Origin of the sequence: Acidithiobacillus sp. (genome assembly GCF_023256195.1) — a bacterium.
Lineage (GTDB): Bacteria > Pseudomonadota > Gammaproteobacteria > Acidithiobacillales > Acidithiobacillaceae > Acidithiobacillus_A.
In genome coordinates, this window is sequence record NZ_JAGDWX010000023.1 from 57371 (window position 1) to 114627 (window position 57257).

At 65.5% G+C, this 57257-nt stretch carries 51 protein-coding genes and 1 other RNA gene (1 of these 52 cut by a window edge); 15 read left to right on the plus strand and 37 right to left on the minus strand.

The window, feature by feature from the left end; all coding sequences use genetic code 11:
* The 29 genes from ubiE to rnpB all read right to left on the minus strand — a co-directional run.
* On the minus strand, positions 1 to 50 hold the 5' portion of the coding sequence (ubiE, locus tag Q0C23_RS04940) for a bifunctional demethylmenaquinone methyltransferase/2-methoxy-6-polyprenyl-1,4-benzoquinol methylase UbiE (protein ID WP_291511274.1). The gene continues 745 nt to the left of window position 1, outside the view; only the first 50 of its 795 coding nucleotides appear in the window; the start codon lies at positions 48 to 50; its stop codon lies off the left edge, out of view.
* Between the two features lie 13 nt (positions 51 to 63).
* Positions 64 to 720: a glutathione S-transferase family protein gene (locus Q0C23_RS04945; RefSeq protein ID WP_291511275.1), complete on the minus strand. Its 657-nt coding sequence runs from the start codon at positions 718 to 720 to the stop codon at positions 64 to 66.
* A gap of 19 nt (positions 721 to 739) precedes the next feature.
* A complete protein-coding gene (gene metW, locus Q0C23_RS04950) occupies positions 740 to 1339 on the minus strand; it encodes a methionine biosynthesis protein MetW (RefSeq protein WP_367273185.1) in 600 nt (199 codons plus the stop codon).
* Positions 1340 to 1344: 5 nt separating this feature from the next.
* Positions 1345 to 2496: a homoserine O-acetyltransferase gene (locus Q0C23_RS04955; RefSeq protein ID WP_291511277.1), complete on the minus strand. Its 1152-nt coding sequence runs from the start codon at positions 2494 to 2496 to the stop codon at positions 1345 to 1347.
* Between the two features lie 90 nt (positions 2497 to 2586).
* The gene (clpA, locus tag Q0C23_RS04960) at positions 2587 to 4839 is read right to left on the minus strand and encodes an ATP-dependent Clp protease ATP-binding subunit ClpA (protein ID WP_291511278.1); all 2253 of its coding nucleotides are present in this window, start codon (positions 4837 to 4839) and stop codon (positions 2587 to 2589) included.
* A gap of 3 nt (positions 4840 to 4842) precedes the next feature.
* Entirely contained in the window at positions 4843 to 5151 is a 309-nt protein-coding gene (gene clpS, locus Q0C23_RS04965) for an ATP-dependent Clp protease adapter ClpS (protein WP_291511279.1), read from the minus strand.
* A gap of 161 nt (positions 5152 to 5312) precedes the next feature.
* Positions 5313 to 6089, minus strand: a complete 777-nt coding sequence (locus Q0C23_RS04970; protein ID WP_291511280.1) for a peptidylprolyl isomerase — start codon at positions 6087 to 6089, stop codon at positions 5313 to 5315.
* A gap of 64 nt (positions 6090 to 6153) precedes the next feature.
* Entirely contained in the window at positions 6154 to 6720 is a 567-nt protein-coding gene (locus Q0C23_RS04975; protein ID WP_291511281.1) for a DJ-1 family glyoxalase III, read from the minus strand.
* Between the two features lie 49 nt (positions 6721 to 6769).
* Positions 6770 to 8194 carry a S41 family peptidase gene (locus tag Q0C23_RS04980; RefSeq protein ID WP_291511282.1) on the minus strand — a complete coding sequence of 475 codons (1425 nt, stop codon included), beginning with the start codon at positions 8192 to 8194 and terminating at the stop codon, positions 6770 to 6772.
* Between the two features lie 39 nt (positions 8195 to 8233).
* Entirely contained in the window at positions 8234 to 9625 is a 1392-nt protein-coding gene (locus tag Q0C23_RS04985; protein WP_291511283.1) for a peptidoglycan DD-metalloendopeptidase family protein, read from the minus strand.
* The gene (gene gpmI / locus Q0C23_RS04990) at positions 9625 to 11154 is read right to left on the minus strand and encodes a 2,3-bisphosphoglycerate-independent phosphoglycerate mutase (RefSeq protein ID WP_291511284.1); all 1530 of its coding nucleotides are present in this window, start codon (positions 11152 to 11154) and stop codon (positions 9625 to 9627) included. Before gpmI ends, Q0C23_RS04985 begins: the two co-directional genes overlap by 1 nt.
* Before the next feature lie 45 nt (positions 11155 to 11199).
* A complete protein-coding gene (locus tag Q0C23_RS04995; protein WP_291511285.1) occupies positions 11200 to 13701 on the minus strand; it encodes a glycogen/starch/alpha-glucan phosphorylase in 2502 nt (833 codons plus the stop codon).
* A gap of 144 nt (positions 13702 to 13845) precedes the next feature.
* Positions 13846 to 15006 (minus strand): cell division protein FtsZ, encoded by a 1161-nt coding sequence (ftsZ, locus tag Q0C23_RS05000; protein ID WP_291511286.1) that lies wholly within the window; start codon positions 15004 to 15006, stop codon positions 13846 to 13848.
* A gap of 47 nt (positions 15007 to 15053) precedes the next feature.
* Complete coding sequence (ftsA, locus tag Q0C23_RS05005) at positions 15054 to 16331, minus strand: cell division protein FtsA (protein WP_291511287.1); 1278 nt, start codon at positions 16329 to 16331, stop codon at positions 15054 to 15056.
* 1 nt (position 16332) lies between these two features.
* Positions 16333 to 17241, minus strand: coding sequence for a cell division protein FtsQ/DivIB (locus Q0C23_RS05010; protein ID WP_291511288.1), 909 nt, complete (start codon positions 17239 to 17241; stop codon positions 16333 to 16335).
* Positions 17234 to 18157 (minus strand): D-alanine--D-alanine ligase, encoded by a 924-nt coding sequence (locus Q0C23_RS05015; protein WP_291511289.1) that lies wholly within the window; start codon positions 18155 to 18157, stop codon positions 17234 to 17236. Before Q0C23_RS05015 ends, Q0C23_RS05010 begins: the two co-directional genes overlap by 8 nt.
* Complete coding sequence (murB, locus tag Q0C23_RS05020; RefSeq protein ID WP_291511290.1) at positions 18150 to 19028, minus strand: UDP-N-acetylmuramate dehydrogenase; 879 nt, start codon at positions 19026 to 19028, stop codon at positions 18150 to 18152. The genes Q0C23_RS05015 and murB overlap by 8 nt, the downstream gene beginning before the upstream one ends.
* Positions 19025 to 20422, minus strand: a complete 1398-nt coding sequence (murC, locus tag Q0C23_RS05025) for a UDP-N-acetylmuramate--L-alanine ligase (RefSeq protein ID WP_291511291.1) — start codon at positions 20420 to 20422, stop codon at positions 19025 to 19027. The genes murB and murC overlap by 4 nt, the downstream gene beginning before the upstream one ends.
* Entirely contained in the window at positions 20415 to 21518 is a 1104-nt protein-coding gene (murG, locus tag Q0C23_RS05030) for an undecaprenyldiphospho-muramoylpentapeptide beta-N-acetylglucosaminyltransferase (RefSeq protein WP_291511292.1), read from the minus strand. The genes murC and murG overlap by 8 nt, the downstream gene beginning before the upstream one ends.
* Entirely contained in the window at positions 21511 to 22683 is a 1173-nt protein-coding gene (ftsW, locus tag Q0C23_RS05035) for a putative lipid II flippase FtsW (protein ID WP_291511293.1), read from the minus strand. The genes murG and ftsW overlap by 8 nt, the downstream gene beginning before the upstream one ends.
* Complete coding sequence (gene murD / locus Q0C23_RS05040; protein WP_291511294.1) at positions 22680 to 24044, minus strand: UDP-N-acetylmuramoyl-L-alanine--D-glutamate ligase; 1365 nt, start codon at positions 24042 to 24044, stop codon at positions 22680 to 22682. The genes ftsW and murD overlap by 4 nt, the downstream gene beginning before the upstream one ends.
* Position 24045: 1 nt before the next feature.
* Entirely contained in the window at positions 24046 to 25128 is a 1083-nt protein-coding gene (mraY, locus tag Q0C23_RS05045) for a phospho-N-acetylmuramoyl-pentapeptide-transferase (protein WP_291511295.1), read from the minus strand.
* Positions 25128 to 26474 carry a UDP-N-acetylmuramoyl-tripeptide--D-alanyl-D-alanine ligase gene (murF, locus tag Q0C23_RS05050; RefSeq protein ID WP_291511296.1) on the minus strand — a complete coding sequence of 449 codons (1347 nt, stop codon included), beginning with the start codon at positions 26472 to 26474 and terminating at the stop codon, positions 25128 to 25130. Before murF ends, mraY begins: the two co-directional genes overlap by 1 nt.
* Positions 26471 to 27922 carry a UDP-N-acetylmuramoyl-L-alanyl-D-glutamate--2,6-diaminopimelate ligase gene (locus tag Q0C23_RS05055; RefSeq protein WP_291511297.1) on the minus strand — a complete coding sequence of 484 codons (1452 nt, stop codon included), beginning with the start codon at positions 27920 to 27922 and terminating at the stop codon, positions 26471 to 26473. Before Q0C23_RS05055 ends, murF begins: the two co-directional genes overlap by 4 nt.
* Positions 27909 to 29681 (minus strand): penicillin-binding protein 2, encoded by a 1773-nt coding sequence (locus Q0C23_RS05060; RefSeq protein WP_291511298.1) that lies wholly within the window; start codon positions 29679 to 29681, stop codon positions 27909 to 27911. Before Q0C23_RS05060 ends, Q0C23_RS05055 begins: the two co-directional genes overlap by 14 nt.
* Positions 29678 to 29941, minus strand: coding sequence for a cell division protein FtsL (gene ftsL / locus Q0C23_RS05065; protein WP_291511299.1), 264 nt, complete (start codon positions 29939 to 29941; stop codon positions 29678 to 29680). Before ftsL ends, Q0C23_RS05060 begins: the two co-directional genes overlap by 4 nt.
* Entirely contained in the window at positions 29931 to 30905 is a 975-nt protein-coding gene (gene rsmH, locus Q0C23_RS05070) for a 16S rRNA (cytosine(1402)-N(4))-methyltransferase RsmH (protein WP_291511300.1), read from the minus strand. The genes ftsL and rsmH overlap by 11 nt, the downstream gene beginning before the upstream one ends.
* Positions 30902 to 31360 carry a division/cell wall cluster transcriptional repressor MraZ gene (gene mraZ, locus Q0C23_RS05075; protein WP_291511301.1) on the minus strand — a complete coding sequence of 153 codons (459 nt, stop codon included), beginning with the start codon at positions 31358 to 31360 and terminating at the stop codon, positions 30902 to 30904. Before mraZ ends, rsmH begins: the two co-directional genes overlap by 4 nt.
* A 209-nt stretch (positions 31361 to 31569) precedes the next feature.
* Positions 31570 to 31915: RNase P RNA component class A (gene rnpB, locus Q0C23_RS05080), an RNA gene on the minus strand.
* A gap of 118 nt (positions 31916 to 32033) precedes the next feature.
* Between rnpB and Q0C23_RS05085 the strand changes: the two genes are divergently transcribed.
* A complete protein-coding gene (locus Q0C23_RS05085; protein ID WP_291511302.1) occupies positions 32034 to 32300 on the plus strand; it encodes a hypothetical protein in 267 nt (88 codons plus the stop codon).
* On the opposite strand, the gene Q0C23_RS05090 is transcribed toward Q0C23_RS05085, so the two are convergent.
* Complete coding sequence (locus Q0C23_RS05090; RefSeq protein ID WP_291511303.1) at positions 32272 to 34029, minus strand: long-chain fatty acid--CoA ligase; 1758 nt, start codon at positions 34027 to 34029, stop codon at positions 32272 to 32274. The genes Q0C23_RS05085 and Q0C23_RS05090 overlap by 29 nt on opposite strands.
* A 1-nt stretch (position 34030) precedes the next feature.
* Entirely contained in the window at positions 34031 to 34651 is a 621-nt protein-coding gene (locus tag Q0C23_RS05095; RefSeq protein ID WP_291511304.1) for a glutathione S-transferase N-terminal domain-containing protein, read from the minus strand.
* A gap of 249 nt (positions 34652 to 34900) precedes the next feature.
* Between Q0C23_RS05095 and lpxC the strand changes: the two genes are divergently transcribed.
* Positions 34901 to 35818: a UDP-3-O-acyl-N-acetylglucosamine deacetylase gene (gene lpxC / locus Q0C23_RS05100; protein ID WP_291511305.1), complete on the plus strand. Its 918-nt coding sequence runs from the start codon at positions 34901 to 34903 to the stop codon at positions 35816 to 35818.
* On the opposite strand, the gene Q0C23_RS05105 is transcribed toward lpxC, so the two are convergent.
* On the minus strand, positions 35755 to 36264 hold the full coding sequence (locus Q0C23_RS05105) for a DciA family protein (protein ID WP_291511306.1): 510 nt from the start codon (positions 36262 to 36264) through the stop codon (positions 35755 to 35757). The two genes, lpxC and Q0C23_RS05105, sit on opposite strands and share 64 nt — an antisense overlap.
* A gap of 51 nt (positions 36265 to 36315) precedes the next feature.
* Here Q0C23_RS05105 and secA point away from each other — a divergent pair, with 51 nt between their 5' ends.
* From secA to Q0C23_RS05170, 13 genes are read left to right on the plus strand one after another with little or no spacing between them, the layout of a single operon-like run.
* On the plus strand, positions 36316 to 39063 hold the full coding sequence (gene secA / locus Q0C23_RS05110; RefSeq protein ID WP_291511307.1) for a preprotein translocase subunit SecA: 2748 nt from the start codon (positions 36316 to 36318) through the stop codon (positions 39061 to 39063).
* A gap of 18 nt (positions 39064 to 39081) precedes the next feature.
* The gene (gene argJ, locus Q0C23_RS05115) at positions 39082 to 40305 is read left to right on the plus strand and encodes a bifunctional glutamate N-acetyltransferase/amino-acid acetyltransferase ArgJ (protein WP_291511308.1); all 1224 of its coding nucleotides are present in this window, start codon (positions 39082 to 39084) and stop codon (positions 40303 to 40305) included.
* Between the two features lies 1 nt (position 40306).
* On the plus strand, positions 40307 to 41311 hold the full coding sequence (locus tag Q0C23_RS05120) for a Nudix family hydrolase (RefSeq protein ID WP_291511309.1): 1005 nt from the start codon (positions 40307 to 40309) through the stop codon (positions 41309 to 41311).
* Positions 41312 to 42277 (plus strand): glycosyltransferase family 2 protein, encoded by a 966-nt coding sequence (locus Q0C23_RS05125; protein WP_291511310.1) that lies wholly within the window; start codon positions 41312 to 41314, stop codon positions 42275 to 42277. It abuts the gene before it with no gap.
* Positions 42274 to 42993 carry a polysaccharide deacetylase family protein gene (locus Q0C23_RS05130; RefSeq protein ID WP_291511311.1) on the plus strand — a complete coding sequence of 240 codons (720 nt, stop codon included), beginning with the start codon at positions 42274 to 42276 and terminating at the stop codon, positions 42991 to 42993. The genes Q0C23_RS05125 and Q0C23_RS05130 overlap by 4 nt, the downstream gene beginning before the upstream one ends.
* Positions 42990 to 44081: a glycosyltransferase family 4 protein gene (locus tag Q0C23_RS05135; protein WP_291511312.1), complete on the plus strand. Its 1092-nt coding sequence runs from the start codon at positions 42990 to 42992 to the stop codon at positions 44079 to 44081. The genes Q0C23_RS05130 and Q0C23_RS05135 overlap by 4 nt, the downstream gene beginning before the upstream one ends.
* A gap of 1 nt (position 44082) precedes the next feature.
* Positions 44083 to 45192: a glycosyltransferase family 9 protein gene (locus Q0C23_RS05140; RefSeq protein WP_291511313.1), complete on the plus strand. Its 1110-nt coding sequence runs from the start codon at positions 44083 to 44085 to the stop codon at positions 45190 to 45192.
* On the plus strand, positions 45170 to 46369 hold the full coding sequence (locus tag Q0C23_RS05145; protein ID WP_291511314.1) for an O-antigen ligase: 1200 nt from the start codon (positions 45170 to 45172) through the stop codon (positions 46367 to 46369). Before Q0C23_RS05140 ends, Q0C23_RS05145 begins: the two co-directional genes overlap by 23 nt.
* A complete protein-coding gene (locus Q0C23_RS05150; protein ID WP_291511315.1) occupies positions 46369 to 47331 on the plus strand; it encodes a glycosyltransferase family 2 protein in 963 nt (320 codons plus the stop codon). The genes Q0C23_RS05145 and Q0C23_RS05150 overlap by 1 nt, the downstream gene beginning before the upstream one ends.
* A gap of 2 nt (positions 47332 to 47333) precedes the next feature.
* Positions 47334 to 48104 (plus strand): glycosyltransferase family 2 protein, encoded by a 771-nt coding sequence (locus Q0C23_RS05155; RefSeq protein ID WP_291511316.1) that lies wholly within the window; start codon positions 47334 to 47336, stop codon positions 48102 to 48104.
* The gene (waaC, locus tag Q0C23_RS05160) at positions 48101 to 49120 is read left to right on the plus strand and encodes a lipopolysaccharide heptosyltransferase I (RefSeq protein ID WP_291511317.1); all 1020 of its coding nucleotides are present in this window, start codon (positions 48101 to 48103) and stop codon (positions 49118 to 49120) included. Before Q0C23_RS05155 ends, waaC begins: the two co-directional genes overlap by 4 nt.
* Positions 49121 to 49123: 3 nt before the next feature.
* Positions 49124 to 49804 carry a tyrosine-protein phosphatase gene (locus tag Q0C23_RS05165; RefSeq protein WP_291511318.1) on the plus strand — a complete coding sequence of 227 codons (681 nt, stop codon included), beginning with the start codon at positions 49124 to 49126 and terminating at the stop codon, positions 49802 to 49804.
* On the plus strand, positions 49804 to 51165 hold the full coding sequence (locus tag Q0C23_RS05170; protein ID WP_291511319.1) for a 3-deoxy-D-manno-octulosonic acid transferase: 1362 nt from the start codon (positions 49804 to 49806) through the stop codon (positions 51163 to 51165). Before Q0C23_RS05165 ends, Q0C23_RS05170 begins: the two co-directional genes overlap by 1 nt.
* Here Q0C23_RS05170 and Q0C23_RS05175 read toward each other — a convergent pair.
* From Q0C23_RS05175 to Q0C23_RS05195, 5 genes are all read right to left on the minus strand, one after another.
* Positions 51080 to 52252 carry a PatB family C-S lyase gene (locus tag Q0C23_RS05175; RefSeq protein ID WP_291511320.1) on the minus strand — a complete coding sequence of 391 codons (1173 nt, stop codon included), beginning with the start codon at positions 52250 to 52252 and terminating at the stop codon, positions 51080 to 51082. The genes Q0C23_RS05170 and Q0C23_RS05175 overlap by 86 nt on opposite strands.
* Positions 52249 to 54363 carry a 5-histidylcysteine sulfoxide synthase gene (ovoA, locus tag Q0C23_RS05180; protein WP_291511321.1) on the minus strand — a complete coding sequence of 705 codons (2115 nt, stop codon included), beginning with the start codon at positions 54361 to 54363 and terminating at the stop codon, positions 52249 to 52251. The genes Q0C23_RS05175 and ovoA overlap by 4 nt, the downstream gene beginning before the upstream one ends.
* A 121-nt stretch (positions 54364 to 54484) precedes the next feature.
* Positions 54485 to 55882: an MFS transporter gene (locus Q0C23_RS05185; RefSeq protein WP_291511322.1), complete on the minus strand. Its 1398-nt coding sequence runs from the start codon at positions 55880 to 55882 to the stop codon at positions 54485 to 54487.
* Between the two features lie 102 nt (positions 55883 to 55984).
* Entirely contained in the window at positions 55985 to 56491 is a 507-nt protein-coding gene (locus tag Q0C23_RS05190) for a tRNA (cytidine(34)-2'-O)-methyltransferase (RefSeq protein ID WP_291511323.1), read from the minus strand.
* Positions 56481 to 57212, minus strand: a complete 732-nt coding sequence (locus Q0C23_RS05195; RefSeq protein WP_291511324.1) for a ComF family protein — start codon at positions 57210 to 57212, stop codon at positions 56481 to 56483. Before Q0C23_RS05195 ends, Q0C23_RS05190 begins: the two co-directional genes overlap by 11 nt.
* Positions 57213 to 57257: the final 45 nt, after the last annotated feature.

Genomic DNA, 57257 nt, shown 5'->3' on the forward strand with positions numbered 1-57257 from the left:
AGCTCTTGCCCGCTGGCCGTGTTGGTCTCGCTGGCATCGTTTTCGGTCATCTCTCGTCTCCGGTCAGGCTGAGCGCAGCAGTAGGCTGCCCTTCTCGCTCAGATAGTTGCGAATCTGCTCGGGAAAACCCGGCTGCACCGACGCGGCCACCTCCGGCAGCTCCAGCAGGTGCGCCGCCCACCGTCGCAGTTTGCCCAAGGATTCCCAGCGTGGCAATGGGCGCAGGCTGTGCAGGATTTCCATGCGCATGAACAGAGGGGCGTAGGCGGCGTCCACCAGGCTGAAGGATTCGCCGGCAAAGAAGGGCCCGTCGCTGGCAGCCGCCTCCAGGCGTTCCAGCTTCTCGAAAAGCTGGCGATGGGCGGCGGTGAAGCGCTCCTCGCCCTGCGCCACCATCATCTGGAACTGATCACCCAGAGCCTCACCGCCAAAGGCGATCCAGGATCGATGGCGGGCCCGTTCCAGAGGGTCGGCGGGGTGCAGGGGCGGGGGCGTGGTCTCATCGAGGTATTCGTTGATGACCTGGGACTCGAAGAGGACGACATCGTCATCCACCCGCAGACACGGTACCTTGCCCATGGGCGAGATCTGCAGGAACCAGTCGGGTTTGTGCGCGAGGTCGATGTGGGTCAGGGTGAAGAGCACTTCCTTGTGCAGGAGCGTGATGACCGAGCGCTGGACATAGGGGCACAGAGGGAAGCTGATCAATTCCAGTGGCATGCGATTTCCTTGTCTCGTTTCAGCCGGTCCCCCGTGTGCAGCGGTAGAGCGCCACCTCCCCGAACAGATTGGGCAGGAGGCGGATCGCCCAGTTGCTGCGCCGCCGATCGTCCAGCACTACCCGCTGGCGGACCGCGATGCCGTTGGCGCGGCACAGGGCATCGAAGTCGCGGATGGTGCACAGGTGGATATTGGGGGTGTCGTACCAATGGTGCGGCAGGGCGTCCGTGACGGGCATGTGCCCCGCCACCCCGAGCTGCCACCGAGCCTGCCAATGACCCATGTTCGGAAAGGTGACGATGCCCTCGCGACCTACGCGCAACATCTCCAGCAGGAGTTCGCGTGGGTAACGCACCGCCTGCAGTGTCAAGGATAGTACCACAGTATCGACGCTGCCGTCGGCAAACTGGCGCAGACCGGCGTCCAGGTCCTGCTGAATGACGGGCAGGCCACGACGCAGGGCCGCTACCACTCGGCTGTCCTCGAGCTCCACACCGTAGCCGGTGACACCTTTTTCCCGGCGCAGGTAGTCTAGGAGCTCGCCCTCGCCACAGCCCAGATCCAGTACCCGGCTGCCAGGCTCGATCCACTGGGCGATGACCGCTAGATCCGGACGCAGTGCACTCAAGCGCGTCCCTCTTCGGCAACGCGTTGCAGATAGGCAGACATGACCTCCAAATACTGGGGCACGGCCAGGAGGAAGGAGTCGTGACCGTGGGCCGCCTCGATCTCGGCGTAGCTGACTTCGCGTCCGGCGCGATACAGAGCCTGGACGATTTCGCGCGAGCGCTCGGGAGAAAAACGCCAGTCGGTGCTGAAGGAGATCACCAGCACCGAGGCGCGGATGGGCGCAAAGGCCACAGCAAGATCCCCGCCGTGCGCGGCCGCCGGATCAAAATAATCGAGGGCCTTGGTGATATAGAGATAGCTGTTGGCGTCGAACTGCTCGACGAAGCGGGAGCCCTGGTAGCGCAGATAGCTCTCTACTTCGAAATCGACATCAAAGCCGAAGGAAAAGGCCTTGCCGTTGCGGGTGTCGCGACCGAACTTGGCGCGCATGGCGTCGTCCGAGAGGTAGGTGATGTGGCCGATCATGCGCGCCAGAGCCAGTCCCCGCCGCGGCTTGGTGCCGTGGGCGTAGTACCGGCCTTCGTGGAAATCGGGGTCGGTCATGATGGCCTGGCGGCAGACCTCGTTGAAGGCGATGTTCTGTGCCGTCAGACGCGGCGCGGCGGCGATGACGACGGCGTGGCGCAGGCGTTCGGGATAGAGCATGGCCCACTCCAGGACCTGCATGCCGCCGAGACTGCCGCCGATGACGGCAGCCCACTGGGCGATACCCAGATGATCGGCGAGGGCCGCCTGGGTGCGCACCCAATCGCGCACCGTGACCATGGGGAAATCGAGGCCCCAGGGTTCGCCGGTAGCGGGGTTGATGCTGGCAGGGCCGGTGGAGCCTCGGCAGGAACCGATGAAGTTGCTGCAGACGATAAAGAAGCGTTCGCTGTCGATGGGTTTTCCGGGGCCGATCATGGTCTCCCACCAGCCTGGTTTGCGATCCTCCAGGCTGTGGTAGCCGGCGGCGTGGTGGTCACCGGACAGCGCGTGGCAGATCAGGATGGCGTTGCTGCGCGCGGAGTTGAGCGCGCCGTAAGTCTCATAGGCGAGGGTATAGCCGGGCAGAGTGCGACCGCACTCCAGAGTCAGGGGATCGGAAAAATCGACCGTCTGGGCGTGTACCAGACCGACGGAATCGGTGGGAATGACAGCGGGCATGGCCATCCTGGTCAACGGAACCCGTCGAGTGTAAAGGTGGGGAAAAGCCCAGGCAAGGGCAGCCGCAGTGGCCTGCTGCCGCCCCGATGCTCAGGAGGACGGCAGGGTCTCGGGGATGCGGATTTCCACCCGTCCGTCGCGCAACTCGGCGCGGATGCGCGTGCCTTTGGGCAGATCGCCAAAGAGGATGTGCTCGGCCAGTGGCTTCTTGAGGTGTTCCTGAATGACCCGCGCCATGGGACGGGCGCCCATCTGTGGATCGTAACCGCGATCTGCCAGCCACTGGCGCAGCTCCGGCTGGACCTCCAGGCTGTAGTCCTTCTGCAGGAGCTGCTCGTCCAGCTCCATGAGGAACTTGTCCACCACGTGGAGGACGTGTTCCCGGCTCAGTGGCGCGAAGGGCACGACGGCATCCAGACGGTTGCGGAACTCCGGAGCGAAGATCCGCTGGATGCTCTCCATCTCGCGCCCCTCATCCGCGCCGCTGGGGGCGAGGAAGCCCACACTGGTCTTGCCTCGCTGCTCGGCGCCGGCGTTGGTGGTCATGATGAGAATGACGTTGCGGAAATCCACGGAGCGGCCGCTGGCATCCGTGAGCTTGCCGTGGTCCATGACCTGCAGCAGGACGTTGAAGATGTCCGGGTGCGCCTTTTCGATCTCGTCCAGGAGCAGGACCGCGTGCGGGTGCTGATTGACCGCTTCGGTGAGCTGTCCGGATTGGTCGTAGCCCACGTATCCGGGCGGCGCGCCGATGAGGCGGGACACCGTGTGGCGCTCCATGTACTCGCTCATGTCGAAGCGCAGCAGGGGGATGCCGAGGAGTGTGGCGAGCTGACGACTGAGCTCGGTCTTGCCCACCCCCGTGGGGCCGGCAAAAAGGAAGCTGCCCACGGGTTTTTCGTGGTGGCGCAGGCCGGCGCGCGCCATCTTGATGGCGGCGCTGAGCTCGCGGATGGCGCGATCCTGGCCAAATATCACGAGACCGAGGTCGCGTTCCAGATTCTTCAGGGCGGCGCGGTCGTCCAGGGAGACGTTCTTGCCGGGAATCCGCGCCACCCGAGCCACCATCTCCTCAATATCGTGGACGCCGATGGACTTCTTGCGGCGCGACGGGGGCAGCAGGGCCTGAGCGGCACCCACCTCGTCGATGAGGTCGATGGCTTTATCGGGCAAGTGGCGATCGTGGATGTGCTTGACGGACAGCTCCACGGCGGCGCGCAGGGCGGTGTCGGTGTAGCGCAGCCGATGGTGGCGTTCGAACTGGCCCTTGAGTCCGCGCAGGATCTGCACGGCTTCCTCGGCGCTGGGCTCCGGCACGTCGATCTTCTGGAAGCGTCGGGTGAGGGCGCGGTCCTTCTCGAAGTACTGGCGGTACTCTTGATAGGTGGTGGCACCGATGCACTTGAGCTCGCCCGAGGCGAGAGCCGGTTTGAGCAGATTGGAGGCGTCCATGGCACCGCCAGAGGCGGCACCGGCGCCGATGATGGTGTGGATCTCGTCTATGAAGAGGATGCTGTTGGGCTTCTTGCGCAGGGCCTTGAGCACGCCCTTGAGACGCTCTTCGAAATCACCGCGGTAGCGAGAGCCGGCGATGAGGGCGCCCATGTCCAGGGCATAGATGGTGGCATCCTCCAGCAGCTCCGGCACCTTGCCTTGGACGATGGCGCGCGCCAGCCCCTCGACGATAGCGGTCTTGCCTACTCCCGGCTCGCCCACGAAGAGCGGGTTGTTCTTGCGCCGCCGGGCAAGGATCTGCAGTGCGCGCTGCATCTCCAGCTGGCGACCGATGAGCGGGTCGAGACGCCCAGCGCGAGCCATGGCGTTGAGATTGCGGGCATAGGCACTGAGCGGATCCTTGCCGGGCTTCTGTCCCTCCTCACTGCTGACTTCCTCTTCCTCTTCCATGAGCTCATCCTTGCGCATCCCGTGCGCGAGAAAATTGACCACGTCCAGGCGAGAGACATGCTCTTTCTGGAGGAAATAGACGGCGTGGGACTCCCGTTCCGCAAAGATGGCCACCAGCACGTTGGCGCCCGTGACGGTATCCTTGCCCGCCGACTGCACGTGATAGAGGGCGCGCTGGATCACCCGCTGAAAACCGATGGAGGGTTGGGTGTTGACGCTACCGGCGGTGCCCAGCGAGGGAATTTTCTCCTCCAGGAACTTGCGCAGGTCCCGCTCGAGCTGGCTGCGGTTGGCGCCGCAGGCCTCCAGCACCTCGCGGCCACTGGGGTTGTCCAGCAGTGCCAGGAGCAGGTGCTCGACGGAGGCGTACTCATGACCGTACTGACGGGCCATCTGGAAGGCCTGATTGATGGATTGTTCCAGCGCTTTGTCGATCATGGCTCACTCCTTTTCCATGGTACAGCGCAGCGGATGCTGATGCTGCCGTGCGTCGGCGGTGACCAGGGCGACTTTGGTCTCGGCCATATCGTAAGGATAGACCCCACAGATGCCGCGCCCACTGTGGTGGACTTCCAGCATGATCTGTACCGCTTCCTCGTGGGTTTTGTGAAAATACTGCTGCAGGACCTGGACGACGTAGTCCATGGGAGTGAAATCGTCGTTCAGCAACAGCACCCGGTAGTGACTCGGCTCCTTGAGCCGGGGCTCCCGTTCCAGCAGTGGCTGGCGATGTTCCTTGCGACTCGGCATACCCACTCCATCGAATCTGCTACGGTCCCATTGTGACCCCAGACCCCAGGTGAGGCAAGGTCGCGGACCCCGTTGGGGCCCACCATGGCGCACAAAAAAGCCGGGGGGACACGCCCCCCGGCTGGTGCTTCGGTACCGGCGTACCCGCGCGGGCCGCCGTCTTACTTGTTGATGTCGATCTTCGCCTGGCTGCGCAGATCGGAGACGAACTTGGCCGCCTGCTCCTGCTGCAACTGCGCCTTGATGCGATCCTTCATGGCGCTGAAGGGCGGCGGAGTCAGAGGCTTGGTCGCCTGCACCTCGATGATGTGGTAACCGAACTGCGTCTGCACCGGGCCCACAGGCTTGTCGATGGGCGCCTTCTCGATGGCTTCGGCAAAGGGCGGTACCACCATGCCGGGGACGATCCAGCCGAGCTCGCCGCCATGCGCCGCGCTGGCCTTGTCGATGGAGTACTTCTCTGCCAGCGTCGAGAACTTCTTGCCGGCCTTCAGTTCCGCCAGGATCTTGTCGGCTTCGGCCTTGGTCTTCACCAGGATATGACGGACCTCATATTCCTTTTTGCCCATGGCCGCGACGAACTTGTTGTAGGCCGCCTGGATTTCCGACTCGGGTACCGGATGTTCCTTGATGTACTGATCCACGGCGGCGTCGGCCAGGATCTGCCGCTTGGCCAGAGCCAGTCGCTCCTTGACGTCGGCGGACTGATCCAGGTTGTGCTTCATGGCGTACTGGGACAGTACCTCCATGTTGACGAGATTCTGGACGACCTGCTCCCGGGCATTGGGTTCCTTGGCCAGTTCCGGACTCATGGACAGGATGGCCTGTACCTGACTGTTGTCGATGGCCTGACCGTTGACCGTGGCCACAGGTGCCGCGAATACCGGGACAGCGAAGGTGCCGACCAGGGCGGCGAGGACGATGGAGCGAAGTTTCATGAGCATTCCTTGGGTTAGCAATAGCTCGGCCTATTATCCATAGGCGCAGGGCTGAGGGCAAAGGTTATCTTGGGGACTTCGACGGTCGCTGCAACGGCGCCTCTACTTCCTGCCGCCGTTGAGCGCCCACCAGAATTTCCACCAGGGTCAGTGCGAAATCCAGGGCCGTACCGGGGCCCTGGGATGTGACCAGGGAGCCATCCACGACCACCGCTTGGTCCACCCACTGGTAGTGTGGACTGTGCGGGTCGAGGACACCTGGGAAGGCCGTCACCCGCCGACCCTCCAGCATACCAAGCTCGGCGAGCAGCCCGGGGGCGGCGCAGATCGCGGCGATCCTCTGACGGCGCCGGTGCCGATCCAGGAGGAAGGCGCGCAGGGTGGTGCTGGCCGACAGCGCCTGCACCCCCGCCGCGCCGCCGGGCAGGACGACGAGATCCCAGGGCTCGGATCGGGCCGTTTCCCAGTCGGCGTCCGGCACCACGCGCAGCCCCCGGGAGGCACGCACCGGGCTTGGACCGATACCGGCGACGACCACGGTGCAGCCTGCCCGGCGCAGGATGTCGATGCAGGTTACGGCCTCCATCTCCTCGAAGCCTTCGGCGATGGGTATGAGGACTCGCAGATTCACACAAGCACCTCCATGGTCACACAGCCCTTGGACAGATATCGTGCATTTTCTATCCGAGCTTGCGGACGCCGCCGCTGGGAACGCTGGGCAGGGGGATGACCATGGGTATGGTCTTGCCGTCCACATCCACCGGTACGGCCTTGCCCTGGAGGATTTCCAGAGCTTCGCGCAAGGTGAAATCGCTCTTCAGGTCAGGTTTGTCGCTGAAGTTCGGGGCCTGCTCCTTTTTGGGCGCCTCCGGCGGAGTGGGTTCGAGGATGGTGTACTGGGGCTTCTGGGCGCGGCACTGCGCCGGCGCCTTCAGCACTCCCTGCAGCTCCGACTCCCGCAGCAGATCCTGATCCAGAGCCTCCTGCTCGGCATTGGCAGGACGGATGGCGACGTTGGGGACGATGCCCTCGCCCTGAATGGAGCAGCCCAGGGGGGTGTAATAGAGCGCGGTAGTCAGTTTCAGCGCGCCGCCATCGTCCAGCGGAATGACCGTCTGCACGGAGCCCTTGCCAAAGCTGCGACTGCCCATCACCAGCGCCCGCCCATCGTCCTTGAGGGCGCCGGTGACGATCTCGGCCGCGGAGGCCGAGCCGCCATTGATGAGTACGATGAGGGGTGCGCCGTGCAGCGCGTCCGGACCGTGGGCGGTGAAACGCATGTCGCTGTTGGCCGCCCGTCCCTTGGTGTAGACGATGAGTCCGCGATCGAGGAAGGTATCCGCCGTCTCGACGCCCGCCCCCAGCACGCCGCCGGGATTGTTCCGCAGGTCGAGGATGAGTCCTTTGAGACGACCGCCGGATTCCCTCTCCAGGCGTTCCACCGCCCGCCGCGTCTCTACTCCGGTGTTGTCCTGGAACTGGCTGATGCGGAGGTAGCCGTAACCGGGTGCCAAGAGGCTTGCTCGCACACTCTGGACCTTGATGATGGCGCGGGTGAGTTTGACGGTGATGGGTTTGGCCTCGTGCGGGCGCAGCAGGGTCAGGTCCACGGTCGTCCCCACTTTGCCGCGCATGCGGTCCACGGCGGCGCTCAGACCAAGGCCCTGTACTGCCTTGCCGTCGATCTTGACGATCAGGTCACCGCTTTGGATGCCCGCCTTGGCCGCAGGGGTACCGTCGATGGGGGCGATGACCCGCAGTACTCCGTGATCGGCCGCCACCTCCAGCCCGACCCCACCGAATTTGCCGTCGGTAAAGCTTTGCATCTCCTTCAGCTCTTTGGGTGTGAGATAGGCCGAATGCGGATCGAGGGCGCTGACCATGCCGCTGATGGCGCCTTCCATCAGTTTCTTGTCGGAGGCGCGGTCGACATAATCCGATTTGATCAGCGAAAAGACCTCGCTGAAGGTCTGGATCTGGCGCAGCGGGATGCCGTTCTCGACCTTGTCCGCCGCCAGGGTCATAGAGCTCCAGCCCACGCCCGTGAGCAGGGCCAAAAGCAGCGACAGGCGTGGTAAGACCTGAAGAAAACGGGGCAGAACCATGGAGAAACTCCTGCGTATCGCATCCCCTCGGGGACGAGTTCAGTTATGAATATACTGCAAGGGATTGACGGGGTGTCCGCCACTACGGATCTCGAAGTACAGCCCATCCTGGCCCAGTTCGCCGCCGCTGCCGACGGTGCCGATGGCCGTGCCGGTCTGCACCTCCTGACCCACGTGCACATCGCTCTGCCCCAGGTGACCGTAGATGGCCAACACCTTTTCCGCCTGCTGGACGATGACGATCTGACCGTAACCGCGCAATGGTCCGGAGTACAGGACCATGCCTGGAGCAATCGCGCTCACGGCCGTGCCCGGCGCCGCCGAGAAGGTGATGCCCTGCCAGTTGGGCCCACCCTGCATGCGCGGCGTTCCGAAGCGGGCGCCGATGGGCGCGCGTACGGGAGGTGGGAAGGGCCCGTGCCCTACCGCCGGGAGAGCCGGAGTCGGCGCGGCCGGCGGCGGTGTCGCTGGCACGGCCGGCACGGTGGCGATCTGCGGAGGCGTGATATGGGTGGTGGGCGGCGGCACCTGGGCCGCGCGGGCCTCCCGCTCCACCTGCTGTGCCCGTCGCGCTTCTTCGGCCCGTCGCCGCGCCGCTGCTTCCTCGGCGGCCTTGCGCTGGGCGGCGGCGCGAGCGGCTGCCTCTGCCGCCGCCTTGCGCCGTGCTGCGGCTATGGCCTCCTGCTGCTGCCGATATTCCTGTACGAGGCGAGTGACGAGCCCATCCAGTACCCGAGCATTGGCCTGTAGCTCCTGAATCTTGGCCTTGTCCGCGGCTATACGGTCGGCCAGCTGCTGCTCCAACTGGGCATGCTGCTGCCTCTGCTGCTCCAGGGTCTGTTCTTGGGTGCGCACCGCCTGGGCCAGCCGGGTGAGGTGCTGTTCTTGGGCCTTCAGGGCGTTGCGCTGTTCGGCAATGGCGGCCGTGGTCGCCTCGGTGCGGGTGATGAGTTCGCTGCGCGCCCGTGCCAGAGCCTGATAATAGACACTCAGGCGACCGATCTGCGCCGGTTTCTCGGTCTGCAGCCATACCGCCAGCGGGGTCAGGCTGCCAAGGGTATAGGCCGCCCGCAGTTGCTTGGCAAGGATATCCTTCTGTTGGGCCAGTTCGCTCTGCAACTGGGCGATGCGCTTTTCCAGCGCGTCGATCTTGCTATGCGTCGCCTGCTGCTCAGCGCGGATCTTCGCCAGTTTCTGCGTGCTCGCCTGGATCTTCTGGTCCAGAGCGGCGATTTCCGCGCGGATCTCTGCCTGGGTCTTCTGGCTGGCCGCAACGTGCGCCTGCAGGGCGCCAAGGCTGCTGTGAATGGATTGCAGGCGCTCGCGATTGCTTTCGATCTTCTGCTGCAGGTTGGCTGCCCCCGCCCCCGGAAGGACGCAGAGCAGACCCGCCCCCAGGAGCCACAGCACCGGGCGCGGGCGTCTTGCCATCAGAGCAGTTCGATCAGGCTGTGGCCGCCCATTTCCGGCGCCTTGGGCAGCCCCATGAGGGTGAGCAGGGTGGGAGCGATGTCCTCCAGGGCACCTCCGGAGCGCAGGCGCGCTGGGCGACCCAGATAGAGCAGCGGTACCGGGTTGCAGGTGTGGGAGGTGTGCGCCTGGCCGGAGCTCAGATCGCGCATCTGCTCCACATTACCGTGATCGGCCGTGATCAGCACCTCACCGCCGTGCTGGCGGATCGCTGCGACGATGCGTCCCAGCGCCGCATCCACCGCCTCTACCGCAGCGATGGCGGCGGCAAGGTTCCCCGTGTGCCCCACCATGTCGGGATTGGCGATGTTGGCGATGATGACGTCGTCCTCACGGCGGGCCACCCGATCCTCCAGGGCTGCTGCCAGGGCGTCTACGCTCATCTGCGGCTGCAGATCGTAGGTTGCCACGGGCGGCGAGGGGATGAGGATGCGTTCTTCGCCGGTGAAGACCTTTTCCTGACCGCCGTTGAAGAAAAAGGTCACGTGCGCGTATTTTTCCGTTTCGGCAATGCGCAGCTGCCGGCGACCGTGCCGGGCGACCCACTCACCGAAGGTGTTCTGCAGGCGCAGGGGTGGGAAGGCGACGGGCACGGCAAAGTTTTCGCTGTATTCCGTCAGGGTGACGAAGGCTGCGAGCTGGACCCGACGGCGCCGTTCGAAGCCGTCGAAATCCTCCTCGATGAAAGGGCGGGCGATCTGTCGGGCGCGATCCGAGCGGAAATTCATGAACAGTACGCTGTCGCCATCGGCCAGAAGGGCCGGCTCGCCGATGCGCGAGGCGGTGACGAACTCGTCGCTTTCGCCGCGGGCGTAGGCCGACGCCAATGCTTCCTCGGCGGTGGCATAGACCTCGCCATCGCCCAGGGTCAGGAGGTCGTAGGCGGCGCGAATGCGTTCCCAACGGTGGTCCCGATCCATGGCGTAATAGCGACCGATGAGGGTGGCCAGGCGTGCGCCGGTGGCCTCGAGCTCGGGCTGCAGACGCGCCAGGGAGGCCTCAGCGGAACGCGGGGCGGTGTCGCGTCCATCGAGGAAGGCGTGTACGTAGATGCGCTGGGCGCCACGGGTATGGGCAAGGCGCAGGGCGGCAAAGATGTGTTCTTCGTGAGAGTGCACGCCGCCGGGGGAGAGCAGGCCGAGTATGTGGACGGCACCGCCATTGGCTATCGCCGCATCGACGGCGCGACACAGCACGCCATTGCGGGCGAAACTGCCGTCGCGAATGGCCTGGTTGATCCGTTCGAACTCCTGGTAGACGACGCGCCCCGCGCCGAGGTTGATGTGCCCGACCTCGCTGTTGCCCATTTGCCCCCGCGGTAGGCCCACCGCTGCCTCCGAGGCCTGCAGCAGGGTGTGGGGCTGACTCTTCCACCAAGCGTCCCAATTGGGCGTGTGCGCCTGGGCGATGGCATTGTCGTCGGATGCTTCGCGATAGCCCCAACCGTCAAGGATGAGTAGGGTGATGGGACGGATGTGTTGCGGATTCACGTAACTCCTCGGGCGGTGGCGGGCCTCAGTTGAGTTTGCCGAATTCTAGACAAGTCCGGAGGCCGAGGCTACCAGGGGCTGCAGGTGCCAGATGTCGCGATTGTACTCGGCGATGCTGCGGTCGCTGGAAAAGCGGCCGCTGGCGGCGGTGTTGAGCACGCTCTGCCGCTGCCACTCCGTCTGATCGTGCCAGAGGGCCGCCACATCGTTCTGTCGGTGCTTGTAGCTGCTGAAATCCGCCAGCACCATCCACGGATCCGCCGGCGCGAGCAGGGCGTGCAGGATGGGGTCGAAGAGGCCCGGCTCGAAGGGATTGAAGTAACCGCTCTTGATGAGATCCATCACCCGTTCCAGATCTTCGTCTGCGGCGATGGCCTGCTGGGGATCGTACTGGGGTCGCAGACGGGCTACTTCCTCGGCGCGCAGACCGAAGAGGAAGAAGTTCTCCGGACCCACGGCCTCACGGATCTCGATATTGGCACCATCCAGGGTACCGATGGTCAGGGCGCCGTTCATCATGAATTTCATGTTGCCGGTGCCGGAGGCTTCCTTGCCGGCCGTGGAGATCTGCTCCGACAGGTCGGTGGCGGCACAGATCCGTTCCATGACGGAAACGCGGTAATCCGGCAGGAAGCACACCCGCAGCAGGCCGGCGGTATCGGGATCGTCATTGATGGTGGCGGCTACCTCGTTGATGAAGCGAATGATCCGCTTGGCCATGAAGTAACCGGGTGCGGCCTTGCCGGCGAAGAGCACGTTACGGGGGGTAATCTGGCTGGCCTCACCGCGTTTGATACGATCGTAGAGATGGATGACGTGCAGGGCATTGAGCAATTGCCGCTTGTATTCGTGGATACGCTTGACCTGGACGTCGAAGATGGCCTCCGGGATCAGCTCCACCCCCGTCTGTGCACGCACCAGGGCCGCCAGACGGGCCTTGTTGCCGCGCCGCACTTCGGCCCACTGGGCCCGGAACTGCGGATCGTCCGCCGCTGGTGCCAGGGCGGAGAGCTCTGCGAGGTCTTGCCGCCAGCCGTCGCCGATGCGCTGCGATATCAACGCCGACAGTTCCGGGTTGGCCCACTGCAGCCAGCGTCTGGGGGTCACGCCGTTGGTCTTGTTGTTGAAACGCTCGGGCCAGAGACGGTAAAAGTCGCGGAACAGTTCTTCCTTCAGGAGCTGCGTGTGCAGGGCGGCCACACCGTTGACGGAAAAACTGCCTACCACCGCCAGGTGGGCCATGCGGATCATGGGCTCCGGTCCCTCTTCGATGAGAGACAGACGTTGCAGCAGGCCGGTATCCCCCGGTGCGCGTTGCGCCACCTGCCGCAGGAAGCGAGCGTTGATCTCGTAGATGATCTCGAGTACCCGGGGCAGGAGATGGCCGAAAAGGCGTACCGGCCACTTCTCGAGAGCCTCTGGAAGCAGGGTGTGGTTGGTATAGGCCATGGTCTGGCTGGTGATGGACCAGGCCTCGTCCCAGCCCAGACCATGCTCGTCCAGGAGCAGGCGCATCAGTTCGGCCACGGCGACACTGGGGTGGGTGTCGTTGAGCTGAAAGCTGTGGCGCTGCGCGAACTGGCGGAAATCCTCACCCTGTTCGGCCGTCCAGTCGGCCAGCACATCCTGGAGGCTGGCGGAAGCCAGAAAGTACTGCTGCCGCAGGCGCAGCTCCTTGCCGTTCTCGCTGCTGTCGTTGGGGTAGAGCACCATGCTGATGTGCTCGGCCTCATTCTTGGCGGCGACGGCCTCGGGATAGGCGCCGGCGTTGAATTCGCCGAGATCGAAGACGTCGGTGGCCGCCGCCCGCCACAGACGCAAGGTATTGACGATGCCGTTGCGATAACCCGGTATGGGTATGTCGTAGGGCACGGCCAGGACATCGCGGGTATCCACCCAGCGTCGGTGCTCCTGGCCCTGGGCATCGCGGTAGCTTTCGCTGCGCCCGCCGAAGTGGACGCGCCGGACCCGCTCGGGTCGCTTGAGCTCCCAGGGATAACCGTTCTTCAGCCAGTGGTCCGGCTCCTCGCGTTGTTCGCCGCCGTGGATCTCCTGGCGGAACATGCCGTAGGCGTAGCGGATGCCATAACCTGTCACCGGCAGGGCCAGGGTCGCGCAGCTATCGAGAAAGCACGCCGCCAAGCGGCCCAGGCCACCGTTGCCCAGGCCCGCGTCCGGTTCGACATCCAACAGCTCCTGCAGATCGCGATGCTGCCGCTGCAGCGCCTCGCGGGTGTCTTCTTCGAGACCAAGATTCAAAAGGGTGTTGCCCAGCGCCCGGCCCAGCAGGAACTCGAGCGACAGGTAGAAGGCACGCTTGCCACCCTGTCGGTGACGCAGCTCGCTGGTGCGTTTCCAGTTCTGCGCCAGACGGTCGCGCAGGGTCAGGCCAAGGGCCGTGTAGACCGCCAGCGGACTGGCCCGGCCGGCGTCCTGGCCGAGACCCAGCTCGAGATAGCGCAGTAGGTCACGGCATAAGGTATCGGCGTCCGTACCCAGGGGTTCCAGGCGACAGGGGCGTTCCGATGGGAGGGGCTGGCTGGACATGCGGCGCTCCTAAGGTCTGCGTTGGGCCCCATGATAGGGTGCCACACCGGGGATGGGAAGGGCCGCTACCCAGCGCGGGTATTGCAGGGCGGGGGGCTCCCCCGTTCCCCAAGGCAATACCCCAAGCTGGAGCCGTATGCGCGCTCAGTCCGCCTGACGCCGCAGGAAGGCGGGGATGTCCAGGTCCGAGTAGTCCGGCGCACTGTGCCGACCGCCCGCCGCGACGGCGCGCTGCTCTGCCGCCTGTCGCTGTCCCGTGGGTTTATCGAGATTGCGCCATTCGGCAGCGGTGCTGGGCGAGACCAGGGCGCCGCGGGCGCGCAGGTTGTCTGCGGCCAGGCGGACGGGTTCCCGCTGCAGGCCCGTTGCCACCACCGTCACCCGCAGCTCTCCATCGAGATCCGGATCCAGTACCGTTCCCACCTTGACGTTGGCGTCGTCGGCGGCGTAGCTGCGGATGAGTTCGCCCACTTCTTCGAACTCGCCCAGGGTCAGGTCGGTACCGGCAGTGATGTTGACCAGGATGCCGCGGGCGCCGGCCAGATTGATGTCGTCCAGGAGCGGACTGCTGGCGGCCCGACTGGCGGCGTCCCGCGCCCGGTTTTCACCGCGGCCACTGGCAGCGCCCATCATGGCCAGACCCATGCCGGACATGACGGTACGCACGTCGGCGAAATCCAGGTTCATGAGGCCGGGACGGGTGACCAGTTCGGAGATGCCCTGCACCGCGCCCAGCAGGATGTTGTCCGCCGCCTGATAGGCATCCTTGAGACTGATGTTCTTGCCCAATACCGCCAGGAGCTTCTCGTTGGGGATGATGACCAGGGAGTCGACGTGCTGGGATAGCTCGTCGATTCCGGCCAGGGCGTGCTGCTGTCTTTTCTTTCCTTCGAAATTGAAGGGCTTGGTGACGACGCCGACGGTGAGGATACCCATGTCGCGGGCGATGGAGGCAACCACGGGGGCGGCGCCGGTGCCGGTGCCGCCACCCATGCCGGTGGTGATGAAGACCATGTCGGCCTTTTCCAGGGCGGCGCGAATCTCCTCACGGCATTCCTCCGCGGCCTTGCGCCCGACTTCGGGGTCGGCTCCGGCCCCGAGGCCGCGAGTCAACTCGGCGCCCAGCTGGACGGTACGGTTGGCCTGGGAATGGCGCAGGGCCTGGGCATCGGTATTGGCGGAGATGAACTCCACGCCCTCGAGACCGGCACTGGCCATGTTGTTGACGGCATTGCCACCGCCGCCGCCGACACCGATGACCTTGATGACGGCACCTTCTTGTTCACATTCGCTGAGTTCGTACATGTCTGTATCCTCTTGGCTGATCCTGGGTTTTTGGGGGCGTTGTTGCCTTAACCGAAACTTGTCTCTACCCACGAGCGCATTTTCCGGAAGACACCGGCAAAGCTCGTGTCCATGGCCTTGTCGCGGGAGGCCTGGGAGGCCGCCGCCGGGGCTTGGGCCGGCTCGGCCTGACCGCTCAACTGATTGTGCAGACCGTACATGACCAGACCGACGCCGGTGGCGTGGTTGGGCAGGCGGACCACGCTTTCCATGCCCGGCAGGTGCATGGGCTCGCCCACGCGCACGGGCAGATGCAGAATTTCCTCGGCCAGTTCTGCCATGCCCTCGAGGCGGCTGGAACCGCCGGTGATGACCACGCCCGCCGCCACCAGATCCTCGTAGCCGGTGCGCCGCAGCTCGGCCTGGATCAACTCAAAGAGCTCCTTGACCCGGGGCTCGATGATGTCTCCCAGAATACGCCGGGAGATGGTGCGGGGCGGGCGGGTGCCGACGCTGGGGACGGGGATCTCGTCGTCCATCTCGATGAGATCGCCCAAGGCGCAGCCGTAGAGCTTCTTGATCTGCTCTGCCTCCACTGGGGGGGTGCGCAGGCCGAGGGCGATGTCGTTGGTGATCTGGTCGCCGGCGATGGGAATGACGGCGGTGTGGCGCACCGCACCGTCGCGGAAGATGGCGATATCCGTGGTCCCGCCGCCGATGTCCACCAGGCAGACCCCCAGTTCCTTTTCATCGCTGGTGAGGACCGCATCCGCAGACGCCAGTTGTTCCAGGACCAGATCCTGGACCTGTAGACCGCAGCGCTCGACACACTTGCTGATGTTCTGGGCGGCACTGACGGCTCCGGTGACGATGTGCACCCGTGCCTCGAGGCGCACGCCGGACATGCCGATGGGGTCGCGAACGCCCTCCTGGCTGTCGATCATGAATTCCTGGGGCAGAATGTGGATGACGTTCTGATCCTGGGGGATGACGATGGCGCGGGCGGCATCCATGACCCGACCGATGTCCTCGTTGCTCACTTCCTTGTTCTTGATGGCGACGATGCCGTGGCTGTTGTACCCGTGGATGTGGCCGCCGGCGATGCCTACCACGGCGCCGCGGATCTGCACCCCGGCCATGAGCTCGGCTTCCTGGACGGCGCGGGTAATGGCCTGAACCGTGGATTCGATGTCCACCACCACGCCTTTCTTGAGTCCGCGGGACGGGTGCTGGCCAACGCCGATGATCTCCGCTTCGCGTCCGCCACGGGCCTGGGCCACGATGCAGGCGACCTTGGAAGTTCCGATATCCAGGCCGACGATGAGTTCCTGATTGCTGCGCTTCATGTCATTTCTCTCCTTGGGATGTTCCATCCCCTTGTGCCGAACCAGACTTGGTCGCCCCCGGCAGAGCGACCGCGAAACCATTGTCGTAACGCAGATCCATGGTCGCTCCGGCGACCAGGTAGGACTGGAGCTGAGGTACCACCGCGACCCAGCGACGGAGGGTTCCTTCGGGATCCTGGGCGCCGAGGACGAGGCGCACACCATCGCTCAGAATGCAGCGCCAGCCGCCACTGGGCACCTGCTCCAGAGCGGTCACCCGCAGGCTTAAGGGGCTGAGGATGCCGTCGAAGGTCTTCAGGGCGTCCAGCAGTGCCGCGCCGGACTGCGCCGGCCCATACAGGCTCGGGAGGTCCTTGGGGACCTCACGGTCGGGCACCGTGAATATCTCGCCATGGTTCGAGAGCAGTTGACCGCTACCGCCCAACCAGCGCGCTGCCGCCTGATAGCGGGTCAGCTGCACGTCCAGACGGTCCGGCCACACCCGCCGAACATCGGCGTTGGCGACCCAGGGGAGCCGCATCAGGGAGGCCCGTACGGCTTGGGGATCCAGCCAGAGGAAACCTTGCTGCAGGTAGGGACGCAGCACGCCATTGACCTCTGGCAACGGGACCTGCGGCGCCAGGCCTTCTATGTGGATGGTCTCGATGGGCATGAAAGCGGGATTGCGTAAGGTCTGCCAGCCCAGCCAGCTTCCCCAGGCCAGGACGCTGAGGCCGAGTCCCAGGGCCAGTCCCCGACCATAGAAGCGCCAGGGAAAGGGCCGGCGTTGGACGCCGGCTCCTGTCCCTGCTGCGGGCTTCTCTTGGAGCGGGCGGGCTGGCGGCGTACGCCGCGCTACAGCGGCGGGCTCCGTCGTAACGGTGCTGTTCTGGGCACGCCAATGGCGCATGTCGCGCATCACGCTAACCACGATTCCATCTCCTTTGAGCGGTGCTCACTATCTCCAGACACAGCTCGGTCATACTCCAGCCCATGGCCTTGGCGGCCATGGGAATCAGACTGTGGTCGGTCATCCCCGGTACGGCATTGAGCTCGAGCAGGTAGATGTCCTGACGGTCATCGACGAGAAAATCCACCCGCCCCCAATCGCAGCCGTCGAGCTCCCGGAAGGCCTGCAAGGCCAGTTCCTGCAGGCGCCGTTCCGTCGCCGCGGGAAGACCGGAAGGCAGCAGATACTCGGTATCGTCGGCCAAATACTTGGCTTCGTAATCGTAAAAGAGTCGATGAGGACGAATGACGATGGGCGGCATGGCGCGTTCGCCGACGATCCCCACCGTTGCTTCCAGCCCCAGAACGGCTTCCTCCACCAGGATCTCCGAGTCCACGGCGAAAGCCCGCGCCATGGCCTCACCCAGGTCCTCTGCCCTTTCCACTCGACTGATGCCGAGGCTGGAGCCGGCGCGGTTGGGTTTGACAAAGACCGGCCATTGGGAGATCCGCAGTGGGTCTGGCGCCTCTCCCCGGCGCAGCCGCCGGCCACGGGTGGTGGGCAGGCCCGCGGCCTGCCAAAGACGTTTGCTGCGCCACTTATCCATGGCCAGGGCGCTGGCCAGCACCCCGCTGCCGGTGTAGGGCAGCCCGCTGGCTTCGAGGCAGGCCTGGAGCAGGCCGTCCTCGCCAAACTGCCCGTGGCAGACATTGAAGACGAAGTCCGCGCCACTTTCGGCCAACTGCGCCTGGATCCGGCGCGGCTCGACGTCGATCTGGACGACGCGCACTGCGGCGCTTTCCAGGGCGCGGCGCACGGCTGCGGCGCTGGCCAGGGATACGTCCCGCTCTCCGGATGGGCCGCCGCAGAGAAGGGCGATGGTCGGCCATTCAGACATCGTCATCCTCCCCGATCACCCGCATTTCCGGAATCAACAGTACCTCGAAACGGCGCCGTACCTCGTCTTGAACCTCCTGCACCAGGGCCTCGATCTGCGTGGCCCGGGCGGCACCACGATTGACGATGAAGTTGGCGTGCTGAGGGCTGACCTCGGCATCGCCGATGCGTCGCCCCTTGAGTCCCGCCGCTTCGATGAGGCGGGCCGCGTAGTCGCCCGGCGGGTTGCGAAAAACGGAGCCGCAGCTCGGCCACTCCAGAGGCTGGGTGGCGGCACGGCGCTCCTGACCGGCTCGCAGTCGCGCCTGCACCGCCCCCGGTTCATCGGCAGTCAGGCGCAGGGCGGCGCGCACGAAGCAGTCCGGACCCAGCCCCTGCACCTCCCGATAGGCGATGCGAAAGGCCGTCGGCGGCAGGCGGCGCAGTTCACCCGTCGGGCTCAGGGTTTCCACCCACTCCACCCGTTGCCAGGTCTCACTTCCATGGGCGCCGGCATTCATGGCCAGACAGCCGCCCAGGGTTCCCGGGATACCCGCGAGGAACTCGGCACCAGCCAGGCCCGCACGGGCGGCAAAGTGGGCAAGCTTGACGGCACCCACACCGGCCTCGGCGACGATGAGGTCCGGCTCTGCCAGTTCCATGCGCTGCAGGCCGTGGGCAAAACAGATTACCGTGCCGCGCAGGCCGCCATCCCGCACCAGGAGATTGCTGCCCAGACCCAGCCAATGGATGGGTGGCACCGCAAAGTGGTGGAGGAAGTAATGGAGATCGGCAAAATCCTGTGGCATGTAGAAGCGATCCGCCGGCCCACCCACCCGCCAACTGGTGTGGCGATCCAGGCGTTCGCCGAGGCGCAAGCGTCCGCCGCTCATGCTGCACCTCCGCTACCGAAGATGGCGGGCCAGAGATTGGCCCAGCGGGCGATGCTACCGGCGCCGGCGCAGATCAGAACGGCGCCTGCGGGCAGTAGCGGCAGGATGAGCTCCGGCTGCTCCAGGGCCGCCGGCAGATAATCCGCCTGCCGACCGGAAGCGGTCACGGCCGCGGCAAGATGGGCGCTGTCCACGCCGGCTATGGCCGCTTCGCCGGCGCTGTAGACGTCCAGCAGGATGCTGCGATCCGCCTCTCCCAGCACCTGGACGAAGTCGGCGAAGAGATCGCGCGTGCGACTGAATCGGTGCGGTTGAAAGGCGAGCACGAGAGGTCGGTCTGGCCACATGTCCCGCGCCGCTGCCAAGGTCGCTGCCAATTCCCGAGGGTGATGACCGTAGTCGTCGACAATGGTGACGCCGGCGAAGTCGCCGAGGATCTCGAAGCGCCGACCGACACCGCGAAAATCCGCCAGGGCTGTGCGAATGGTCTCGGCGCGGACCCCAACCTTGCTGGCAATGCCCATGGCTGCCAGGGCATTGAGCACATTGTGGCGGCCGGGAATGGCCAGCTCCGCGTCCAGCCAGTGTACCGCCTCGCCATCCACCCGCCGCCAGACCTCGAACTGGGATCGTCCCTGGACCTGACGCCAGTGGCGGGCCTGTAGATCGGCCGCGGGCGAGAAACCGTAGCCCAGTACCGGCGAGCGCAGTTCCGGGATAAGACCGCGCACCAGCGGATCGTCGGTGCAGAGTACCGCCAGACCGTAGAAAGGCAGTCGTTGCAGAAACTGCAGGAAGGCGCGGCGCAATTCCTCGAGACTGCCGCCATAGGTGTCCATGTGATCGGCATCGATGTTGGTGACCACTGCCATGACTGGCGCGAGGTATAGGAAAGAGGCGTCGGATTCGTCCGCCTCGGCCACCAGATACTCGCCATCACCGAGGCGCGCGTTGGTGCCGGCACTCTTCAGCAGCCCGCCGATGACGAAGGTCGGGTCCAGACCCGCCACCGCAAGGATGCTGGCGATGAGGCTCGTGGTCGTGGTTTTGCCGTGGGTGCCGGCGACGGCGATACCCTGGCGGAAGCGCATGAGTTCCGCCAGCATCTCCGCGCGCCGGATCACCGGAATCCGTTGGTCCCGCGCCGCCTGCACCTCGGGGTTGCTCTCGGGAACCGCCGAGGAGATGACCACGACGTCGGCGCCGCGCACGTTGGCCGCTTCGTGCCCACTGAAGATGCGCGCACCCAGATCCTCCAGACGCAGGGTGGCGGCACTGGCGCGCAGATCGGAACCGGACACGGCATAGCCCAGATTGAGGAGCACCTCGGCAATGCCGCGCATGCCGCTGCCGCCGATGCCCACCATGTGAATCTGCCGTACCCAGTTACGCATGGCAGAGCTCCTCGCAGGCAGCGGCCACTCTCTGCGCCGCATCGGTGCGTGCCTGGGCGCGGGCTGCTTCTGCCCAGCGGCGCAGCAGCTCGGTATCCGCCAGCAGGGGAGCGAGGATGCTGCGCAGTCCCTCCCCGTCCAGATCCTCCTGCCGCAGCATACGCCCCGCCCCCGCCTGCTCCAGAAAGCGGGCGTTGGCAGCCTGGTGGTCGTCAACGGCATAAGGGTATGGGATCAGCAAGGCCCCGAGGCCCGCCGCCGCCAGTTCTGCCACGGTCGCCGCGCCGGCCCGACAGATGGCCAGATCCGCCCAGCCCAGCGCCTCGGCCATGTCCTCGATGAAGGCGTCCACCCGCGCCACCACACCCGCCTCGGCGTAGGCCCTGCGCGTATTTTCCAGGTGCTCGGCGCCGGTCTGATGCCAGATTTCCGGACGTTCACCTGCCTCGAAGCTGGCCAGCGCGGCTACGACGATCTCGTTGAGGACCTTGGCGCCGCGGCTGCCACCCAGAACCAAGAGGCGACCCGGTCCGGTTCTCCCCGCCAGTCGCGCCTGCGGCTCTGGCAACGCGGCGATTTCCGGACGCACGGGGTTACCCACCCACTCCGCCTTGGCCCAGGGCGCATGGGGGAAGCCCGTGAACACCCGACGTGCCAAGGGTGCCAGCAAGCGATTGCTGAGGCCGGCAACCGCATTCTGTTCGTGCAGACACAAGGGACGGCCCAGGGTCCAAGCCGCCAGACCGACGGGTGCCGAGACATAGCCTCCCATGCCGAGGACGACCTGGCTGCCGCAGGTGCGAAGGATCCGCCGTGCTTCCACCAGGGCCCGGCCGAGACGCCAGGGCAGGAGCAGCCAGCCAGCCAGTCCCTTGCCCCGCAGGCCGCGCATGTTCAGGCAATGCAGGGGGTAGCCGCGGGCCGGAACCAGGGTAGTCTCCATGCCCTGTGGGGTACCGGCAAAGTCCACCTGTAGACCGTCTCGGCGCAGGCAATCGGCCACGGCCAAGGCGGGGAAGATGTGGCCGCCGGTACCACCGGCGGCGATGAGCACCCGGCCCCTGGCGATGCTTGTGGTCGGCACGGATTCAGCCATGGGCCACCTCCGCCGGCTGCTCGGACGGCTCGCGCTTTACGGCGGGGTAGCGGCGACTGACCGCCAACACCACCCCCAGGGTGGCACAGAGAAAGACCAGCGCGCTGCCGCCGTAGCTGATCAGGGGCAGGGCGAAGCCTTTGGTGGGCAGGGCGCCCAGATTGACGCCCATGGAAAGCACGGCTTCGCCCCCGAACCAGGTGAGGGCGCCGTAGCAGAAGAGGGCATAGAAGGCGTCACCCGCCGCCGCCGCCCGCCGCCCGATGCGGTAGATGCGCCAACTGGCGATGGCGTAGAGGATGGCCAGTGCCCAGACCCCCACCAGCCCCAACTCCTCACCGATCACCGCCAGGATGAAATCGGTATAGGATTCGGGCAGATAGAAATACTTCATGATCCCGTCGCCAAGGCCAACTCCGAATATTCCGCCACGGCCGAAAGCAATGAGCGACTGCACGAGCTGAAAGCCCGCCCCGTAGGGATCGGCCCAGGGATTCTGGAAGGCGGTGATACGCGCCAGACGATAGGGCGCGGAAATGGCCAGGAAGCTCAGGGCACCGCCCGCTACCAGACCCGCCAGGAGCACATAGCCCAAGGGCAGGCCACCCAGGAAGAGGAGCACCCCGGTGATGAGCACGACCATGGCGTAGGAGCCAAAATCCGGCTGCAGCAGGAGCAAAACCCCGAGCAGCCCCAGCACCAGGAAGATCGGCCACAGGCCTTCCTTGAATTTGCCCAGGAGGTCGCCTTTGCGAACCACATAGCGGGAGATGAAGAGCAGCAAGGCAAACTTCAAAAGCTCCGATGGCTGCAGACGGACGACGATCAGATTCAGCCAGCGATGGGAGCCATTGACGGACACGCCGATCACGGGCAGGAAGACCATGACCAAGGTGATCAGCGATAGCCCCATCAGCGGAAAGGTCATGCGCTCCCAAAAATCCAGATCGATGCGGCTGAAGTAATAGAGGACCGCAGCGGCCAGCACGGCGTAGAGCGCCTGCCGCTCCGCGAAGTAGAAGGCGTTGCCAGTCTCGTGCTGGGCCACGGGGGCGCTGGCGGAGTAGACCATGACCAGACCGAAGCAGAGTAGAACGATGACGATCCACCAGAGGGTGAGATCGGCGGGGCCATCTTCCGCCAGCCACCAGCTGGGTTTCTTCACGGCGTCACCTCCCGCAGCATTGCCTGGACGGCGGCGGCGAACTGCCGCCCCCGGTCGCGATAGTCCTGGAACATGTCGAGGCTCGCGCAGGCCGGCGACAGCAAGACCTGGTCGCCGGGCTGGGCCATGGTGGCAGCGGCCTGCACCGCCGCCGCCATGCCGCCCTCGCGAATGCGCCGAATGGGCAAGGCGCCGGCGAGGATATTCTCGAGCGATTCCGCATCCTTGCCGAGGAGCACCGCACCCCTTTGCCCCTGAAGGGCCGCGCGCAAGGGGCTGAGGTCCGCCCCCTTGGCGTCGCCGCCCAGGATCAGCACCAGGGGCCCCGGCAGGGCCTCGATGGCTCGCAGGCTCGCGCCCAGATTGGTGCCTTTGGAATCGTCGTAGTAATCCACTCCGTCCACCCGGGCCACCCACTGCAGCCGATGCGGCAAACCGCGAAAGTCCTTCGCCGCTTGGCGGATGGCGGCCTGCGGAAGGTCCAGCGCGCTGGCCATGAGCGCGGCCGCAAGGACGTTTTCGCGGTTGTGTGCACCCGGTAGGTGAAGCTCGTCTACAGCGAGGCTCGCTGCGGGCGGCCAGTGCAGGGCCTGCGCGTCCGCCCAGGCGTCCGCCGCCGGTGAGTGGCCGAAGGTGCGCAGGCGCACCCCGGCCGGTATGCGCGGCGGCAAAGTCTGCAGTGCCGGGTCCTCCGCATTCAGCACCACGGTGTCGCCCTCGCCCATGGCCCGGAAGATCCGTGCCTTGGCGTCAAGGTACGCGTCCATGTCGCCGTGCCAGTCCAGATGGTCGGGGCTGAGATTGAGGATGGCGGCCACCTGTGGGCGGAAGTCGCTACAGTAGTGGAGCTGGAAACTGGAAAGTTCCAGGACGTAAAGTGCGGACGCGGGGACGTTCTCCGCCGGCAGAAGATCCAAGGCCGGTGTGCCCAGATTACCCCCTACGGCCACTTCGATGCCGGCGGCCCGAGCCATCTCGCCGAGCAGCGTGGTCACCGTGCTCTTGCCATTACTGCCGGTGATGGCAGCGATGGGCGCGCCGGCCAAGCGGCCGAAAAGTTCGATATCGCTCCACAGGGCGATACCTTCCGCCTGCGCGCGACGCAGAGCCGCCAGGGTGGGCGGTAGGCCGGGACTCACCAGGACCAGGTCGGCGCCCAGCAGGGCGTCCTCCGGGAGCTCGCCAAAGTGCAGATCGCAGCCGGGGAATTCCTCCGCCCAGGGGCGCACCGTCGCGAGCTGGGCGCGGGTGTCGAAGGCCTGCGGCTGCAGTCCCTCCCGCTGGGCCCAGCGCAGACAGGACAGGCCCGTCTGGCCGAGGCCCAGGATGCGGATGTCGAGATTTTGCCAGGGCGTATGCATATCAGCGGATCTTCAAACTCGACAGACCGATGAGCACGAGGATCACGGTAATGATCCAGAAACGTACGGCCACCCGTGGTTCCGGCCAGCCCTTTTTCTCGTAGTGGTGGTGCAGCGGCGCCATACGAAAAACGCGCTTGCCCGTCAATCGGAAGGAGGCCACCTGGATCATCACCGAAAGGGTTTCCACCACGAAGACCCCGCCCATGATGAAGAGCACCAGTTCCTGTCTCGCGACGATGGCGACGATGGCCAAAGCCGCACCCAGGGCGAGGGCGCCCGTGTCACCCATAAACACCTCGGCGGGATACGTGTTGAACCAGAGAAAACCGAGGCCCGCCCCCACCAGGGCACCGCAGAATATGAGCATCTGCCCGGCGCCCGGCACCCACGGCACCCCCAGATATTTGGCGAAGACGGCATTGCCCGAGACGTAGGCGAAAATGCCCAGAGCGCCCGCCACCATCACCGTCGGCACGATGGCGAGGCCATCCAGGCCATCGGTGAGGTTCACGGCATTGGAGGTGCCGACGATGACGAAGTAACTGAAAACGATGAAACCCAGCCCCAGCGGGATCAGGATGTGGGGGACGAAGGGGATGATCAGGCTCGTCTCCACCGGCTTGCTGGCAAGGCCATAGAGGGTGGTGGCGGCGGCCAGGGCAACCAGGGACTGGAGTCCATACTTGGCGCGCGCCGACAGGCCCTTGGTGTTACGCCGGCGCAGTTTACGCCAGTCGTCGACGAAGCCGATGGCACCGAAGGCGAAGGTGGTGACCACGGCGACCCAGACCAGCGGGTTGGCCAGATCCGACCAGAGCAGGGTGGTCAGGATCACTACCAGCAAGATCAGTGCCCCACCCATGGTGGGTGTGCCCTGCTTGACCAGGTGGGTTTCCGGTCCGTCGCTGCGCACCATCTGGCCGATGCGATAGCGCCGCAGACGGGCGATGACCCAGGGTCCCAGCGCCAGGGAGAGGACCAGCGCCGTCAGAATGGCCATCACGCCGCGCAGGGTCAGGTACTGGAAAACATAGAAGCCGTGGTAGAGGCTGCCCAGCTGCATGAAGAGGTAATACAGCATCAGGATGCCTCCGTCAGGGCTTCGACCACCCGTTCCATGCGGGCGGCGCGGGAACCTTTGACGAGCACGACGGCGTCCGCTCCGAGGAGTGTGGGGACGGCGGTCAGGAGCGCATCCTGCGACTCAAAGTGGGTAGCGTCGGGGCCGAAGGCGCGGCTCGTGGCCGCGCTGAGTCTGCCCACGGTGAAAACGCCGTCGATGCCCGATTCGCGGGCGTGGACGCCGATCTGCTGGTGATGGAGTTCGGCATCCGCCCCCAGTTCCGCCATGTCCCCGAGGATCAGGTAGCGTCGGCCCGGCTGCTCGGCAAGGACGCGCAGCGCCGCCTCCACCGAGGCCGGATTGGCGTTGTAGGTATCGTCCAGGATGCGGCTGCCACCCTTGCCGGGCCGCCATTGCAGGCGGCCGGGCACGGGCTTTAGGCCGGCCACGGCGCGGCCGATCTGGTCGAGACGGACGTTCAGAGCGAGGGCGGCGGTGGCGGCGGCCAGCACGTTGGCACCGTTGTGACGGCCGGCCAGTGGAATGGGCAGGCTCAGGCTCCCCTGGGGTGCGCGCAGCTCCAGCAGCCCGCCGTCCCCCTGCGGGTGCCAGGTCCCGCGTACCCGAGCCGGACGATCCGTGAGGCTGAAACGCCAGACTTCGCCCGGCGACCGCTCGGCCCAGAAGTCCGCGTAGTCGTCGTCGCCGTTGATGACGGCGATACCCTGCGCGGACAGCCCCTCGAGGATCTCGCCCTTGGCCGCCGCGATGGCGGCGATGCTGCCAAGATTCTCGATGTGGGCGGGTCCGGCGTTGTTGATCAGGGCCAGGTCCGGCGCCGCCATGCGGGTGAGGACGGCAATCTCACCGGCGTGGTTCATGCCCATCTCCACGACCGCGAAACGGTGCTCGGGCCCGAGTTCCGCCAGAGTCAGGGGAACGCCGATGTGGTTGTTGAGGTTGCCACGGGTAGCGAGACAAGGGCCACTTTGCCCAAGCATGGCGGCAAGGATCTCTTTGACGGAGGTCTTGCCGCAGGAACCGGTGACGGCGGCGACGGGAGTGCCCAGCTCCCGGCGCCAAGCGGCAGCGAGGGCCTGTAGAGCCACCAGCGGGTTTTCCACCCGTACACCGGGTCCGGCACAGGAATGTTGGACCAGGACAGCGGCCGCACCCGCACGTCGGGCGGCCTCGATGAAGTCGTGGCCGTCGAAACGCGGGCCGCGCAGGGCGACGAAGAGGCGGCCGGAGAGGTCCTGACGGCTGTCGATACCGACGCCATGGATTTCCTGCGCCGGATCGGAACCCGGGAGCAGGCTGCCGCCTGTGCGCTGGACGATCTCCTGCAAGGAATAGCGCATCATGAGTGTAGCGCCTCGCGCGCCAGCTCGAGATCGTTGCACGGGCGTTTTTCGCCGGCGATCTCTTGGGTTTGCTCGTGTCCCTTGCCGGCGATGAGCACCCAATCGCCGTGCCCTGCCTCGCCGATGGCTTTGGCGATGGCGGCGGCGCGTTCGTGGCAGACCTCCGCTCGCCCTTGCGGGATGCCCTCGAGGATATCGGCGACGATGGCGGCGGGCGTTTCGGAACGCGGATTGTCATCGGTCAAGACGACGCGGTCCGCAAGTGCCGCGGCCACGGCCCCCATCTCTGGCCGTTTACCGCGATCGCGATCACCGCCGCAGCCGAAAACCACCGTGATCCGGCCTTTGGCCACGGCGCGCAGATCCTCCAGTACTTGCCGCAAAGCATCGGGGGTGTGGGCGTAGTCGATGAGCACGTCCGGCTGCTCGGGGGTCTGGGCCAACAGACGTTGGTAGCGCCCCGGTGGTAAATGCAAGTCGGCCAGCGCCTGCGTGTCCGTCTCGAAGCCGAGCCCTTCGACACTGGCGAGGGCGGCCAGGAAGTTGCGGACATTGGCGCGCCCGATGAGGGGGAGGCGCAGGCGCCTGGTGCCGCTCGGCGTATCGAGGACAAGCAGGGTGGCGCTAGCGCCTGGGTGATACTCGCGCACCCGATAATCGCCAGCCTCGAAACCGTAGCCCAGGATCCGCACATCCGGGCGCAGGCGGGCGCGCAGGGTGGCGCTGAAGGGGTCGTCGGCATTGAGCACCGCAAGATGCAGCGTATCGCTTTCGAAAAGCTTGGCCTTGGCTGCCCCGTAAGCGGCCATGCTGCCATGGAAATCCAAGTGGTCACGACTCAGATTGGTGAAGACGGCGGCGGTAAAAGGCACGCCGGCCACCCGTTGCAGAGCGAGGGCGTGGGAGGACACTTCCATGGCCAAGCTACGCGCGCCGCGGTCCCGCGCCGCGGCCAGCAAGGTCCACAGCTCCACGGCCGCCGGTGTGGTGTTGGCCAGCGGTCGAAGCGCACCCAGCGGGCCAGCCCCCAAAGTGCCGAGGACTTCGCTGTGCGCCCCGGCGAGTTGGGCAATGAGCCAGGTCACACTGCTTTTGCCGTTGGTACCGGTGACGCCGACGAGACGCGGCGGTGTATCGGCGTCCCAGCGGTGCCAACGACACAGGGCCTCTCCCAGCAGCCGGGGCGCTTCGGGGTGGGTCCAGCAGGGCCTCCCGGCCACCGTCTCGAAGCTGCCCTGCGGGCCTTGGACCAGAGCCGCGGCGGCGCCGGCGGCGAAAGCCTCCGCCAGAAAACGCCGACCCTCCCCGTGGCGACTCTCCAGCCCGACGAAAAGTTGACCCGTTCGCACCCGCCGACTGTCGCTCTCGATCCCGGTAACGCGCAGAGCCTCGGCACCCCTGAGCTCCGGTAGCAGACTATCCAGGGCCAAGGCGTCAGTGGCGGGCATCGCCGGCCCCCTCTGCCCAGAGCTTTTGTTGGGTGCTGCTGACTTTCACGATACCGTCGCTGAATGGGCGGTCGGGCGGCACCCTCAAGGCGCGCAGGGCAGCGCCCATGGTCACGCGAAAGACGGGTGCGGCAACGACGCCTCCATAACGCAGCCCGCGACTCGGGTCGCGCACCGTCACCGCCATCACGAGGCGCGGGTGCTCGGCGGGGGCGAATCCGACGAAGCTGGTATTGACCCGACTGTGGTGAAAGCCGCCTTTGCCGTTGGCCAGGGCCGAGGTCCCGGTCTTGCCGGCCACGGAGTAACCCGGAATCGCCGCCAGGAAGCCCGTACCCCCGGGCGCCACCACCGCCTGCAACCACTGCCGCAGCAGAGCTGCCGTCTGCGGCCGCATGACCGCAGGACCGGGATGCTCATCGGTATTGCCGCCGTGCACGAGGGTCGGGCGCAGATAGATTCCATCCCGCGCAATGGCGCCGTAGGCGGCCGCAAGCTGCAGGGTCGTGACGGAAATGCCGTAGCCGTAGGCCATGGCTGCCTGCCGACTGCGGTCCCAGTTCTGCGAAGGGGGCAGATTACCGGGTGCCTCGCCCGGAAAGCCAATCTCGCTGATACGCCCGAAGCCGGCCCTTTGCAGGGTTCCGTAGAGGGCGGCGGGTGGAGTCCGCAACGAGATCTGCGCCGCTCCGATATTGCTGGAGTACTGCAGTACCTGGCGCAGGTCGAGGGTACCGTGACGGACATCGTCGCGGATGCAGTAGCGCCCTACCCGGTAACAGGAGGTAGCCACGTCGAAGCGGCTGTCGGGCCGGATGCTGCCCGCGTCCAGGGCGGCGGCCACGGCAAAGGGCTTCATCACCGAGCCGGGCTCATAGGTGTGGTTGAGGGCGCGGTTGTCGTAGAGCTTGGCCACATAATCGGAGCGGTTGTTGGGGTTGTAGGAGGGATAGCTGACCAGCGCCAGGATCTCGCCGTTGCGCAGGTCCATGAGCACCGCCGAGCCGGAGCTCGCACCCGCCGCCTGCACCGCCGCCGCCAGCGCCGTGTAGGCCGTGTACTGCAGATTGCGATCGATGCTGAGGGCGAGGGTTTGACCAGCCTTGGCGGTAGCCGGCAGGCCGGCGAAGGCCAGGGTGCGACCGCGGTTGTCCTGCAATGCCGTCGCCGTGCTGCCTTTGCTGCGCAGCCAGGAATCGTAGCTGAGCTCGATACCAGCAATGCCGTGCCCGTCGAGATCCGTGAAGCCCAGCAATGGGCCCGTCACATCGGCGTCGGGGTAATAGCGACGGTATTCCAGCAGCTGGTGCAGCCCTGCCACCTTCATGGCCAGCACCGGGGCCGCTGCATCGGGCGGCAACTGGCGGGCGACGTAGGCAAAACGGCTGCCACCCCGATGCAGCCGCTGCCGCAGTTCCGCTTCGGACAGGTGCAGCGCCTGCGCCACGGCGCTGAACTCCGGTCCCGAGACCGGAAAGAAGCGGGGGTCGGCCCAGAGGGTCGTGGTCGGTACCGACACCGCCAGCACCTCGCCGTGGCGGTCGACGATGGGCGCACGTGCCGGCAACGGTAGCGGCAGTTGTCGCAGATAGCGCTGGTCACCTTGGTCGCGCAGTTGGTGGTGACGCAGCACTTGTGCATCCCAGGAAGCCAGCATGGTGCCGCCCAGACCGAGCCCCAGCAGGGTCCACACCGCTCGCGCCCGCCAGGCGGGGAGTGGGCGTGGGCTGGCCAGGAGGCGTTGGCGGCTCAGAGTCATGGGGCTTTGACCATCACGATCTGACGATTCTTGGGGGCGACAAGGCCGAGCTTCTGTCGCGCGATGTCGCCCACCCGGGCATTGGAGGCCAAGGTGGCCTGCTCCAGCTGCAGTTGTCCCCAGCGATTGTCCAGGGCGAAGGCGCGCGCCTGGGCTGCCTGCAGTCGGATGAAGACAGCGCGGGAACTCTCGCGGGCGGCGACGATACCTAACAGGGTCAAGGTGATCAGCAGAACCAGAGTGATGGTACTAGGACGCACGATGTGGACCTCCTCGCTTCTGGGCGACCCGCAGCAGGGCGGAACGGGCGCGGGGATTGTGGGCGATTTCGGCGGCGCTGGCGCGGATGGCACGGCCCAGAGCAAACCAGGGCGATTCCGGGATTTCGGTGGCGCGCAGCGGCAGATCGGGGTCGGGCTGCAGGGCATCGGCGCGAAAGAAACGCTTGATCCATCGATCCTCCAGCGAGTGGAAGCTGATGACGGCCAGCCGCCCGCCCGGGGCAAGGCAGTCCATGGCCGCCGGTAGGAAGGCGCGGATTTCGCCCAGTTCATCGTTGATGTGCATGCGGATGGCCTGAAAGGTGCGCGTCGCCGGGTGGATGGCCTGGGCCCGGGCGCGCGGCAGAAGACTGGTGACGAGATCCGCCAGATGACTGGTCCGTGTGAGGGGGGTCGTCGCTCGCGCCGCGACGATGGCCCGGGCGATGCGCCGAGCCTCTCGCTCCTCCCCGTAATCGCGTAGCACCTGCGCGATCTCGCCGACCTCGGCGCCTGCCAACCATTCTGCCGCGCTCATCCCGCGACCCGGATCCATACGCATGTCCAGGGGACCATCCCGCAGAAAGCTGAAACCCCTCTCGGCGCAGTCCAGCTGCGGCGACGACACACCGAGATCCGCCAGAATGAACTGGGCCTGCTGCGCACCGCTGGCTGCCAGCACCCGCGCCATTTCCGAAAACCGGGCGTGGTGCACGACGACGCGCGGGTCCCCGCCAAAGCGACTGCGCAGGTAAGCGACGGCCTCGGGATCGCGATCGAGGATGAGCAGGCGATCCGCTGCCGCGAGGCGATCCAGCAGCGCCGCGCTGTGGCCGCCCCGTCCCCCCGTCGCATCCACCCACAGCCGCGGACCCGGCTGCTCCAGGAGCGCTTCGCAGCATGCCAGCACCTCGGCGAGGAGGACGGGCTCGTGGCTGGCGGCGGTGGGATGCGCATCGGTCACAGCACCAGATCGCCCAGACTGGAGAAATCCTCCCGGGCCGCCAGCCAGTTTTCCTGGCTCGCATCCCAGCGCGCCGCATCCCAGATCTCGAACTTCTCGATCTGGCCCACCAGCACCACGTCCTTTTCCAGACCGGCGAATTGCCGCAGTCCCGGGGAGAGGAGGATGCGCGCTTGGGCATCCAGACGCAGCTCCTCGGAGTGACCGATGAATAGCCGTTGAAAGCGCCGTACCGCCGGATTGTTGCCGGGCAGACCGGCGACGCGCTGTTCCAGCGCCTCCCAATGCGGCAGGGGATAGGCCACCAGACAGCGCTCCTCCTGGGTCTGGCTGAAAGGATCGATGGTGACCACGAGCTGGCCGTCGCAGTGGCTGGCGAGCCAGTCGCGGAAGCGGGCCGGGACGCTCAGTCGTCCTTTGCCGTCCAGGCTGTGCCGGTGTGTTCCGCGAAACATGGCCTTGAGCTCTCCAGATTATCCCACTTTGACCCACTTTACCCCACAAAACGGAGATTAGTGGCTGGCGCCGGTCCTGTCAAGGGGAAAATCCGAAGTTTTACGGCATCTTAGCGGCATCTGATGGAGATCCTCTCAAGTCACCTGAGAGAATTCGTGCAACTCGCTCATTCCGATATTGAAGTTTTGAGGCGATGGGGAGTGATGAAGAGGGGAGTGGGCCGATAAGCCGGGTTCTGTCGTGGGCGACCATTCCTCTAGGCCAGCACTTGCGCACTGGCTCCAGCAGCCTACCCGCGTGCAGCACGGGCCGTGCTATGGCACGCCTATTTGGCCTTGCTCCAGACGGGGTTTACCCTGCCACTTCCGTTGCCGGAAGCGCGGTGCGCTCTTACCGCACCTTTTCACCCTTACCGGCGCTCGCGCGCTTGGGCGGTATCTTTTCTGTGGCACTTTCCGTAGGCTCGCGCCTCCCGGCCGTTAGCCGGCGTCTTGCCCTATGGAGCCCGGACTTTCCTCCCCGGATTGCTCCGCAGCGGTCGCCTGGCCCACTCCGCGGCGAACTATACTCCTTTTTCCGGAGCTGTCCGAGTGACCGCGTAGCTTCGGCTATACTTCAATGTGAGGGTCGGGGGACGTTGTCGCGTCCGGTTCGAGAGAGGAGGCGTGAGCCATGATTACGGACAGATTTCTGGATGAAGAGCGCAGTCTGCCTTCGGTCGAGCCCATGGAGCGGGTCGTGGCCTGGTCCGTCTTTCGTTCGCGCGAAGCGGCCCGGGATCTGCTGGAACATGTGCACCTGGCGGCGGGGCAACAGCTGGTGGGTGGTCACGCCCGTGACAGCATCGGGCCCTACTGGTGGGTAGGGGTACAGGTCAACGACCTCGATCAGTGGGGCAACCGCGGCTCCATCAACAAGCACGGCCGTCTGGGCGACTGACCTTGTCGCGTTCGAGGCTCGCCAGCAGTTCTTGGTAGCGCTCGGCCACCTTCCGCCGACGGATCTTCAGGGTCGGCGTGAGGGTACCGTTGGCCTCGCTGCAGGCCTCGGGCAGGAGGGCAAAGCGCCGGACCTGCTCGAACGGGGGGAGATCCGCCAAGGCCGCTTCGATGTGTTGGCGCAGCAGGCGTTGGACGTCCCTCTCCGCTGGCTCAGCCCCCAGTTGATCGTGCAGCAGATCCCACTGCGGGTAGATGAGGGCGACCAGATAGGGGAGGCGGTCGCCAAAGACCACCGCCTGTTCGATGTAGGGGTCGGCCATGAGCCGCATCTCGATCTTTTGCGGCGGGATGTTCTCCCCGCCGGCATTGACGATGAGATCCTTCTTGCGGTCGGTGATGTGCAGGTAGCCTTCGGCGTCCAGTTCGCCGATATCGCCGGTGTGAAGCCAGCCCCCGGCGAGGGTCTCAGCGGTGACGCTGGAGTTGTTCCAGTAGCCCAGCATGATGGAGGGACCGCGCACCAGAATCTCGCCGTCTGCCGCAATGCGGCCTTCCAGATTGGGCAGAAAGCGCCCGACGGAGCCTGGCCGGATGGCATCGAGGGGGTTGGCAGCGATGACCGGGCTGGCTTCCGTCATCCCGTAGCCCTCGACGATGGGCAGGCCGAGGTCAAGGAAGAAGGCGGCGATGGCCGCCTCCAGCGGCGCTCCACCCGATACGAAATAACGTAGCCGGCCGCCCAGCTGGCGCCGCAGCCGATCCACCACCAGACGCCGCGCCAGGGCGCGCTGCCCCGGCAGCACGCGGCCGGCTTCCAGGCCCAGGCCACGGCGCAGCAAGCGCCCGGCCCAGCCGCGGCGCTCCATCAGGCTGCGCTGCAGGCGCTGATAGAGCAGCTGAAACACCCGGGGGACGGCAATGACGATTTCCGGATGGGCAGCGGCCATGTCCCGCAGCAGGGTTTCCGGCCGCTCGGCATAGGCGACTTCCAGGCCTAACAGATAGGCACCGAAGTGCCCGGTACCGCGCTCGAAGACGTGGGAGAGGGGGAGCACCGACAGCACCCGTTGCCCCGGGCGCAGCGGTACGTAGGGCAAGAACCCCTCGATATTGCTGAGGATGTTGCCGTGGCTGAGCATGACGCCCTTGGGCCAGCCCGTGGTTCCGGAGGTGTAGACGATGGTGGCGAGACTTGCCCGTTCCACGCGCGCCAGGCGTTCCTCCAGGCGGGCAACGTCCATACCCTGACCCAGCGTTTCCAGGTCCCGCCAGCTGCGTAGACCCGCCGGCTCTGTCGTTTTGGCCTGGCGCAGGAATATGCGTTCGCCTGTCACTCCCCAGGCCTGTGGCGGCATCCGCGCGTAGATGGCATCGTCCTCCAGCAGGAGGCAGGAGGGCGCGCAGTCGCCCAGAATGTAGTGCAGCTCGCGCTGGCCGAAGTTGGGATAGACCGGCACCGTCACCGCACCGATGCTCAGGATGGCGAAGTCCATGAGCGCCCAGTCCATGGCGTTGCGGGCCATGAGCAGGACTCGATCGCCCGCGCCGAGCCCCAGTTGCAGGAGCCCGGCGGCACGACGGCGGACCTGTGCCGCGAAATTGGCGGCGGAAGTTGGCAGATACCCGTCGCCACTGCGCTCCCAGGCTATGGCGGAGGCGGGGTCCCGCTCACAGCGGGCAAAGAGTCCGGCGCCGAGGCTCGGGATGGACGCGAGCTGGGGTGCCACTTCAGCGCAGTGCCTTCTCGGCAGGGGTCAGGCTGCGCTTGAAGCTCTCCATGCTGAAGATACGTTCCATATAATCTTGGGTCGCCTTGGCGCCCTTGGGCAGATCCACGCCCAGGGCGGGCAGACGCCACAGGAGCGGCGCCAGGGCCGCGTCGGCAATGGACAATTCGTCCCCAAACAGAAAGCGCTGTTGGCTGAACAGACTGCTCAGCGTGGCAAGCCCGGTACGCAGATTTTCCTTGGCCTGCTGGATCTCCTTGCTGCTGTGGCCGGGGCGGTAGAGTACCTCGAACCAGTCGCGCTCAAAGCGCAGCATGCCCACCCGCACCTTGGCGCGGGAGATGGGGTCGACGGGGATCAGGGGCGGATGGGGGAAGCGCTCGTCCAGGTACTCCATGATCAGCATGGACTCGTAGATGGCCAGTTCTCGATCCACCAGGGTTGGCACCTCGTTGTAGGGATTGAGTTCCGCCAGATCCTCCGGCTTCTCGGCCAGATCCACATCGATGGTCTGGTACTCCATGGCCTTCTCCTCCAGGACGAAGCGCACCCGGTGGGCGAAGACGCAATCGGGGGCCGAGTACAGGGTCATGAGGGTCTTTTTGTTGCTGGGTGTTGCCATCTGCGATTCCTTGAATTTGGCCAGGGGGTGGACTTGTGTGCACTCTACCCGTGCATTATACACCAGGGCGACGCCGTGGTGGGTGCGCGCGGCAAGCGGCGAAGAGTGTTAGGGAATGTGAATGGCCGTTGTCAAGGGGTGGGCGGGAGCGTACACTGCGACAAAGTTGTATGGAGACAACAAACCTTGTAGAGTAAAGCGCACAAACTGCGCCGGGAGGGCGGTCTGGATGATCGCGAAGGGACTACGATGATTCGCCAACGAACTCTGAAGAACATGATCTGGGGTACCGGCATCGGCCTGCACAGTGGACGCAAGGTATACCTGGGTCTGCGCCCCGCCCCTGCCAACACCGGCATCGTCTTCCACCGCAGCGATGTGGATGGGGGTGCCTGGATTCAGGCGGATCCGCTCCACGTCGTGGACACACGCCTGTCCACCAACATCGGCGATGGGCAGATCCGCGTGGGTACCATCGAGCACCTCATGTCCGCCCTGGCCGGGCTCGGCATCGACAATGCCTACGTCGATCTGGATGGTCCGGAGGTGCCCATCATGGACGGCAGTGCGGCACCCTTCGTCTTTCTCATCCAGTGCGCCGGCATCGAGGAGCAGAATGCCGCCAAGCGCTTCATCCGCATCAAGAAGACCCTGCGCGCCGAAGACGGCGACCGCTGGGTACAGCTGGAACCCTTCGAGGGCTTCAAGATCAGCTTCACCATCGACTTCGATCACCCCGTGGTGCGCAACGGCGGCCAGCAGGTCAGCGTCGATTTTGCCCGTACCTCCTACCTCAAGGAGGTGGCACGCGCTCGTACCTTCGGCTTCATGCGGGAGGTGGAAACCCTGCGCAGCATGGGTCTGGCCTTGGGCGGCAATCTGGACAACGCCATCGTGGTGGACGAGTACCGGGTCCTGAACGAGGAGGGCCTGCGCTACACCAACGAGTTCGTGCGCCACAAGGTGCTGGACTCCATCGGCGACCTCTATCTCCTGGGTCATCCCCTGCTGGGCCATTTTTCCGGCTACAAGGCTGGCCACGCCCTCAACAATCAGCTCCTGCGCGCCCTGCTGCAGCAGGAAGACGCCTGGGAATTCGTCGACTACTCCTCCGAGGCCAAGGCGCCTTTCTCCTTCGTCGAATCGACGGTGCCCGCCTCGGCCTGAGCGGCGAGGGTGTGGTAGAGGCGAGCGAGCGCTGCTCCCAGCTCGCCGTCGAGGTCGTGGGCGAGCGCGCCGAGGCTGTTGGGCGCATGGGTAAGCCGTACGGTACTGGAACGGGCCGGGATGGGTTTGCGGGCGGTGAGGGGCCAGGGATGGATCCAGGCTTGCAGCGCGGTGACTTCGGCCTCGGGGTGGCGCTCATTCCAACGTCGCAGGATGCTCTTCTGATGGCGTTTCAGCAGGCGCAGCCAGACGGCTCCAGGGCACATCACCCGCAGGCATCCCGCGCGCCAGTCCACCAGCCAGGCCCGTTCCTGCAGCTCGATGGGCAGCAGGGTGTTCCATTCCAGCTGCAGCGCCCGCAGGGCTTGACCGTGCTGGAGTACGCTGGCGATGGGCCCGCCCGCCGATAGCTCACCCAGGCGGCGCGGTCGTCCTCGTTTATCCATCTTCCCCTTTCGTGCTACTCTCGAATATATTTTTTCCGTGGATGGACAGGCATGCTGGGAAGTATCATCCGACAAGTGGTCGGCAGTCGCAATGACCGACTCATCAAGAAAGCGCGGGCGGTCGTCCTGCAGATCAATGCCCTGGAGGAGCGTTTTCAGGCCCTGAGCGATGCGGAGCTCGCGGCGCAGACGGAGCGCTTTCGTGAGCGCCTGGCCCAGGGGGAGAGTCTGGATGCCCTTCTGCCCGAGGCTTTCGCCGTGGTGCGGGAAGCGAGTCGGCGGGTCATGAAGATGCGCCACTTCGATGTCCAGCTCATCGGCGGCTACATGCTGCACCAAGGCAAGATCGCCGAGATGCGCACCGGTGAGGGCAAGACCCTGGTGGCGACCCTACCGGCTTATCTCAACGCCCTGGCAGGCAAAGGCGTGCACGTGGTCACCGTCAACGACTACCTGGCCCGGCGCGACGCCGAGTGGATGGGTCGGGTGCACCGTTTCCTGGGCCTCAGCGTCGGCGTGATCGTCTCCGATCTGACGACGGAGGAGCGTCGCGCCGCCTATGCCGCCGATATCACCTACGGCACCAACAACGAGTTCGGCTTTGACTACCTGCGCGACAACATGGCCTTTTCCCCCGCCGATCGGGTGCAGCGGGGTTTGCACTACGCCATCATCGACGAGGTGGACTCCATCCTCATCGACGAGGCGCGCACGCCGCTCATCATCAGCGGTCCTACGGAAGAGAACACCGACCTCTATCAACGCGTCAACGTCCTCGCCCAGCAGTTCGTGGCGGAGGAGGACTACACCGTGGACGAAAAGGCGCGACAGGTCCTGCTCACGGAAGAGGGCATCGAAAAGGCAGAGCGCCTGATGCTGGAGAGTGGACTGCTCAAGGAGGGCAACCTCTACGACATCCAGAACGTCACACTGGTCCACCACCTCAATCAGGCCCTGCGCGCGAACGTGATCTACAAGCGGGAGACGGATTACATCGTCCGCGACGGGCAGGTCTGCATCATCGACGAGTTCACCGGCCGCATGATGACCGGGCGGCGCTGGTCCGACGGTCTGCACCAGGCCGTGGAGGCCAAGGAAGGCGTGCAGGTCCAGAACGAAAATCAGACCCTCGCTTCCATCACCTTCCAGAACTATTTCCGCATGTACGACAAGCTCGCCGGCATGACCGGCACGGCCGACACGGAGGCCTTCGAGCTCAATCAGATCTACGGTCTGGAAGTCGTGGTGATCCCCACCCACCGGCCCGTGCAGCGCAAGGATTTTGCCGACCTCATCTACCGCACCGCGGCGGAAAAGTGGGAGGCCATCATTGCCGATATCCGCTCCTGTCGGGAGCGTGGACAGCCGGTGCTGGTGGGCACCACCTCCATCGAGCACAACGAATATCTTTCAGGCCTGCTGAAAAAGGCGGGGATCCCGCACCAGGTGCTCAATGCCAAACAGCACGAGCGCGAGGCGGAGATCATCGCCCAAGCGGGCAAGCCCGGGGCGGTGACGGTCGCCACCAACATGGCGGGGCGCGGTACGGATATCGTGCTCGGCGGCAATGTGGAGCACCAGGTGGAGAGCCTGCGCGCCGCCGAGGGCCTGGAAGAATCCGAGCGGGAGCAGAAGATCGCCGAGATCAAGCAGGGTTGGCAGGCCCTGCACGACAGCGTCATCGCCGCCGGTGGCCTGCACATCATCGGCACCGAACGGCACGAATCGCGGCGGGTGGACAACCAGCTGCGCGGCCGTGCCGGGCGTCAGGGCGATCCCGGCAGCTCGCGCTTCTACCTCTCTCTCGAAGACCCGCTGATGCGCATCTTCGGCAGCGATCGTCTGGGTGGACTCATGCAGAAATTGGGCATGAAGCCGGGCGAGGCCATCGAGCACCCTTGGGTCACCAAATCCATCGAGAATGCCCAGCGCAAGGTAGAGGCCCGCAATTTCGATATCCGCAAGCAGTTGCTGGAATACGACGACGTCGCCAACGAACAGCGCAAGATCATCTATGCCCAGCGCAATGCCTTCATGGACAGCGACGACCTCAGCGCCGAGATCGATACTCTGCGCGAGGATGTCCTGGACTCCCTGCTGGCGGACTACGCTCCTGAAGGCGTCATGGAGGAGCAGTGGGATCTGCCGGGGCTCGAGCAGGCCCTGGAGCGGGTCTTTGCCCAGCACTTCCCGGTGGCGCAGTGGTTGGCGGAGGATCGCAAGCTCAATCACGAGCAGTTGCGTGGGCGCATCCTGGATGAGGTGCGCCGTGCTGCGCGAGAAAAGGAAGAGCGCATGGGCAGCGAGATGGCCCGCCACCTGGAAAAGAGCATCGTCCTCCAGGTTCTGGACAGCCAGTGGAAGGATCACCTGGCGAGCATGGACCACCTCCGGGAAGGTATCCACCTGCGCGGTTATGCTCAGAAGAATCCCAAGCAGGAGTACAAGCGTGAGTCGCTCATGCTCTTCAATGCCATGCTCGCCCGCATGCGCGAGGAAATCGTCGCGACCCTGGCGCGCGTGCACGTGAGCGAGGCGCCAGCGGATGCGGAGGTGGTGGACTGGGCCCAGCTTTTTGCGCCGCGGGCTGCGGCTGGCCTGCAATTTCAGCATCCGGATCTGGTCCCGGGGACGGCCGATGGCGCGGATGAGGCTCAGGAGCTCGCTGCGCTGGCTGCGGCGGGGGTGGCTGCCGGGGCCTCGCAGCTGCCTGCGCACGTCGAAAAAATCGGTCGCAATCAGCCCTGTCCCTGCGGCTCTGGCAAGAAATACAAGCATTGTTGCGGTCGTCTGGACTGACGGCGGCGGAGCGGGCGGATGGCAGTCGGACTCGACGCACCCAGTAATGTCCTGCCCGTCGCGGGCCTGCGCCTCGGGGTAACGGCGGCGGGAGTCCGTTACGCCGGACGACGCGATCTCACCCTGCTGGTCTTGGCGCCGGGGACCGTGACGGTGGCCGCCTTCACCCGCAATCGCTTCCGGGCAGCACCGGTGTGGGTAGCGGAGGAGCATCTCCAGCAGACGGCGCCGCGCGCCCTGATCGTCAACACGGGCAATGCCAACGCCGGAACCGGCGCAGCGGGTCTGGCTACGGCGCGGGGCAGCTGCGCGGCGGTGGCGGAGGCGCTGGGGGTTGCAGCGGAGGCCGTTCTTCCTTTCTCCACGGGGGTCATCGGCGAGCCGGTGGATCTGGCGGGCAAGATCAGCGCAGCCCTGCCCGCCTGTCTTGCGGATCTGGCCGAGGATCGCTGGCTCGAGGCCGCCGCCGCCATCATGACCACCGATACCGTGCCCAAAGCCGTCTCGCGTCGACTGGACCTGGGTGGTCGGCAGGTGACCATCACCGGTATGGCCAAAGGTTCCGGGATGATCCGCCCGGACATGGCCACCATGCTCGCCTTCATCGCCACCGATGCGCCGGTGGCGGCGGCCCTTCTGCGCGCGGCTCTGGATGCGGCTCTTGCGCGCAGCTTCAACCGGATCACTGTGGACGGCGATACCTCCACCAACGACGCCTGTGTGCTCATGGCGACGGGCACGGTGAGCATGCCGCCGCTGGCGTCCGCCGCCGACCCTCGCTACGGGCCCTTCCTGCGGGGCTTGACGGAGGTCATGCAGAGCCTCGCCCAAGCCATCGTGCGCGATGGCGAGGGCGCCAGCAAATTCATCCCCATCACCATCGAGGGCGGTCGGAATAGCGACGAGTGCCTGCGGGTGGCCTACCGTCTGGCCCACAGCCCGCTGGTCAAGACCGCTTTCTTCGCTTCCGATCCCAACTGGGGGCGACTGCTGGCGGCCATCGGTGCCGCCGGTATAGACGACCTGGACGTGACGCGGGTGCAGGTCTGGCTCGGCGATCTGGCCATCGTCCAAGGCGGCGCGCGCCACCCCGAGTACCGCGAGGAGCTGGGCCAGGCGGTGATGGCTGCGGCAGAGATCCCGATTCGGGTGGATCTCGGGCGTGGCGATGCGGTGGAGACCATCTGGACCTGCGATCTCTCTTACGATTATGTCCGGATCAACGCCGACTACCGCAGTTGATGTGGGCGAGACGGTTCTGGACGTCGCCACCGGCATTCTTCAGGACGGCGAAGGCCGCATCCTGCTGGATTGCCGGCCGGCAGACAAGCCCTGGCCCGGCTATTGGGAGTTTCCAGGCGGCAAGATCGAGGCGGGTGAAAATCCTCAAGCGGCTCTGCACCGAGAACTGGCCGAGGAGCTGGGCGTTCGGGTGCGGTCTGCGACGGCCTGGCAGGTGCGGGAGTACGCCTACCCGCAGCGACGGGTGCGCCTGCACCTCTTCAAGGTATCTGCCTGGGAGGGGCAGGCCCGGGGTCTGGAGGGCCAGGAGCTGCGCTGGCTGATGCCGGCGGCAGCGGCCGCCTTGCCACTCCTGCCTGCCAATCGCGGCATCGTCGCCGACCTCATGGCGGAGTCATTGCCGCACCCGCCGCTCTTTCTCATTGCGGACCCGCAGCGCGCGCCCGCAGGTGCCTTTCTGGAAATCCTGGAGCAATCCCTGACAGCCGGCTTGCGAGCCCTGATTCTGCGCATCAAGGCGCCCTTGCCCGCGGGGCTGCAGGCAGATGCGCTTGAGCGTTGGCTCGAGGGGGCCCGCGCGCGCGGCGTGGATGTTTTTCTCAATCACCCGGAGCCGCAGCCGCACTGGCCGGTGCTTGGGCGCCACTATACCGAGGCACAGCTGGCGGGCTGCGCAGAGAGCCCGTCCCTGCCCTTCGGCGTTTCCTGCCACGGCCCCGAATGTCTGGCACGGGCCGAGGCCCTGGGTGCGAGTTATGCCCTGCTCTCGCCCCTCTTCCCCACCGCCACCCACCCGGACACGCCGGCCTTGGGCGTGGAACGCTTTGCCGAGCTCGCTGGCGCCGTCGCCCTGCCGGTGATCGCCCTCGGCGGCCTGGATGCCAGCCGCGTGGGCGCGGCGCGGCGGGCCGGGGCCAGGGGGGTTGCCGTGCTCTCGGAAATCCTCTCCGCCAGCGATCCCGCGGCGGCCACCCAAGCCTTGATCCGCGCCTGGAGCGCCGCCTAGATGCCACGACTGTCCGTCGTCATTCCCCTCTACAACGAAATCGAGAGCATCCCTGCCCTCATCGACGCCCTGCACGCCGCCTTGGCGCAGGCCGATGCCGAGGTGATCATCGTCGACGACGGCAGCCGGGACGGCAGCGCCCGCGCTTTGGACGAGGCCGCACAATCCTGGGGCGCTGCCCTGAAGATCCTGCACCTGCAGCGCAACTTTGGGCAGACGGCGGCCATGCAGGCGGGCATCGATGCAGCGCGCGGCGAGGTCATCGTCACCCTGGATGCCGATCTGCAGAACGACCCCGAAGATATCCTACCGCTGGCCGAACGCCTGCTGCGAGAAAATCTCGACGTCGTGGCGGGCTGGCGCAAGGATCGCAAGGACGGGCTGCTGCTGCGCAAGATTCCCTCGCGCATCGCCAACCGCCTGATCCGCCGCCTCACCGGGGTCTATCTGCACGATTACGGCTGTACCCTCAAGGCCTACCGTGCTTCGGTGCTGAAGGGTGTGCGGCTCTACGGCGAGATGCATCGCTTCATACCCGCCTGGCTGTCGACCCTGACCTATACCGACCGCATCCAGGAAGTGCCGGTGCGGCACCATCCGCGCCGGGCGGGCAAGAGCAAATACGGCATCTCGCGCACCTTCCGAGTGCTGGTGGACCTCTTTTTCGTCAAATATTTCCTGGGCTACAGCCAGCGCCCCATGCACTTTTTCGGTACCATCGGCCTGGCCTCGCTGGCGGTGGGTTCGGCGATGCTCCTCTATCTCTTCGTCGACAAGTTCGTCGACGGTGCCGCTATCTCCGGACGGCCCATGCTCATCGCCGGTGTGCTCTTTTTTCTGGCGGGGCTGCAGTTTCTCAATACCGGCATCCTGGGCGAGATGCTCAGTCGGGTGTACTACGAGGCCCAGCACAAGACCACCTACGTCGTGCGTAGCAGCGTCCACATCGACGCGCCGGAGACATGAGCGCCATCCCTATACTCATGTACCACAACATCGATCGCGCCCCGAGAGGGGTGCGTCTGCGCGGCCTCTACGTCTCGCCCGGCCGTTTCCGGCGGCAGATGCAATTGCTGAAGTGGCTCGGCTTTCGCGGCATCTCCCAGGCCGAGGCGCTTCCCTATCTGTGCGGTGAGGCCCAAGGCAAGGTGGCCGTCATCACCTTCGACGACGGTTACCGCGACAATCTCGTGCACGCCCTGCCGGTCCTTCGCGACTTGGGTTTTCGGGCCACCTGCCACGTCGTTTCTGACGCTGTGGGTGCTTACAACCGCTGGGATGCAGAGCAGCTGGGCGCGCGCAAGGCGATGATGGACGCGGCGGAGTTGCGCCAGTGGGTGGCCGCCGGCATGGAAGTCGGCGCCCACAGCCGCAGCCACGCCCGTCTCCCGGAACTGGATGCCGCCGCCCTGCGCGAGGAGATTCAGGGCTCCCGCACTGCCCTGGAAGATCTGCTGGGCCAGCCGGTGCGGTCCTTCTGTTATCCCTACGGTGCGGCCGGCGAGCGGGAGCGTGCGTTGGTACGCGAGCTGGGTTTCGCCTCGGCGGTGACCGTGCGCCGGGCGCGCGCGCGCCCCGGTGACGATCTCTGGGGTCTACCCCGGGTGGCAGTGGGTGGGCACCACGGACCGCAGGTGTTCCCCCTGCAGATTTTGACAGCGCACGAGGATCGACATCGGTGAAGCCCGCGCCCATCGGCAAGGGGCCGTTGCTCTGGGTAGGTACCAACCCGGGCGGTGGCGGTACGGAGACCCACATGATCACCTTTCTCCAGGCCTTGCAGGGTCTGGGGGTGGACGTGCATGCCCTGGTCCACCCGGCGGGCCAGATCGCTGCGGCTCTGCGAGGCAGCGGAGTGGTTCTGCATTTCGGCCATTTCCACAACAGCGCCGATCCTCGCGGCATCGCGCCCCTGCTGCGACAATTGCACTGCCTGCGACCGAGTCAGTTGGTGGGCAGTTTCAGCAAGGAGTACTGGCCCCTGGCACTTGCCTCTCGCGCCGGCGGTGTGCCCCTCGCCCTTTTTCGCCACATGGATTTGCGCCTGCGCGCCTCGACCCGCTGGCTTCTGTCCCGCTGGCCCCTGCGCCTTTTCGCCGTGTCCCATTACCTGCAGGAGCGCCTGCGCTCTCAGGGCCTGCCAGCGGCGCGGGTGGAATATTGCCCCAATCCTTTGCCGCTCTCCCACTTTCGTCGCAACCCGGAGGCCCGCCATCGTCTGCGTGCCCGGCTGGGAGTCGGGGAGGAGGATGTCCTTATCGGTTTCGTAGGGGCCTGGCATCGTGGTAAGGGGGTGTTTTTGCTTGCCGACGCCCTGGACGAGGCGCACTCGGAGAACCCTCGGGTACGCGGCCTCTGGTTGGGTGGCGGTACGCACGAGGCGGAGCTACGCGCCCGTCTGGCCGGTAGGGACTGGCATCACCTGGTGGGTTGGCAGGCCGAGGTGGCCCCTTGGTACTCCGCCATGGATGTCCTGGCTTTACCCTCCATCGAGCCCGACACCTTCGGGCGGGTGCTGGTGGAAGCCCAGGCGGCGGAATTGCCGGTCCTTGGCGCCGACATCGGCGGCATTCCAGAAGCCGTGGGGGTGGGTCGCAGCGGCCGGATACTGCCCTCGGGCGAACTCGGCGCCTGGTGTGCGGCCATCCTGGAGATGAGTCGGGACGGCGACGAGCGGCGGCGGCTGGGTGTGGCGGGGCCGAGCTTTGCCGCACAGTTCGCTGCCGAGACCGTGGCCCAGGATTTTCTGAAACGCTTGGGGTGGTCCTGAGGTGGTTAGACCGCTACCGGAGAATCCCCGTCAGATCCTGCTCATCAAGGCGCATAGCGCTGGGATCGGCGACATCCTGCGCAGTTCCGCTGCCTGGGCGGTACTCAAGCAACATTGGCCTGAGGCCGAATTGCATCTGCTCTTTCTCAATCGCTGGCCCGGCTATCCGAGCGAGCAACTCATCGCTGACCATCATCTCCTGAGCAGTGCCCATTTCCTACCGCTGCGGGAGGGGCGCTGGGGCCCCCTCCGGGGCGTAGGTCCGCGCGCCTGGCGCGAGATTTTCCAGCAACTGCGGGCGCTGTCGGCACGGATACGGCCGGATCTCATCATCGATCACGAACCCCATGGTATGGAAACCGGTATTGTCGCGCGTTGGTGGCGCCGGCAAAGCCTCGCTCCCACCGTCGGGGTGGCCCAGGTGCCCGGCCGCGGCTGGCTCTACGACTACGCCGGCCCCAGTCTGCGCCAGTACGCCCGCAGCCGTGCACTCCCCCAGCCCATGGATTATGCGGAGCGGGACTTCGCGGCACTGGCGGCCTTGGGTCTGGCGCGCCACGGCCAGGGCATCGTCCTGCGCGAGACGGCGGCGGGCCGCGCCTGGCGCGAAGACTGGGAACGTCGCCACCCCCAGACGGGCCGCGTTAGTGCCCTCAATATCGGTTGTGGTACGCCGGGAGCGGCGCTGAAACGTCCATCCCCAGCGGTGCTGGCGACGGCGCTGAAGGAGCTCCATCAGCGTCTACCACACCACCTGCTATTGCTGGGTGCTGCCGACGAAGCGCCCATCAACGCCGAATTTGTCGGGCTTCTCAAGGCGCTGGTCGGAAACGTCGAGCACATCGAGGACCTGGCCGGGAAAACCTCCTTGTCGGAACTCACCGGGGTCCTGCAGCGGGCGGATCTGGTCCTGTCCAGCGATTCGGGGCCCTATCACATGGCCGTTGCCATGGGCCGGCCAACCCTGGCCTATTTCAATTTCGCCAACCCGGAGCATTATCATCAGGATGCGCACCTGAAAATCCTGGTAGGGCCCTCGGCTTCCACACTCTTTACGCAGCTCTGTCAAATACTGGAGCAGAATCACCGTGCCACTAAAAACCTATCTTGAGCGTTCGCTGATTTGGTTCTACGCCTTGCCGGTGTTCTTTTTTCCGCTCAGCACGGCGGGTGCGGGCATAGCCGCCGGGCTTTTTCTGCTGCTCTATGTCCTGAGTGGCGGTTGGCGACACTGGCGGCGTTTGCGCGCTCGTCGCTGGTGGTTGCCGCTGCTGCTCATGATGCTCTGGACCTTTATCGGGCTGCTGTGGACTTCGGATCTGCACGACGGCTTCAAGGTGGCGGCGACGGCGGCCTACGGTATCTATGCCTTCATGGGCGCTACCCTGGCCTGGGAAGAGCGCCAGGTACGCCACTTCGTGCGGCTGTTCCTGGCAGGTCTGAGCCTCAATGCGGCTCTGGCGGCCCTGATTACCTGGCACCTCCTGCACTGGCACTACGACCCGACCATGCCTTTCGTGGGTCTTTCCGACCACATCTGGTGGTCCATGGCATTGACTCACGCCATCCTCTGGCTTTTGTGGGATATCAAGGCCGTCTGGAACTTTCCTCGGATCGTCAATCTGCCCTTGCTGGCCATATTTGCGGCGGAACTCGCGCTGTCCCCGGGGCGCAGTGGTCAGTTGCTCTTCGTTCTGCTCACGCCCGTAGCCATCTTTCTGCTCTACAGCGGTGCCTGGCGCTACTGGGCCATGGGCGGCATCGCCGCGGTACTGGCACTGATGACTCTGTCTCCCTTCATCCAGGCCCGCTTGGAACTGGGTTACGAGAATCTCCAGCAGTTTGCCGCCCATCCCGCCAGCACCGACACCAGCTGGGGAATTCGTCTCGCCACCATGTGGGCGGGCGCGGAGATGTTCTGGCGGCATCCGCTGCTCGGCGTCGGGACAGGTGATTTTGCGCCGGCCATGGAAGCGCTGCAACGTGCCCACGCGGTCACCGACACCCCGGGAACCCGCAACGATTCGGCGGCCAACAGTTATCTGAGTGAAGCAGCGGTTCTGGGTTTGCCGGGCCTGTTACTGCTGTTGTGGTTTTTGCTGAGCCTCACCCGCGAGGCCTGGCTCGGACGCTCCAGCCCTCAGGGCTGGTTCGTGCTGACCTATCTGGGTATTTTCTGGATCGGCGGGCTATACAATACCCTTACCTGGGGTTACGCCGATGCCCTTGGCATCGCCATTTTCGCAGGTTTGCCCCTCCATCGGTCCTGGACGGAAGCGCGCGCCTGATGGCCCTTGACTGCGATTTCGATGTCGTCATCGTCAATTACAATGGGGCCAGGGTACTGGGTGCTGCCTTAAGCTCCTGCCTGGCCGAAGGGGTTCCGGCGACGTCCTGTATCGTGGTGGACAACGGTAGTCGCGATGCATCGCAGGCCCTGGTGCGGGACGATTTTCCGGGGGTGATCTGGATCGGTAACCCTTGCAATGCCGGTTTTGCGCGGGCGGTGAACCAAGGCCTGCGCCAGGCGAGGGCGAAGCTGGTTCTGATCCTCAACAACGATGCCGAGCTCCTGCCCGGGGCTTTGGCGAGTCTATCCGCCTGCTTTGCCGCACACCCGCAGGCGGCGGTGATTGCGCCGCGCCTCGTCGATGCGGGCGGCGCTGCCCAGAACGTGGCCGCGCCCTGGCCGCGCTGGTGGCGAGAGATCCTGCCCAAATCGCTGCTCAAGCGGCTGGCGCCGCAGCATTTCGGGGGTCGTCTGGCGCAAGTGGGAGAGGATCGTACCGTCGCGAGCGTCATCGGCGCCGCCATGGCCGTGCGCCGCAGCGCCGTGGCGAACTTCGGGCCCATGGACGAAGACTTTTTCTTCTACCTGGAGGAGACCGAGTGGTGCGAGCGTGCCTGGCGCCACGGTTGGCAGGTGTGGTTCTGTCCCGGGGCCTCGGTACGCCATCGCTTGGGGGCAACGGCCAAACGCTTCGAGGCGGCGGCGCGCATCGAGTTCCATCGCTCACGGCTGCTCTATGCGCGTAAGATGGAGGGCTTTTGGGCCTGGGCCTTCCTGGTTCTTTGGCTCCCCATACGCACCGCCATAGACTGGCTGGCGCAAGGGATCCTCACACTGGCAAGTTTCGGCGCCCTGGCCGCCGCGCGCCAACGATTTCGGGTGTACGGCCATCTTCTCGTCTGGCACCTGCGCGGTCGGCCGTCCCATCTGGGGTTGCCGGACAAGTGTCGCGAGCCCTAGGCATGAGCAGAATGGAACTCTCCGCGGTGTATATCACCAAGGATGCCGGTACGGAATTTCGCGCCTCACTGGCCAGCGTCGTCGACCTGGTCGAGGATATCGTCGTGGTCGACTCCGGATCGCAGGACGAAACCTTGATGCTGGCGGAAGCTGCGGGTGCGCGCATCTTTCATCATCCCTGGCCGGGCTTCGGGGCGCAGCGTCAGTATGCGGTGGAGCAGGCGAAATACGACTGGGTGCTGGTCATCGATGCCGACGAGGTCCTGCGCCCGGAAGGCTGCGAGCGTATCCGTGCGCGTCTTCAGAGTGCGCCTGCAGCCAGTGCCTACGCGCTGCGTCGGCGCAGCTACATCGGTGGACGCGCCATATGCCACGGTGACTGGGGCGAGGACTGGGTACTGCGTCTGCTGGATCGCCGCCGCGGCCATTACGATGCCAGCGATCTCGTCCACGAGTCCTGGCACACGGCGGGGCCCAGTGAACGCCTACCGGGCTGGCATATGGACCACTATACCTTTGCTTCTTATGCCGATATGCTCCACAAACTGGCGCGTTACGGGCGCCTCAATGCCGAGCAGCTGCATCGGCGTGGTCGCCGTGTCGGATCCTGGATGCCCATGAGTCATGCTCTGGCGTCCTTCCTGCGCAGTTATCTTCTCAAGCAAGGTTTTCGGGACGGACTCGATGGCGCCGCCATCGCCTGGACCACAGCCCTGGGTTCCTTCATGAAATACGCCATTGCCTATGAGCTGCAGCAGCAGGAGCGGGGATGAAGATCCTCCTGGTCAAGACCAGCTCTCTGGGTGATGTCCTGCACACCCTGCCGGCGGTGACGGACCTCTCCCGTGTGCATCCGGACTGGGAGCTCCACTGGTTGCTGGAGCCCGCCTATGCCTCCATGGCTGCGCTGCATCCCTTCGTGCGGCGCGTCTGGCCCTTTTCTCTGCGCGATCTGAAAGGACGTTGGTGGCATGCGCCCCAGGCCCTGCGTCAATTACGTCGGGAGCTGCGCCGGGAGGGATTCGACCGGGTGCTGGACAGTCAGGGCCTCGTCAAGAGCGCCCTGCTGGCGCGCCTGCCTGGCGTGCCGGTGCTTGGTCTGGATCGCGCCAGTGCCCGCGAACCTATGGCCTGTCGCAGCTACAGCCGCACGGCCGCAGTATCCTGGGAGCTGCCGGCGACGGAGCGCAATCGTTGCCTGTTCGCCGCTTTGCTGGATTATGCCAAGCCCCGTGGGCGACCCGAAGCACAGCTGCAAGTGCCGCCGGCGGGAGCGGCGCGCCTCGTGTTAGAGGACTGTCAGCCCTTCGTCTGGGGTTTTCACGGTTCGGCGCGTGCCAATAAACTCTGGCCCCCGGAGCACTGGGCGCGCCTTGCCGAGCAGCTGGCATTGCGGGATCTGCATCTCGTGATGCCGGCAGGCAATGCGGCGGAGCGGGAGCGCGTCGAGGCGCTGGCACAGCGGCACGGCAATGTCCGCCTGCTGCCACCCCTGCCGGTGGCCGATATTCTTGCCCTGCTGCCATATGCCCGGGCTTTTGTGGGCGTGGATACGGGTTTTTCCTATCTGGCCTCGGCCTTGGACCTGCGCGGTGTGACGCTCTACGGACCAACAGCCGATGAGCAGAGCCCCTATGCGCCCTGGCAGCAGACCCTCTGCAGTCCCCGTGCCTGTGCCACGGCCTGCGGCCGACACGGCTGCGTGGTTTCCAAGCCTCTTTCCGCCTGCATGACTGCCATCGCACCGGAGCAGGTGCTGGCGGCGTTGACGCCCCTGCTCGAGGACTGATCCATGACTTCCGCCCGTACACTGACGGCCAGGGAGCGGCAACGCTACCGCCGCCACCAGTTCTGGAACGATCATGGTATTTTCCGCGAGCTCTTCTATGTCAATTTCCACGAAGTAGGCCGCGGTGCCTATCGCTCTGCCCAGCCGGCACCCTATCAGCTCCGCCGCTGGCATCGACGTTTTGGTCTGCGCGCCGTTCTCAATCTGCGTGCGCCGGCGGAACACGAGCCGCAGTTCCAGCTGGAGCAGGAGGTCTGTGACGCTCTGGGGATGGAGCATGTCCTACTGCACGGCATCGGCTCGCGGGATCTACCACGGCGGGAGCAGTTCATGGAAGCCATCGAACTCTTGGATCGCCTGCCTCGACCTTTTCTCATGCACTGTAAGTCCGGTGCCGATCGAGCGGGTTTCATGAGTGTGCTCTACACTCACCTGCAACTGGGGCAGAGCCTGGAAAAGGCCAGCGCGCAACTGCGCATCTGGCCCTACGGTCACATCCGCCACGCCAACACCGGCATTCTCGACTGGTTCTTTGAGGTGGCCCGGCAGCAGGCCCAGCGCGATGCGCACTTCGACCTGCGCCGCTGGATTGCCGAGGATTACGATCGCGAGGCCATACTTGCTAGTTTCCGCCCCTGGTACCGCCTGGACTGGCTCACGGATCGACTACTGCGACGGGAATGATGTCCAGGCTCTATTGGCTGCTGACCTTCCTGCTGACGCCCCTCCTGTGGCTCTACACCTTATGGAAGATCTGGCGTCGGCCCAGCTACCGACCGGGTTGGCGTGAGCGTTTCGGCTGGGTCCCGCAGGCGCGTGGGCGCCGCCCCATCTGGATCCACGCCGTGAGCGTGGGGGAGAGCATGGCCGCGCTGCCGCTACTGCGGGCACTGCTGGAGCGCTATCCGGGTCAGCCCCTGGTAGTCACCAGCACGACCCCGACCGGTGCCGCCACCATCCGGCGGCACCTGGGTGGCCAGGTCAGCAGTCTTTACCTTCCCTACGATACCCCAGGCCCCGTACGACGATTCCTGCGGCGCCAGAACCCCTGTGCCGGGATTTTCCTGGAGACGGAAATCTGGCCGAATCTCTATCGCGCCGCCCGTCGCGCACGGATTCCCCTGGCCCTGCTGAACGCGCGGCTATCCAGGTCCTCGCAACGGGGCTATGGACGCTTTTCCGGGTTGTTCGAGCCGCTCCTCCGGGACTTGCCCATCGCTGCCCAGAGCGAGAAGGATGCTGCGGCCTTTATGAGGCTCGGGGCAAGGCGGGTGACGGTGCTTGGTCAGATCAAGACCGATCTGCCGGAGCCAGAGGCCGCGCGACAGGCGGGGCAGGCGTGGCGCACGCAGCTGGGAGATCGCCCGCTCTGGGTATTTGCCTCTACCCACGCCGGCGAGGAGGAGCTCGCCCTGGATGTGCTGAAGCTCCTGCGGCGGGAGTTTCCGGATTTGCTCCTCGTGCTTATCCCCCGTCATCCGGAGCGTGGTGACGCTGTCGTTACGACCATCCGTGCCGCAGCACAGGGCTGTCGACGGCGATCCCGGGGAGAGGCACCGCAGCCCGGTGAGACGGCCGTTTTCCTCATCGATACCCTGGGCGAGGTGCTGGACTTCTATGCCGCAGCGGATGTGGTCACCATCGGCGGCAGCTTCGTCCCGGTTGGCGGCCACAATCCCATAGAGGCTGCCGTCCTGCGTCGAGCCCCGAGCTTCGGTCCGCACATGGAAAACTTCGCGGCCGTAGCGCAGGCCTTGGTGGAGGCGCAGGCCGCCTTTCCGACCCGTGGCGCTCAGGATCTTGCAAGGCAGCTCGGCAACTTGCTGCGTGAGCCCGGGTTACGGGCAGCGGCGGGCGAACGGGCGGCGCGCTGGGTGCGCGCCCAGCGGGGGGCGCTGGCAGCAACCCTGGAGTGGTTGACGCGGGAAGCGGTCCTGCCGGCGCCCCGGACGCCAGAGCTCAGGCGGGCGGAGACAGAAGATCCAGGGCCTGCTGCAGGCGATCGAGCCCAGCCTGCAGCAGAGGACGCGGACAGCCGAAATTGAGGCGCCGGAAACCGGCGCCGCCGGGACCGAAATCGGCGCCGGCATTGAGCCCTAGGCCCACCTCGCGCAGCACCGCGTCGATGCGCTCGTCGTCCTGACCGTAGCGGCGCAGATCGATCCAAGCGAGATAACCGAACTCCGGGGGCCGAAAACCCAGGGCTGGCAGGTCCGCCGCCAGGCGTGCGGCAAGATAGAGCGCATGGCCCCGCAGATAGGAGCGGATGCCCTCCAGCCAGGGGCCGCCTTCGCGCCAGGCGGCGATGCCCCCCACCAGGGCCGGCAGCGTGGCGTGCTGGCACTGCGAGCGTTCCAGTTCCTCCCGCAGGAGACGTCGTGCCTCTTCATCGCCACAACTCAAAAAAGCGCCGCCGAGGCCAGCCATGTTGAAGGCCTTACCGGGCGCGCTGAGCAGTACCGCTTCGGGCATAAGCCTCGGTAGCGGAGTGTGTGGCAGCTGACTCAGATCCGCGTGGATCTCATCGCTGACCACCCGCACGCCGCGGCTTCGGCACAGTTCCACCAGGGACGACAATTCCTCGGCACTCCACACCCGGCCTACCGGGTTGTGGGGCGAGCAGAATAGAAGGAGCCGTGTCCCATTCAGGGCATCGGCCAGTTGCTCCCACGGGATCCGGTAGACGCCCTCGGCATCCGGCTCCAGGGGCAGGGTCCGCAGCCGCCGTCCGTTGCTGCGCACCGCCTGAAGAAAGGGGGGATAGACGGGCGTCAGGACCAGTACGGTGTCCTCTATCGCGCTGAGGGCGCGGACGGCGGCAAAGAGCGCCGGCACCACACCGCTGGCCACCAGGGTCTGCCCCGTTTCCGGTCCCCAGCCGTGCCGCTGTCTCATCCATTGGGAAGCGGCCGTGAGATATTCGTGATCCAGCCAGGGATAACCCAGGATGGGATGCTCCAGCCGCCGTCGCAGGGCTTCCAGTACCACCGGTGCCGTGGGCAGATCCATGTCCGCCACCCACATGGGCAGAACCTCGGCACCGAAGCGTGCCCGCGCCCCATCCCACTTCAGAGAACCGGTACCGTGACGATCCCAGATGCGGTCGAGATCGTCCAAGGCGTCCATCGTCATGCCGGCAGTCGTTCCCAGACGGTGACCTCGGCAACGCTGTGCTGGAATTTGCGCGCCGTCTCCCGGATCACGAAGGGCAAATCGCGCGGAAAGCCGGGCCGCAGGCGAAATAGACCGTCGAGGGCGACGTGTAACCCCCTGAGTGTGCTGAAGTTCTCGCCGTCCTTCTTGAAGCCGCCCAGCCAGTGCTCCTTGGGCGTGAACTCCTCCAGCCAGGTGTAGGGGGAGCTGATCACCAGCAGACCCCCTGGGCGGATGCGTCCGGCAATGTCCTTCAGGAAGACCTCGGGCTCGCGCAGGCGGTCGATGAGATTGGCTGCGAGGACCAGATCGAAATCGCGGTGAATGGGCTTGAGATTGCAGGCATCGCCCTGGAAGAACTGCACCCGATGGCTGCATTCCTGCAGACCCAAAGCCGCCAGGTCCGCCCAATGGTAGCTCTGCAGTTCCCCCTCCTCGACGACGGCGTAGGGAAAACGACCTCGGCTTTGCAGCTGGACTCCTACCTGGATGAAACGCGCCGAAAAGTCGATACCCACCACCTCGTCGAAGACTCGAGCCAGCTCGAAGGTGCTGCGCCCCACGGCACAGCCGATGTCCAACGCCCGCCGCCGCGGACCGTCGCCGAGGGCCTCCAGGGCAAGCCGAGCCATGGCTGCCGGATAGTTGGCCACCTCAAAGTGGCTCGGGCCGTAGTGGAAGTCGCAATACTGCGCTACCAGGGTGTCGCTCTCGTAGACGGGTACTTGCGGCAGGGGATTATCGGAGCGCACATAGCGAAAGCCAGCATGTTGGAAGAAGTGACGACGGAAGGCGTAGCGTGCCTCGCGCTGGGTCTCATTGCCGCAACTGATGAAAGAACCCCCTTTGATGAGATTGTGGCGCTGATCGAAGGTGGGGACCGTGAAGTCGTCGTAGTAGGGATGCACCTCGAAGCCGGGAAAGGGGTAGATGGGTGTTTCCGTCCACTGCCAGACATTCCCCACTACGTCGTAGCAGTCACCGTGACGATAACGGTCCACAGGGCAGGGCGAGCAGCCTTTGGCCAAGGCGATCTGTCCCGGCGCCTCACGCCAGGCATCGGCATCCGGCAGACCGCTCAGGTCGCGCAAGCGCCGCCACTCGTCTTCCGTGGGCAGACGCAGTTTTTCACCAGTCTGCGCCGACTTCCAGGCGCAGAAGGCCGCCGCCTCGTGATAATTCACCTCGACGGGCCAATCCCAGGGCATCGGTCGTAGTTCCGCGATGAGGCGCAGCTGCCACTGACCCCCCTCACTTTGCCAGAAGCTAGGGTGTCGGGCTCCAGCAAAGCGGCGCCAGGCATCTCCTTCGCTGCCCCACCAGCGGGACTCTCCATAGCCGCCAGCCTCCACGAATTCCAGAAACTCACCGTTGCTGACCAGGTAGCGGCTGGCGGCAAAATCGCCCAACTCCTGCCGATGTTCCCCGTATTCGTTATCCCAGCCATACAGAGGGCTGTGGCGTTCCTTGCCCAGCCGCACCAGACCGGCGGGGATGGGGATGAGCTCATTGCGTGGTGCCGACCGCGTGCTCCCAAGGGGTTCCGGGGCGAATTCGGGAACGGGTCGCACCCGCTCCAGCGGCAGCTGGCGCATGAGTACGGAGCTCGTCTCCAGGTGGATGTTCTCGTGCTCGATTCCCATGAGCACGGCCCACCAGGGCGATTCCCAGGTGATGGGCAAGGACAGGGGTAGACGACGGATCACCGCGTCCACCATCTCCCGTACTCGTGCACGGTAGGCCCGCACTGCCTCCACCGAGGGCCAGTCGTAGTGGGATTCGTCCAGATCGTCCCAGGACATCTCATCCACACCGACGGCAAAGATGGATTCCAGGACGGGATCCAGGTGTTCCTCGATGAGACCGGCTACCCGAAATTTATTGGTGAAGAAGGTCGCCGTGTGACCGAAGTAGAAGATCAGCGGGTGGCGCAGACTGATGGCCTTTTCGTACCAGGCACGATCGTCGGCGAGGTGCTCGAAAAGGCGTTCGTAACGGGAAAAACCGTTGTGGAAAAGCCGCCGTATCTCCTCACGTTTTTGCTCTGCATCGGTGCCATCCAGGCGCAGTGCGCCCACAGATTCGGACATGAAACCATCCTCCTGTCGGTTCCCTGCCAGTATATCACAGGATACCGTCCGGTCGGACAGCCCGCCGTCATTGAAAAACCCCGCACGGGGCGGGGTCGCAGGGCACTTTGTGGATGGCGTCTTAGACGTGGACGGGTTGACTGCCGGGTCCCGGCACCACATTGTCCTCGCCGCTGATATCTTCGAGGGTGCGGCCGGAGGGTTCTTTGAGGCAGAAGGCGGTGAGAAGGAGTCCGGCGAGGGCGAAGAAGAAAGTGACCATGAGGGTGCCGTGGAGGCCAAACTTGGCCAGGAGGATGGGGAAGACCAGGGCACCGAGGAAGGCGCCGACCTTGGCGGTACCGGCGGAGAGGCCGTGGCCGGTGGTGCGGAGGTTGACTGGGAAGACTTCGCCGGCCAGCACGAAGGTGGTGGTGTTGGGGCCGTATTCGGCGAAGAAGTAGGACAGGCCATAGAGGACCAGGAAGACGGCAATGGACTGGGTCAGGATGGGGAAGGCGCCGATGAGCAGGAACATCAGGCCCATCATGAAAAAGCCCAGCATCTGCAGGGTCTTGTGACCGACCCGATCGATGGTGAAGGCGGCCAGGAAGTAGCCCGGCACGGCGGCGACGGCAAAGACGATGAGGCTCAGCGCGGTGCTCTGGATGACGTCGGCGTGGGGGGCGAGGTGATGCATGACCATGGGGGTGGAGATGGTGTTGCCGTAGTAGGCGTAGTCGAACATGAACCAAGAGCCGGCGGTACCCAGCAGGGTGAGCCAGTACTTGGACAGGGGCTGCTTGACGATCTTGTCGCTCTTGTTGGCGACGGCGGTGCCGAGGCTGAAGGAGGCCAGCTGGCGCTCGGCGGTGGCGCTATCGCCCTTGACGCGGGCGAGCCAGCGTGGGGATTCCGGGAGGGTACGGCGGATGTAGATGACGGCCATGGCGGGCAGGGCGCCGAGACCCAGCATCAGGCGCCAGGCGGTATCGTGGTCCATACCGGCGGCGAGGAGGGTGAGGGCGACGACAGGGCCCATGACGAGGCCGATGGCCTGAGCGGAGAAGACCAGGGACACCATGCGGCCGCGGGATTTGGCGTTGGCGTACTCCGACATGAGCACGGCGGACATGGGATAATCGCCGCCGATACCAAGACCGAGGATGACGCGGGCGATGAGCAGGACGGTGACATTGGGCGCGACGGCGGAGAGCAGGGCGCCAATGGTCATGAGGATGGCCTCCAGACCGTACACCTTCTTGCGCCCGAGCTTGTCGGCGAGGATGCCGAAAAAGTAGGCGCCGACGAAGGTCGCGATAAGGGAGATGGAGCCGATGAGGCCCACCTCGGAGGCACTGAGGTGCCATTCGGCCTTGATGAGGACAAGAGCCGTGCCGATGATGAAGAGATCGTAAGCCGAAGTGAAGAAGCCCATGGAGGCCGCCCACATGGCCTTGAGGTGGAAGGGACTGAAACTTGCCGTATTGAGGGCGTCGGCAACGGTGCTTTCACGCACGCTGCTGGATGCGGATGCCATGACGAAACTCCTTGCTTTGCGGTGGATTTTGGTGCTGCGATCCTATCCTAACAAAGCAATGTGACACTTTTATGAAGTTTTTATGACAATTTCATGACAAAATTAGCCGCCGCCGACGTAGCCCTGTTGCCGCCAAGCCTCGAAGACGGCTACGGCGACGCTGTTGGCGAGATTCATGCTGCGGCTGCCGGGCCGCATGGGCAGGCGCAGTCTCTGCTCCGGCGCAAACTCCTGCAGCAGATCGGGTGGCAGACCCCGCGTCTCCGGACCGAAGAGAAAGACATCGCCCGGACGGAAGCGAGCCGCGGCGAAGCTGCCCGGTTCCGCCTTGGTGGTAAAGGCCAGGACGCGACGGTTGCCCAGTGCGCGTCGACACGCGGGCCACTGGGCATGGCGCCGCACGGTGGCAAACTCCCAGTAGTCCAGACCGGCACGGCGCAGACGCGCATCGTCCCAGGCGAAACCCAGGGGCTCGATCAGATGCAGGACGACTCCGGTATTGGCGCAGAGGCGGATGACATTGCCGGTATTGGGGGGGATTTCCGGCTCGAAGAGTACGACGTCCAGCCAGGATTCCGCCTCGGCTTCGGCGTGGGCTTCAGGTGGCACGGGCGAGGATCCAAGTGTCGATACGTTCCACTCCCGCGGCGCGCAGCACTTGGGCGATCTCCTGCAGGGTGCTGCCCGTGGTCAGGACGTCGTCGACGATGGCGACGTGGGTCGGCGGCCTGCCACGCAGGCAGAAGGCGCCGCGCAGGTTTTCCAGGCGGGCTGCCTTGCTCATCCCGACCTGGTGCGGGGTATTGCGCCGACGCTGCACATGTGCACGCACCGGGATACCGTAACGGTGCCCCCAATGGCGCGCCAGCAGTTCGCTCTGGTTGAATCCACGCTCCCGCAGCCGCGCCCGATGCAGCGGGACCGGAATCAGACAGGCGGGTCGAGAAGGGGGCTGGGATCCCATGGCAGCGACCCAGGCGGCGGCGAGCGGCCGCGTCCAGTCGAGGCGGTCGCCAAATTTCCAGGCACTGATGGCGGTGTCCAGGGGCGTGTCGTAGACGAAGGGCGTGAAACAGTAATCCCAGGCTGGCGCCTCGAGCGCACAGACCGGGCAATCGCCGTTGGCCGCCACGGGCAGAGCGCAGTAGGCGCAACGGTCCTCCCGCAGACGCGGCCAGTCGCCGAGGCAGGCCGCGCACAGAGCGGCTCCGGGCGCGTCGCAGGAACGGCAGCGCTCCGGCAGCAGCCAATCCAGAAGCCGCGCCGAGCCATCCCGCCAAAGGCGACGGCCCCTGTCCCGACTCGCCGCAACGATCCCCGCGAAATCCATACCGACTCCAGGCTGGACGACGTTCGGATTGTGGCGGCAGCAGCG

Excerpts from the sequence above, each read along its gene's own strand:
- Q0C23_RS04945 (WP_291511275.1), bottom strand. The coding sequence starts at position 720 with ATGCCACTGGAATTGATCAGCTTCCCTCTGTGCCCCTATGTCCAGCGC.
- Q0C23_RS04955 (WP_291511277.1), bottom strand. The coding sequence starts at position 2,496 with ATGCCCGCTGTCATTCCCACCGATTCCGTCGGTCTGGTACACGCCCAG.
- clpA (WP_291511278.1), bottom strand. The coding sequence starts at position 4,839 with ATGATCGACAAAGCGCTGGAACAATCCATCAATCAGGCCTTCCAGATG.
- clpS (WP_291511279.1), bottom strand. The coding sequence starts at position 5,151 with ATGCCGAGTCGCAAGGAACATCGCCAGCCACTGCTGGAACGGGAGCCC.
- Q0C23_RS04970 (WP_291511280.1), bottom strand. The coding sequence starts at position 6,089 with ATGAAACTTCGCTCCATCGTCCTCGCCGCCCTGGTCGGCACCTTCGCT.
- Q0C23_RS04980 (WP_291511282.1), bottom strand. The coding sequence starts at position 8,194 with ATGGTTCTGCCCCGTTTTCTTCAGGTCTTACCACGCCTGTCGCTGCTT.
- Q0C23_RS04985 (WP_291511283.1), bottom strand. The coding sequence starts at position 9,625 with ATGGCAAGACGCCCGCGCCCGGTGCTGTGGCTCCTGGGGGCGGGTCTG.
- Q0C23_RS04995 (WP_291511285.1), bottom strand. The coding sequence starts at position 13,701 with ATGTCCAGCCAGCCCCTCCCATCGGAACGCCCCTGTCGCCTGGAACCC.
- ftsZ (WP_291511286.1), bottom strand. The coding sequence starts at position 15,006 with ATGTACGAACTCAGCGAATGTGAACAAGAAGGTGCCGTCATCAAGGTC.
- ftsA (WP_291511287.1), bottom strand. The coding sequence starts at position 16,331 with ATGAAGCGCAGCAATCAGGAACTCATCGTCGGCCTGGATATCGGAACT.
- Q0C23_RS05015 (WP_291511289.1), bottom strand. The coding sequence starts at position 18,157 with ATGTCTGAATGGCCGACCATCGCCCTTCTCTGCGGCGGCCCATCCGGA.
- murB (WP_291511290.1), bottom strand. The coding sequence starts at position 19,028 with ATGAGCGGCGGACGCTTGCGCCTCGGCGAACGCCTGGATCGCCACACC.
- murC (WP_291511291.1), bottom strand. The coding sequence starts at position 20,422 with ATGCGTAACTGGGTACGGCAGATTCACATGGTGGGCATCGGCGGCAGC.
- murG (WP_291511292.1), bottom strand. The coding sequence starts at position 21,518 with ATGGCTGAATCCGTGCCGACCACAAGCATCGCCAGGGGCCGGGTGCTC.
- murD (WP_291511294.1), bottom strand. The coding sequence starts at position 24,044 with ATGCATACGCCCTGGCAAAATCTCGACATCCGCATCCTGGGCCTCGGC.
- mraY (WP_291511295.1), bottom strand. The coding sequence starts at position 25,128 with ATGCTGTATTACCTCTTCATGCAGCTGGGCAGCCTCTACCACGGCTTC.
- murF (WP_291511296.1), bottom strand. The coding sequence starts at position 26,474 with ATGATGCGCTATTCCTTGCAGGAGATCGTCCAGCGCACAGGCGGCAGC.
- Q0C23_RS05055 (WP_291511297.1), bottom strand. The coding sequence starts at position 27,922 with ATGCCCGCCACTGACGCCTTGGCCCTGGATAGTCTGCTACCGGAGCTC.
- Q0C23_RS05060 (WP_291511298.1), bottom strand. The coding sequence starts at position 29,681 with ATGACTCTGAGCCGCCAACGCCTCCTGGCCAGCCCACGCCCACTCCCC.
- mraZ (WP_291511301.1), bottom strand. The coding sequence starts at position 31,360 with ATGTTTCGCGGAACACACCGGCACAGCCTGGACGGCAAAGGACGACTG.
- Q0C23_RS05085 (WP_291511302.1), top strand. The coding sequence starts at position 32,034 with ATGATTACGGACAGATTTCTGGATGAAGAGCGCAGTCTGCCTTCGGTC.
- Q0C23_RS05095 (WP_291511304.1), bottom strand. The coding sequence starts at position 34,651 with ATGGCAACACCCAGCAACAAAAAGACCCTCATGACCCTGTACTCGGCC.
- lpxC (WP_291511305.1), top strand. The coding sequence starts at position 34,901 with ATGATTCGCCAACGAACTCTGAAGAACATGATCTGGGGTACCGGCATC.
- Q0C23_RS05105 (WP_291511306.1), bottom strand. The coding sequence starts at position 36,264 with ATGGATAAACGAGGACGACCGCGCCGCCTGGGTGAGCTATCGGCGGGC.
- secA (WP_291511307.1), top strand. The coding sequence starts at position 36,316 with ATGCTGGGAAGTATCATCCGACAAGTGGTCGGCAGTCGCAATGACCGA.
- argJ (WP_291511308.1), top strand. The coding sequence starts at position 39,082 with ATGGCAGTCGGACTCGACGCACCCAGTAATGTCCTGCCCGTCGCGGGC.
- Q0C23_RS05125 (WP_291511310.1), top strand. The coding sequence starts at position 41,312 with ATGCCACGACTGTCCGTCGTCATTCCCCTCTACAACGAAATCGAGAGC.
- Q0C23_RS05130 (WP_291511311.1), top strand. The coding sequence starts at position 42,274 with ATGAGCGCCATCCCTATACTCATGTACCACAACATCGATCGCGCCCCG.
- Q0C23_RS05150 (WP_291511315.1), top strand. The coding sequence starts at position 46,369 with ATGGCCCTTGACTGCGATTTCGATGTCGTCATCGTCAATTACAATGGG.
- Q0C23_RS05155 (WP_291511316.1), top strand. The coding sequence starts at position 47,334 with ATGAGCAGAATGGAACTCTCCGCGGTGTATATCACCAAGGATGCCGGT.
- waaC (WP_291511317.1), top strand. The coding sequence starts at position 48,101 with ATGAAGATCCTCCTGGTCAAGACCAGCTCTCTGGGTGATGTCCTGCAC.
- Q0C23_RS05165 (WP_291511318.1), top strand. The coding sequence starts at position 49,124 with ATGACTTCCGCCCGTACACTGACGGCCAGGGAGCGGCAACGCTACCGC.
- Q0C23_RS05170 (WP_291511319.1), top strand. The coding sequence starts at position 49,804 with ATGTCCAGGCTCTATTGGCTGCTGACCTTCCTGCTGACGCCCCTCCTG.
- Q0C23_RS05175 (WP_291511320.1), bottom strand. The coding sequence starts at position 52,252 with ATGACGATGGACGCCTTGGACGATCTCGACCGCATCTGGGATCGTCAC.
- ovoA (WP_291511321.1), bottom strand. The coding sequence starts at position 54,363 with ATGTCCGAATCTGTGGGCGCACTGCGCCTGGATGGCACCGATGCAGAG.
- Q0C23_RS05185 (WP_291511322.1), bottom strand. The coding sequence starts at position 55,882 with ATGGCATCCGCATCCAGCAGCGTGCGTGAAAGCACCGTTGCCGACGCC.
- Q0C23_RS05195 (WP_291511324.1), bottom strand. The coding sequence starts at position 57,212 with ATGGATTTCGCGGGGATCGTTGCGGCGAGTCGGGACAGGGGCCGTCGC.